Annotated in this window: 42 protein-coding genes (1 of these 42 running past the window's edge); 21 read left to right on the plus strand and 21 right to left on the minus strand. The window is 44.3% G+C overall.

What is annotated here, in order from left to right; genetic code table 11:
• Positions 1-74: 74 nt before the first annotated feature.
• The 5 genes from HQR03_RS11545 to pnuC form a co-directional block, all read right to left on the minus strand.
• Positions 75-995 carry a DMT family transporter gene (locus HQR03_RS11545; protein WP_173240267.1) on the minus strand — a complete coding sequence of 307 codons (921 nt, stop codon included), beginning with the start codon at positions 993-995 and terminating at the stop codon, positions 75-77.
• 408 nt (positions 996-1403) lie between these two features.
• Positions 1404-3089: a cell envelope integrity protein CreD gene (gene creD, locus HQR03_RS11550; protein WP_173240268.1), complete on the minus strand. Its 1686-nt coding sequence runs from the start codon at positions 3087-3089 to the stop codon at positions 1404-1406.
• A 178-nt stretch (positions 3090-3267) separates the two neighbouring features.
• Positions 3268-3792: a TIGR00645 family protein gene (locus tag HQR03_RS11555; RefSeq protein ID WP_173240269.1), complete on the minus strand. Its 525-nt coding sequence runs from the start codon at positions 3790-3792 to the stop codon at positions 3268-3270.
• A 63-nt stretch (positions 3793-3855) separates the two neighbouring features.
• Positions 3856-4440: an AAA family ATPase gene (locus HQR03_RS11560; RefSeq protein WP_025650802.1), complete on the minus strand. Its 585-nt coding sequence runs from the start codon at positions 4438-4440 to the stop codon at positions 3856-3858.
• Positions 4391-5095, minus strand: coding sequence for a nicotinamide riboside transporter PnuC (gene pnuC / locus HQR03_RS11565; RefSeq protein WP_173240270.1), 705 nt, complete (start codon positions 5093-5095; stop codon positions 4391-4393). Before pnuC ends, HQR03_RS11560 begins: the two co-directional genes overlap by 50 nt.
• A 292-nt stretch (positions 5096-5387) precedes the next feature.
• On the opposite strand from pnuC, the gene HQR03_RS11570 reads away from it, so the two are divergent.
• The 6 genes from HQR03_RS11570 (at position 5388) to HQR03_RS11595 (ending at position 14141) form a co-directional block, all read left to right on the plus strand.
• Entirely contained in the window at positions 5388-6533 is a 1146-nt protein-coding gene (locus tag HQR03_RS11570) for a beta-ketoacyl-ACP synthase III (RefSeq protein WP_173240271.1), read from the plus strand.
• A gap of 243 nt (positions 6534-6776) precedes the next feature.
• Complete coding sequence (prfA, locus tag HQR03_RS11575; RefSeq protein WP_173240272.1) at positions 6777-7865, plus strand: peptide chain release factor 1; 1089 nt, start codon at positions 6777-6779, stop codon at positions 7863-7865.
• 153 nt (positions 7866-8018) lie between these two features.
• The gene (lysS, locus tag HQR03_RS11580) at positions 8019-9557 is read left to right on the plus strand and encodes a lysine--tRNA ligase (protein WP_173240273.1); all 1539 of its coding nucleotides are present in this window, start codon (positions 8019-8021) and stop codon (positions 9555-9557) included.
• A gap of 219 nt (positions 9558-9776) precedes the next feature.
• Entirely contained in the window at positions 9777-11042 is a 1266-nt protein-coding gene (locus tag HQR03_RS11585; RefSeq protein WP_025650797.1) for a hypothetical protein, read from the plus strand.
• Between the two features lie 87 nt (positions 11043-11129).
• Positions 11130-13007: a DNA polymerase III subunit gamma/tau gene (gene dnaX, locus HQR03_RS11590; RefSeq protein WP_173240274.1), complete on the plus strand. Its 1878-nt coding sequence runs from the start codon at positions 11130-11132 to the stop codon at positions 13005-13007.
• A gap of 234 nt (positions 13008-13241) precedes the next feature.
• On the plus strand, positions 13242-14141 hold the full coding sequence (locus HQR03_RS11595; RefSeq protein WP_025650795.1) for a LysR family transcriptional regulator: 900 nt from the start codon (positions 13242-13244) through the stop codon (positions 14139-14141).
• 115 nt (positions 14142-14256) lie between these two features.
• On the opposite strand, the gene HQR03_RS11600 is transcribed toward HQR03_RS11595, so the two are convergent.
• Positions 14257-15438 carry an aspartate aminotransferase family protein gene (locus HQR03_RS11600; protein ID WP_173240275.1) on the minus strand — a complete coding sequence of 394 codons (1182 nt, stop codon included), beginning with the start codon at positions 15436-15438 and terminating at the stop codon, positions 14257-14259.
• Positions 15439-15486: 48 nt separating this feature from the next.
• The gene (locus HQR03_RS11605) at positions 15487-15678 is read right to left on the minus strand and encodes a DNA gyrase inhibitor YacG (RefSeq protein ID WP_173240276.1); all 192 of its coding nucleotides are present in this window, start codon (positions 15676-15678) and stop codon (positions 15487-15489) included.
• 270 nt (positions 15679-15948) lie between these two features.
• Here HQR03_RS11605 and HQR03_RS11610 point away from each other — a divergent pair, with 270 nt between their 5' ends.
• Positions 15949-16596 (plus strand): DUF938 domain-containing protein, encoded by a 648-nt coding sequence (locus HQR03_RS11610; RefSeq protein WP_173240277.1) that lies wholly within the window; start codon positions 15949-15951, stop codon positions 16594-16596.
• Between the two features lie 171 nt (positions 16597-16767).
• On the opposite strand, the gene HQR03_RS11615 is transcribed toward HQR03_RS11610, so the two are convergent.
• Positions 16768-18162, minus strand: coding sequence for an ABC1 kinase family protein (locus HQR03_RS11615; protein WP_173240278.1), 1395 nt, complete (start codon positions 18160-18162; stop codon positions 16768-16770).
• 343 nt (positions 18163-18505) lie between these two features.
• A complete protein-coding gene (gene purD / locus HQR03_RS11620; RefSeq protein WP_173240291.1) occupies positions 18506-19843 on the minus strand; it encodes a phosphoribosylamine--glycine ligase in 1338 nt (445 codons plus the stop codon).
• 498 nt (positions 19844-20341) lie between these two features.
• Between purD and HQR03_RS11625 the strand changes: the two genes are divergently transcribed.
• Complete coding sequence (locus HQR03_RS11625) at positions 20342-25192, plus strand: NAD-glutamate dehydrogenase (protein WP_173240279.1); 4851 nt, start codon at positions 20342-20344, stop codon at positions 25190-25192.
• Positions 25193-25341: 149 nt separating this feature from the next.
• On the opposite strand, the gene HQR03_RS11630 is transcribed toward HQR03_RS11625, so the two are convergent.
• The 6 genes from HQR03_RS11630 to HQR03_RS11655 all read right to left on the minus strand — a co-directional run bounded on the left by HQR03_RS11630 (position 25342) and on the right by HQR03_RS11655 (position 36334).
• On the minus strand, positions 25342-29298 hold the full coding sequence (locus tag HQR03_RS11630) for an SbcC/MukB-like Walker B domain-containing protein (RefSeq protein ID WP_173240280.1): 3957 nt from the start codon (positions 29296-29298) through the stop codon (positions 25342-25344).
• 91 nt (positions 29299-29389) lie between these two features.
• The gene (locus HQR03_RS11635; RefSeq protein WP_173240292.1) at positions 29390-30934 is read right to left on the minus strand and encodes an exonuclease SbcCD subunit D C-terminal domain-containing protein; all 1545 of its coding nucleotides are present in this window, start codon (positions 30932-30934) and stop codon (positions 29390-29392) included.
• 241 nt (positions 30935-31175) lie between these two features.
• Positions 31176-32849: a uroporphyrinogen-III C-methyltransferase gene (cobA, locus tag HQR03_RS11640; RefSeq protein ID WP_173240281.1), complete on the minus strand. Its 1674-nt coding sequence runs from the start codon at positions 32847-32849 to the stop codon at positions 31176-31178.
• Positions 32850-33225: 376 nt separating this feature from the next.
• A complete protein-coding gene (locus HQR03_RS11645; protein ID WP_101211570.1) occupies positions 33226-33864 on the minus strand; it encodes a phosphoadenosine phosphosulfate reductase domain-containing protein in 639 nt (212 codons plus the stop codon).
• A 195-nt stretch (positions 33865-34059) separates the two neighbouring features.
• Entirely contained in the window at positions 34060-34656 is a 597-nt protein-coding gene (locus HQR03_RS11650; RefSeq protein WP_173240282.1) for a DUF934 domain-containing protein, read from the minus strand.
• On the minus strand, positions 34649-36334 hold the full coding sequence (locus HQR03_RS11655) for a nitrite/sulfite reductase (RefSeq protein WP_173240283.1): 1686 nt from the start codon (positions 36332-36334) through the stop codon (positions 34649-34651). Before HQR03_RS11655 ends, HQR03_RS11650 begins: the two co-directional genes overlap by 8 nt.
• A gap of 232 nt (positions 36335-36566) precedes the next feature.
• On the opposite strand from HQR03_RS11655, the gene sat reads away from it, so the two are divergent.
• A complete protein-coding gene (gene sat, locus HQR03_RS11660; RefSeq protein ID WP_173240284.1) occupies positions 36567-37820 on the plus strand; it encodes a sulfate adenylyltransferase in 1254 nt (417 codons plus the stop codon).
• Between the two features lie 142 nt (positions 37821-37962).
• On the opposite strand, the gene HQR03_RS11665 is transcribed toward sat, so the two are convergent.
• On the minus strand, positions 37963-38484 hold the full coding sequence (locus tag HQR03_RS11665) for a hypothetical protein (RefSeq protein WP_101211572.1): 522 nt from the start codon (positions 38482-38484) through the stop codon (positions 37963-37965).
• Between the two features lie 465 nt (positions 38485-38949).
• On the opposite strand from HQR03_RS11665, the gene HQR03_RS11670 reads away from it, so the two are divergent.
• The 5 genes from HQR03_RS11670 to HQR03_RS11690 all read left to right on the plus strand — a co-directional run bounded on the left by HQR03_RS11670 (position 38950) and on the right by HQR03_RS11690 (position 44249).
• Positions 38950-40086, plus strand: coding sequence for a sulfate ABC transporter substrate-binding protein (locus HQR03_RS11670; protein ID WP_173240285.1), 1137 nt, complete (start codon positions 38950-38952; stop codon positions 40084-40086).
• Between the two features lie 243 nt (positions 40087-40329).
• Positions 40330-41427 (plus strand): sulfate ABC transporter substrate-binding protein, encoded by a 1098-nt coding sequence (locus tag HQR03_RS11675; protein WP_101211574.1) that lies wholly within the window; start codon positions 40330-40332, stop codon positions 41425-41427.
• A gap of 181 nt (positions 41428-41608) precedes the next feature.
• A complete protein-coding gene (cysT, locus tag HQR03_RS11680) occupies positions 41609-42493 on the plus strand; it encodes a sulfate ABC transporter permease subunit CysT (protein WP_025652038.1) in 885 nt (294 codons plus the stop codon).
• 1 nt (position 42494) lies between these two features.
• On the plus strand, positions 42495-43430 hold the full coding sequence (gene cysW / locus HQR03_RS11685) for a sulfate ABC transporter permease subunit CysW (RefSeq protein ID WP_025652037.1): 936 nt from the start codon (positions 42495-42497) through the stop codon (positions 43428-43430).
• A 96-nt stretch (positions 43431-43526) separates the two neighbouring features.
• Positions 43527-44249, plus strand: a complete 723-nt coding sequence (locus HQR03_RS11690) for a sulfate/molybdate ABC transporter ATP-binding protein (RefSeq protein WP_025652036.1) — start codon at positions 43527-43529, stop codon at positions 44247-44249.
• Positions 44250-44492: 243 nt separating this feature from the next.
• Here the strand turns inward: HQR03_RS11690 and HQR03_RS11695 are convergent, their stop codons facing one another.
• The gene (locus HQR03_RS11695) at positions 44493-44822 is read right to left on the minus strand and encodes an ArsR/SmtB family transcription factor (protein WP_025652035.1); all 330 of its coding nucleotides are present in this window, start codon (positions 44820-44822) and stop codon (positions 44493-44495) included.
• A gap of 353 nt (positions 44823-45175) precedes the next feature.
• Between HQR03_RS11695 and HQR03_RS11700 the strand changes: the two genes are divergently transcribed.
• The 3 genes from HQR03_RS11700 (at position 45176) to bfr (HQR03_RS11710) (ending at position 46815) form a co-directional block, all read left to right on the plus strand.
• Complete coding sequence (locus HQR03_RS11700) at positions 45176-45367, plus strand: (2Fe-2S)-binding protein (protein ID WP_025652034.1); 192 nt, start codon at positions 45176-45178, stop codon at positions 45365-45367.
• 415 nt (positions 45368-45782) lie between these two features.
• Positions 45783-46271, plus strand: a complete 489-nt coding sequence (bfr, locus tag HQR03_RS11705) for a bacterioferritin (RefSeq protein ID WP_025652033.1) — start codon at positions 45783-45785, stop codon at positions 46269-46271.
• Between the two features lie 61 nt (positions 46272-46332).
• Positions 46333-46815 carry a bacterioferritin gene (gene bfr, locus HQR03_RS11710; protein WP_025652032.1) on the plus strand — a complete coding sequence of 161 codons (483 nt, stop codon included), beginning with the start codon at positions 46333-46335 and terminating at the stop codon, positions 46813-46815.
• Between the two features lie 143 nt (positions 46816-46958).
• Here bfr (HQR03_RS11710) and HQR03_RS11715 read toward each other — a convergent pair whose 3' ends face one another.
• The gene (locus tag HQR03_RS11715; protein WP_173240286.1) at positions 46959-48335 is read right to left on the minus strand and encodes a DHA2 family efflux MFS transporter permease subunit; all 1377 of its coding nucleotides are present in this window, start codon (positions 48333-48335) and stop codon (positions 46959-46961) included.
• Positions 48336-48735: 400 nt separating this feature from the next.
• Between HQR03_RS11715 and yghU the strand changes: the two genes are divergently transcribed.
• The 4 genes from yghU to HQR03_RS11735 all read left to right on the plus strand — a co-directional run bounded on the left by yghU (position 48736) and on the right by HQR03_RS11735 (position 54848).
• Complete coding sequence (yghU, locus tag HQR03_RS11720; RefSeq protein ID WP_025652030.1) at positions 48736-49593, plus strand: glutathione-dependent disulfide-bond oxidoreductase; 858 nt, start codon at positions 48736-48738, stop codon at positions 49591-49593.
• A 434-nt stretch (positions 49594-50027) separates the two neighbouring features.
• Positions 50028-51107 carry a DUF1176 domain-containing protein gene (locus HQR03_RS11725; RefSeq protein WP_227687611.1) on the plus strand — a complete coding sequence of 360 codons (1080 nt, stop codon included), beginning with the start codon at positions 50028-50030 and terminating at the stop codon, positions 51105-51107.
• A 562-nt stretch (positions 51108-51669) separates the two neighbouring features.
• A complete protein-coding gene (csdA, locus tag HQR03_RS11730) occupies positions 51670-53334 on the plus strand; it encodes a DEAD/DEAH box helicase CsdA (protein WP_101211578.1) in 1665 nt (554 codons plus the stop codon).
• A 254-nt stretch (positions 53335-53588) separates the two neighbouring features.
• Positions 53589-54848, plus strand: coding sequence for a DUF819 family protein (locus tag HQR03_RS11735; protein ID WP_025652027.1), 1260 nt, complete (start codon positions 53589-53591; stop codon positions 54846-54848).
• Positions 54849-55065: 217 nt separating this feature from the next.
• Here HQR03_RS11735 and HQR03_RS11740 read toward each other — a convergent pair whose 3' ends face one another.
• The 3 genes from HQR03_RS11740 to HQR03_RS11750 all read right to left on the minus strand — a co-directional run.
• Positions 55066-55806, minus strand: coding sequence for a proteasome-type protease (locus tag HQR03_RS11740; RefSeq protein WP_173240288.1), 741 nt, complete (start codon positions 55804-55806; stop codon positions 55066-55068).
• A gap of 63 nt (positions 55807-55869) precedes the next feature.
• Complete coding sequence (locus HQR03_RS11745) at positions 55870-56655, minus strand: transglutaminase family protein (protein ID WP_101211581.1); 786 nt, start codon at positions 56653-56655, stop codon at positions 55870-55872.
• A gap of 49 nt (positions 56656-56704) precedes the next feature.
• Positions 56705-57671 carry the end of a circularly permuted type 2 ATP-grasp protein gene (locus tag HQR03_RS11750; RefSeq protein WP_227687612.1) on the minus strand. 1376 nt of this gene lie beyond the right edge of the window, so 967 of the gene's 2343 nt are visible here — the last part of the coding sequence; its start codon lies off the right edge, out of view; its stop codon occupies positions 56705-56707.

Below are 57671 nucleotides of genomic sequence, written 5' to 3' on the forward strand. Positions count from 1 at the left end.
GTTCATGGTTGCAATCTCACTTTGGTCGGTGGATAAAGACTTTGATGCTAGCGCATCTAGGTCTTTTTTTCACCTCATATTTGGTATTGCACTTCATGTGTTAATCTAAGATTTAAAATAAATATTAAAACCGCACCCAAAATGACCGTGCTTGCTATGATAAAGTTTATGGTCAGTTGCTCCGATAAAAATACCACACCAAGCATGGCAGCCAATACCGGTACGCAGAGTTGTACTACTGCCGCCTGCGTACTTTTCAGTAAGGGCATTGCCATATACCAAACGCTGTAGCCCATGCCAGAAGCAATTGCGCCCGATGCGCAAGCCAATAAGATGCCCTCGATACTGATCGTTGCTAACGATATGTTTTTTAAATAAACCATGCTCATGATGAGTAGTAGCGGAATCGCAAATAGGCTCCTGAGAAAGTTAAAGCCCGTCGCTCGTAGCGGTGACACGCACGCTTTACCGCGTATACTATATATCCCCCATGCCACGCCACTGATGGCCATCAATGTCGCTGCCAATACTGACGGCACAGCCGCTGATGGCAACATGAGATAGACAAATCCTGCCACTGCCACTATAAAAGCCAGCCATTGTAAGGCACTTAATTGCTCTTTTTTATATATCCCCCAGCCAATCATGGTGAGCTGAACCGCTGAAAATAGAATCAGTGCGCCAGTTCCGGTATCAAGCTCAACATAGGCGATTGAAAAGCAAAGTGCATAAACCACCAAACTTATACTACTGAGCCAGCTACCTCTGTCGCTTAAAATGGCCTCGCTAGTGGGATGCTTAAGAGTTGCTTCGTTGCGTCGTAAATTATAGCTATAAACGCCCATAATAATGCTCAGACAGAGCGCACCGCTGAGCAGGCGAATGATGGTGAAGTTCCATGCATCTATATAACCTTCTGCTAACGCCATTCTACAAAAAAGAGAGTTTGCGGCAAATGCTATTAAAGCAATAATCGTATATAACGTGGCTTTCAAAATAATCCCTACAGTCGTTAAATTGGCTTTTTGAATAAATGGCAGTCGTAATGACAACGATAATAATAACGACAATGACTACGGCTTATCGCTTTAGCCCTATATCGTAATGACGATAGTATAGTGCAATACCAAAAAACCTGACTGACAAATTAAATGTAAACATACCCTATAAATAGATTCGATTGAAAAATGACGATGAAAGATGAGCTTATAGTGAACCGACTCTAATCAGGTGAATATAAAAAAGATACAGCGTGACTGATATAAACTTTTTATAGCCTCTGTCTGGGTAGGTACAGCAAGCAAGAAAAATTTGTAGCAGTCACGCATCATAATGTTGTGTGTCTATTTTATTTAGTATTGACTAAGGTCTGTTGAACATTCAAATGTTCAACAGACCCTATATTAAGCAATCTTATACCAGTCGATTTTACGGGTCATGACCATCACGCAGGCTAGCAATACAAAGCAGAAGATAGCACCCAATAACAGGTTTAGGTCTTCTGTGGTCAAAATACCATAAAAGGCGGCATACAGACTTCCCAATATAGCGGTAAATATGCCCGCTCGCTTGATACCATCTAATACATAATAAGTGTACCAACCAATCAATCCGACACAGGCGCTTGCAGCAACTGCATAGGCTTGCCAAAAGACGATTTGCTCGGCCAGCGGTAGCAACAAGACGTAAAAGCACAGCAGTGCACAACCGACCAATAAGTATTGGATAGGGTGAATACGGCTGGATTTGATCACCTCAAATAAGAAAAATGTACCGAACGACACCAAAATTAATAGCAGTGCGTACTTCATCGTGCGCTCTGTTTGTAAATACACGTCATTTGGCTCCGCGAAACTCACTCCAAAGCTACTTAAGCGCACATCTCGGTCGCTATTGGACACGATATTACCCTCTGCTGTGACAATGCCTTCTATTGCTGTGATAGCCTCATCATCTTGGTCAGCGCTATCGAGCACGGCGCTACTGGCTACCATACATTGATTATTGGCAGTGCTGACACACTTTGATAAATTTTGATTGTTAGCGACCGTTAGATATTGATTTTGCCATTTGGCCTCAAAGCCTTTTGAGGTGAATTTTTTAGCATTGGGCAAGGCTCTGCCAATAAAATTTGGGGCATGCCAATTGCTGCGCATAGATAGCTCAAAGTTTTGCCCCGTTGGCACGGTATTTAAGGTGCTAATACCTGAGAGAGGCAAGTCCACCACAATATCAAGCGCTTGATGACGACTATTATCTGATTGCTGACCGTCTAAGTCTTGATGGTTTGGGTTTTGGCTAATAGGCGTTTGTATGTTAGAACTTTGCGTATTTAGTGGTTCGCTATTCAGATTTTCAGCCACAAGGTTTGTTTTTTCTTGCTGGCTTGCGCTCGTTGTGGTTAATCGATTCAAAACATCGTTGGGCAACGATACTTCAACATAGCTTAAGCCATTAAGCATGGCACTCTGCGGATAGGTTGCTTTGATGGCTTGCTTGTCGATCGTTACTGTTGGTAAGGTTGCCACACCGCGCAAATCAGAAACTGGAATAATCAACTTAGCGTCATTCCAGTGTATATCGGTCTTTTCTGTTTTTGTGTTGCCATTGCCATTGGTACTATTGTTAGCTGTGCTAAGGGTTTTTGAGTCGTTACTCACCGACTGGTTATCTGCTATTAAGCGTTGTAGGGTTTGATTTATGGTATAACTTTGATCGAATTTTAACGCGCCGTTATAGCTAGTGGCATGATAAATCCCTCGTCGATAGGTGTCCGTACTGACTTCAAGGTCTTGAGTGGCGCTAGTTTTATTAGCAAAGACCGTTAGCGTCGATGAATAAGCGGATTTGCATTTAGCGGCATCGGTATCGCCTACTATTGAGCATTCTGGCGTTATGGTGGTTGGAATAATGATGAAAGGGGTAATGACTTCTTGCGGATTGACGTGCTGCTGGGCGATTTCCTTCACCACTGATTGTGCATAATATTGTCGTTCAGCGATGACAGTGCGAAACATCATGAGCCCGACGACAAAAATAATGCAGAGCCCCACGATGATAGTCAATTTGGTGAATAGTGTTTTTTGCATAAGAGTGCCTCATATGAATCTTTATTCCAAAACTGTGCATATAACAGTCAGTAGGTTCAAAGAAGATCATAGAGGAGAGATAAAGAAAAAATATGTAAGAACGATGGAGAGTGTGTGGAAAAAATAAGCCTTAGTGTTTTCTGATATCAGTATTTTCTGATATCAGTGCTTTCTGGCATCAGTGTTTTTTAGTATCACCAACCACTTTATCCATAATAGCAAACAATAAGCCAGACACTACGAAAGTCATATGAATGATGACTTTCCACATGAGCTTGTCCGCTTCACCATTACTCAATTCATTAGGAATGTCCATAAATGATTTTAAAAGATCAATTGCAGAAATAGCGACGATGGCACCAATGACTTTTAGTTTTAGACCAGAAAAATCTACTTTACCCATCCAACTAGGTCGATCAACGTGATCACCAGTGTCAATTTTTGAGACAAATATCTCATAACCACTAAATATGATAATTAATAATAAGCTGGCTACTAAGGAGAGGTCGACTAATACTAATATATTAACAATGACGTCTGATACAGAAGCGCTAAATACAGTATTAAACATCATGATTGTTTTTTGAATGAATTTTATAAATAATAAGACAATCCCTAAGATCAGCCCTAAATAAAAAGGCGCTAATATCCAGCGGCTGTTAAAGATGATTTTTTCTAGGTATCGTTCAATATTTTTTAGCATGGACATCTCTTAATGCTCTTAAAGGTTGTAGGTCATTTACTGATAACGTGGTATAGGATGGATTTAAGAAAGCCATTCGAGCACTTGTTGTACCCGCTCATCTCTATCACCACCTATGCGATGAAATGGCTTTTGGTGACGGGTCAGCTGACTTTCAAAATAAGCACTGATTTCGTCGCGCTGATGCGGGCTATCGCGCAAATCATCAGCGACCCACGGGATATCAACTTCGGTTAATAAAATCAAGTCATAATGATGTATTAACGCCGCATTGGTGAGCGCTTTAGGGCAGTCGCCATAATACCAATTGGCGTAAACCATCAGCTCAAATAGACTGGTATCACAGAATAAGTAGCGCGCTCTATCCGGCATTTGAGCGGCTTGTTCAGCGAGTTCATTTTCTAGTTTTATTTGACCCTGCGCAATGGGGAGTAAGTCGTCCCAAGTACAGGTCAGTTGCTCCTTATCCCATTTCGCTTGTAGATAGGTGCGCATGTATTCTGCTACCCAAGGGCAGCCAAAATGCGCTGCCAAGTCGCGACATAGCGTGGTCTTACCAGTGCTCTCTGCCCCTAGAATAGCGACATTGATGACCGATTTAGGCGTATGCTGCTTTAGGTTGCAAGCGGTAACGTCGTTGCCATTCATAGTAAGCCCAAATTGCGATAAGTGTGAAGACTACGTATTGTAGTGCGGTGAAGGTCAATCCTTTGTAAAAGTACAGCGGCACAGAAATAGCATCGGCGACGATCCACAGTAGCCAATGCTCAATTTTGCGCCGTGCCATCAGCCACATCGCCATCAAAAACAGCGCGGTGGTCAGCATATCGGTATAGTCCACCCAAGTAAATAAGTGCACTCCAAGTACAGCACCATCGAAACTAAACCCATTATTAATCACTGGTCGGAAGTAATAAACCAAGGCAACGAAAGCGATCGTGCCTGTTGCTAAGGCTGATAGAGTAGGAATGTCATCGGAATGTAGATGTTCTATTTGGACATTGTCTACTTGCTGAACCTCACTATGGTGAGATTTTTTATTCTTTGACCAATTAATCCAGCCATATAGACTCATAACCGTATAATAGGCATTGATAAACATGTCACCGAATAGCTGCCATTTCCACAGTAGATAGACAAAAATGGCAGTGCTGACCAGCCCGATGGGAAAGACAAGGATATTGGTTTTGCTGGCAAGTAACACACTGGCCACGCCAAAGATGACCGCGATTAATTCGAGCGCTATAAATACGGTAGGGTAATCGGCATATTGCCCAAATAACCAGTTAAGAAGTTCAACCATTAATATTCCAAATATGAGCTTTTATAAGTATCTGTCATGGATTTTACGAGAGTATGTGCCATTGATTATAGCGTAGCTGTCTTAAGTAACTGACTCGAAATAAAGACAGTTTTTGTTAAATCTTAGCAAGAAACGGATTATTTGTAACAAAGTATTAGAAAAATTAAAATATTCAGGCATAATAAAGGCACTGATTTTAAGTTTACAGTTATTCACTGAAAATGAACGATTGTTATTTTCTCCATTTTTATGCTTATTCCAAGCCCTATAGTAGTAGACAAGGAAGCTTATCATGACGACTTGTATCACAGGCACCGGCCTATATATTCCCCCTTATAGCATCAGCAACGAAGAGCTGGTGGCGTCTTTTAACCAGTATGTTGATAATTATAATGCAAAGCATGCTGATGACATAGCAGCAGGCACGGTGACTGCACTTGAGCCCTCATCGGCCGCTTTTATCGAAAAAGTCTCTGGCATCAAATCTCGTTATGTCATGGAAAAAGACGGTATCTTAAACCCAGAAATCATGGCACCCGTGATTCCTTATCGTCATTTAGGCGAAGAGCTGTCAATTATGGCTGAGATGGGTGCTGCGGCGCTCAAAGATGCCCTTGCTGATGCTGGACTTGAGGCCAATGATTTAGACGGTATCATCCTTGCCTGTTCAAACTTCCAACGTACCTATCCAGCAGTCGCTATCGAGATTCAAAAAGAAATCGGCATGATTGGCGGCTTTGCTTATGATATGAACGTGGCTTGTAGTGCCGCGACTTTTGGTCTATCACAAGCGCATGGCTCTATCGTCTCTGGGCTTGCCAAGCGCATTGCGGTGGTCAACGTTGAGATTACTTCAGCGCACCTTAACTGGCGCAATCGTGACAGTCACTTTATCTTTGGTGATGTCGCAACCGCCTGTATCGTTGAGGAACTAGACACGCCAAAAGGTTATGAGATCATCAACTCGAAGTTGTTTACCGAATTTTCAACCAATATCAAAAACGAATATGGTTTTATGGATCGCTCAGAGTTTTTGGCGGCGCAGACTGAGATGTATCCAGATATCAAAGAGCCGGTTACTGATAAACTGTTTTTACAAAACGGCCGCAAAGTATTCCGTGAAGTTTGTCCAAAGGTATCAGAAATCATCACCGAGCATTTGCATGAGAACGAAATGCAAGCCAGTGATGTAAAAATGATGTGGTTACACCAAGCCAATGCCAACATGCTAGATTTAATCTTGCGCACCGTTGTTGGACGTGATGCCGATAAGGCGATTGTGCCAAGTGTTATCGCAGAATTTGCCAATACCAGTTCAGCCAGCCCAATGATTGTCTTTCATCGTTATAAAGACGCGCTAAAATCTGGTGATTTAGGTGTGATTTGCTCGTTTGGTGCTGGTTACTCTATTGGGTCGGTACTGGTTCGTAAGGTCTGATTTTTTAAGCCTTAAGTCTTAATTATTGTTTAAATAGCCAAGAATATTCTTGGCTATTTTTTTTACTTAAATTTTAAGCAAAGCTTATGCTGTATTCAAATCATCAGAAAAAAGTGTCGATATGACACAAGTAGCAGAAAAGTTTGTCCATATATCGACAAGAATGCCTAGAGGTTTTAATTTACCCCAAAAAATTTGCTATAATCACGGTCTTATTCCTCTTATCCAATTAAAAGTCCTTTTATGAAAGAATCCTTACGCCTGCGTTTAGACCAGATGGTAGACCGTTATGAAGAGGTCACCGCCTTATTATCAGACCCCAGTGTCATCAGCGATAATAATAAATTCCGTGAATTGTCTGTCGAGCACAGCGACTTGATGGATATCACTACTTTATGGCAGAACTATGTGCGTGCAGAGACGGATCAGGCCGATGCTGAGACTATGCTAGCCGATGCGACAGATCCTGACATGAAAGAGATGATGCAAGAAGAGATTGACAGCGCCCGTGATACCATCGTAGAGATGGAAGAAGCGCTCAACGTCATGATGTTGCCAAAAGATCCCAATGATAAAGTGCCAGCTTTCTTAGAGATTCGTGCTGGGACAGGTGGTGATGAAGCGGCGATTTTCTCCGGTGATTTGTTTCGTATGTATCAAAAGTACGCGCAGACTCAAGGCTGGACAATGGAAGTGCTATCAGCCAATGAAGGCGAGCATGGCGGCTATAAAGAAATCATTACTCGTGTGTCCGGCAACAGCGTCTATGGTCGTCTAAAGTTTGAGTCTGGTGTACACCGTGTGCAGCGTGTTCCTGAAACGGAAAGTCAAGGTCGCGTGCATACCTCAGCCTGTACCGTTGCAGTTATGCCGGAAGTTGAGATTGATGACACCGTTGATTTAAATCCAGCAGACATTCGTTTTGACACCTTTCGCTCAAGCGGTGCCGGTGGTCAGCACGTTAACACCACGGATTCAGCTGTACGCTTAACACACATTCCGACCGGTACCGTGGTAGAGTGTCAACAAGAACGTAGCCAACACAAAAACCGTGCGCAAGCGATGAAAATGCTGATCTCAAAAATCCAGCAAGTCAAGGTGCAAGCGCAGGTTGATGCGGCAGACACCATCCGTCGTGACTTGGTCGGTAGTGGCGATCGCTCAGAGCGCATTCGCACTTATAACTTCCCGCAAGGTCGTATGACCGATCATCGTATTAACCTAACGTTATACAAGCTTGATGCCATTATGGAAGGTGATTTGGATGAGATTCTTGATGCATTGTTACGCGAGTATCAGGCGGACTTGATGGCCAGTATTGGTGCGGACTAAAGCCATTGGTTTATAAAAGCGAGACACTGTCCACCTGACAGTGTTTGTTTGTCTATAGCTGTTTTTTTACAGCTGACTATGATGATAATAAGTATAGATTCAATTCACCGTTTTCGTTTGTTCCTTTAATTACCTAATAATTTTGAGAGTGTTATGTCAAATTCCAACAATAAAAATCAGAATCAAGAGCAAGCCCCAGAAGATGCTAACGAACTTATCGCCCAGCTACAAGCCAAGCTAGACGATATCACTGCTTCAGGCAAACAGCCGTATCCAAATACGTTCAAACGCACCGATTATGCGCAAGATTTGCAAACAGCTTTTGATGGCATCTCAAAGCAAGAAATTGAAGAAAAAGCGGCGAATGGCGAAAAAACACAGGTCAACGTAGCAGGTCGAGTCATGCTCAACCGTGGCTCGTTCATTGTCATCCAAGATATGAGCGGCCGTATTCAGCTATATGTCGCACGTAAAGAGCTCGATGATGAGACGCGTGCGAGCATAAAGTCGCTAGATTTGGGTGACATCGTAGGTGTATCAGGCTATATCGGTCGCTCAGGTAAAGGCGATCTATACGTGCATATCGAAGAGATCAGTCTACTAACCAAATCATTACGTCCAATGCCAAATAAATTCCATGGTTTGGCAGATGTGGAAGCCCGTTATCGCAATCGTCATCTTGATTTGATGACCAATGAGACAACTCGCGATACCTTTATGATTCGCAGTCAGGTTGTCAGCGGTATTCGTAAATTCATGCTGAATGAGCGCTTCATGGAAGTTGAAACGCCAATGATGCACCCGATTCCAGGGGGTGCTGTTGCACGTCCGTTTGTGACGCATCACAATGCTTTGGATATGCCGCTTTATTTACGTATCGCGCCTGAGCTTTATTTGAAGCGTTTGGTGGTTGGCGGTTTTGAGAAAGTATTCGAGATTAACCGTAGCTTCCGTAACGAAGGCGTCTCAACCCGTCACAATCCTGAATTTACGATGATTGAGTTTTATCAAGCGTATGCGGATTATCATGACTTGATGGATTTGACCGAGCGTTTATTTAATGAGTTGGCGATGGATATCTTGGGTACGACTGAGATTACTTATCAAGAAGAAGCCATCAGCCTAAAAGCGCCTTTTGAGCGTTTATCGATGCCTGATGCGATTGCCAAATATGCCGAAAACTTCGACATGGCGCATATCAATGACCGTGAGTATCTAGCAGAGTACGCCTCGACCACCCTTAAACAGCAAGTAAAAGAGGGCTTTGGTGTGGGTAAATTGCAAACGATTATCTTTGAAGAGACCGCTGAGCATCAATTGCGTCAGCCAACCTTTATCACTGAATATCCTGCAGAGACGTCGCCATTGGCACGCCGTAGCGATGATAACCCTGAGATTACTGACCGCTTTGAGCTATTCATCGGTGGTCGTGAATTGGCCAATGGTTTTAGTGAGCTGAATGACCCTGCCGATCAGGCAGAACGTTTCCGTGGTCAAGTCGCTGAAAAAGACGCTGGTGATGATGAAGCGATGCATTTTGATGAAGACTATATCGAAGCTTTATCTTATGGCTTACCACCGACAGCAGGCGAGGGCATTGGTATTGATCGCTTAGTGATGCTATTTACGGACTCAGCAAGCATTCGTGATGTGATTTTATTCCCACATATGCGTCGCAAGCTTGACAACTAGACTAGAGTCTACTTACTATGAAATATAGTCACTCCTATATAATTTAGATAGGGTATCAGGCTCGCTTAGTCTACTACTTGTCGTACTTTACTCGCCTTCCTTGTATCTAAATTATATTGAACTGGCTATCACACTGTTACTGAACTGAGTATAAAGCGAGTTTTGCAACGTTGGTGGCAGACACTCAGTTATTTATGAGCACTCATCTATAGGGATATTATGGACACTCAGCACGCACCGCTCTCAGTTTGGCAGCAGATGATTCAGCAAAGCTTCTTATCTTTGTATGACGTATCAGAGGACAATAGCAATCATCCCGAGCATGCCTTTCAGGGTTATGACTTTGTTTGTGAATTCTCTGGTGCGACGGTTTACCTTATCGTTAATGATGTGGTGATGCAGGCTAACCAGCAAGAGATTGATAGTACACAGGTGCGTGAGTGGAGAAAGGAAGTTGTCAACCAATTAATCAAGCGTCATGCCCAGCTTTATCTAAAAAATGACAAGGTACTGGCTGACGTAAACGCGTCGGCATCGGACAAGGCAATTTATTTTATTGGTTTGACGTCACTCGCCATCAAGCATGAAGGCGATAACCCAGAGTCGCAGCCCTATACCGTCAATTACGAATATGGCAGTCAGTTCTTTGCTGAAGACTGTGTGCTGGACTTGGACGATGAGCAGAGTGTCTTGCAAGTATTTAGCCATCAAAACTTTGTCGACATTCTTAATCAGTTGGTGACTCCGAGTGATCTCAGTGCTTATTTGGATTTTCACCGCCGCAAGCTTGCTGGCTTTGAGACGTTTCAAGACGAGTCAACGTTACTTGCCCAGTTCTTACAGTCACCTGATTTTCATCAAAGAGCCATTGAGGTGCAAGAGCAGTTGGTTGCTCACCAGTTAATAGACCAAGTGGAACCTCGCTTGCTTAAAGCTGCAGAACCTGACCAAACCGCTTTTGCTAATGCGTTGATGCTAGAGATTCAAAAGAATACTCGCATGTGGTATAAGCTCTTTAATCGCTTGATTCAGCAGTATTATGAGGAGGGGACGCCACTGCCAAAAGAGCAGGTCGATGTGTTAGTTGATGAGTCGATGTATACCTATGCGTGTTTAATAGAAAAAATATTGGCACATAGAACGATTGATCAAAACTCACGGTGGAATGGTTATGTTCGTCATGAGCATTCTTATCATGTATTTGGTCGTCACTATTTGATGGTGTTCTATGGACAGGATGAAAATAGTGCATTGAGTGCAGACAAAGTTCGCGCATCGCATCAGGATTTATTGTTTGAGCTTAATTCACAAATGCAGCAGCCGGTAATGGATGATTTGTTTTTAATTGGCGTAGAAGTTAGACCGTGCGAGGACAGCGTTAATACCGAGGTGTACATTGACACTTTTCATCAGAATGGCTCGGCTATCGATGCAAACACGCAGCGCTTATACGAGCAGTTGGCTGAGTTGCGATCGCAGTCATAGACTTTCCTTACTATAGATCGCTGATTTGATGCTTTAACTATATTTGTACTTTTTTATATATTCGTACTTTTCACATTGGCAGTTACTATGACGCAGCAATATCAAGTTTTAGCTCGCAAATACCGCCCAAAAAACTTCCATGAGTTGATTGGGCAAACGCACGTCTCGCAAGCATTGATAAATGCCATTGATTACAATCGTCTGCATCATGCCTATCTGTTTACGGGTACGCGCGGTGTCGGTAAGACGACGATTGCACGTATATTATCCAAGTGCCTGAATTGTGATACTGGGGTGACCAGTACGCCTTGCGGTGTGTGTGATAATTGCGTTGCCATCGATCAAGGTCGTTTTATTGATCTGATCGAAATTGATGCGGCCTCTCGCACCAAAGTGGAAGACACCCGCGAGCTGCTAGATAATGTGCCTTATGCACCAAGCCAAGGACGTTACAAAGTTTACCTGATTGATGAGGTGCATATGCTGTCCACGCATAGCTTCAATGCACTACTCAAAACCTTGGAAGAGCCGCCTGAACATGTGAAGTTCTTGCTCGCGACCACTGATCCGCAAAAATTGCCAATTACTATTATCTCGCGCTGTTTACAGTTTGTTCTACGCCCGTTGCCGCAAACCTTGCTGAGTGAGCATTTGGCAAATGTCCTTACCCAAGAGCAAGTAGGCTATACCCAACCTGCACTTTGGCAATTGGCCAGTGCAGCAAAAGGTTCGGTACGTGATGCTTTATCCCTAACCGATCAAGCCATTGCTTTTGGCCAAGGTGCGCTTGATGATGTCACGGTCAATGCCATGCTCGGTTTGATTGATGCCGCTGACTTGGTGCGGCTCATCACTGATATCTATAATCATGACAAGTCTGCCGTCGCTGCTCATATTGAGCAGATGCGTGCGCAAATGGTTGATGCGACGAGTATGTTTGATGGGCTGGCAGAGCTATTACATCAGTTGGCATTGACCCAGCTACTGCCCGAAGTCGCTCTCAATGTCAATGAGGCGCAAGCCCAAGATATTAATGCGCTGGCACAGCATATCAGTCCTGAGGTATTGCAGCTGTATTACGAAATCGTTGTGCAAGCGCGTGAAGGCGTGAAACTTGCCAGTACACCGATGCAAGCGCTGGAGATGTGTATCTTACGTCTGTTGGCCTTTCGTCCATTACCAATAGACGAAATACTAAACCCTACTTATGATGACTCCGTGTCATCTGAAGTACCCGCCATAGAAAATACATCTTCTACGCAGGCGACCATTACCCATTCAGCTTCGATGCCGCCGTTACAGCCTTATGATATCGACTATCAAGAGCAGGTCAGTATTGAGCAGCCAAACGCTAGTTTTGACAGTAATGAAGTCAGTGTTGATCCAACTCATGAATCAGCACACACGTTGGATGTGTTGGATAGTAGCGCAAATGCTGAACCCGTTGTTGAGCCTGAACCCGTTGTTGAGCCTGAACCCGTTGTTGAGCCTGAGGCGAATGATTCTCAATTAACATCTGAATCTGATGATCCACGCACTTTACTTCGTTGCCCACCGCAAGAGTTGGTAGGTGCGTGGACACCAGAGAAGTGGGACTATTGGCTACAAACCGCTCGTGAAGCGGAGGTTTTGGCTCAAGATGAATTGGCACTTGCCCGTCAAGGTATGATGACTGGTCTATGCAATGGTAAAGCTACCTTTGTTACCAGTGTCGACAGTAAGCACTTGCAGATGACCTTTCAGCAACTGGCAGAAAAACTACAGCAGCAATTTACACAGGCAGAGATTGGCTTGCAAATCGATGGTAGCGTCATGCAAGCAGAAGACAAAACGCCTGAGCGTCGCCAACAAAAGCGTTTGATCCAAGCGAAGACGGTTGCAGAGGCAAAATTGCTAGATACACCCGTGATGAAATATCTGACCGAGCGCGGCGAAGGAAAAATGGGCAAAGTTCAGTTATATTAAACAGTTGCAAATTTTAGTAATGGCATTGTTTACCAATTAAATAATCATTAAATGTAATGTTATGATTAAAATATCAAGGTGATGTTCGTTTATCACCTTGATATTTTTGCTTTTATTAACAGATAAATAGGATCTATTTATAAGGTAAGCTACATTTAAAAACGGTAAGATTAAATAAAATACTTTATAATGGTTAAGTTATATTAAAAACTGAAAAGTGGCTTAGGTGAGTATATGTTAGATAATTTACGCGGTATGGCCGTGTTCGCCAGTGTGGTCGGACACGGCTCTTTTAGTGGTTCAGCTCGAGAGCTTGGCATCACAACCAGTGCAGTCAGTCAACAAATTCGTTCGTTAGAAAATGAGCTTGGCGTGGTGCTATTGCATCGCTCTACTCGTAAGCTCAGCTTAACGGAAGCGGGTGAGAGCTTTTATGAAGCGGCAAAAGACGTGGTTAGCGCGGCCGAACAAGGTAGAATCAAGGTCAATCAGTTACGTGATGAGCTCGCTGGTAGCTTACGTGTGGCCACGACACCCGAGCTTGGGGTCAACCATATTTTACCGGCCTTGTCGACTTGGATGGCGGCACATGATGACCTAAGTATTACTTACTTAGCAGACAATCATTATATTGATATGATTGATGAGCGTATCGATATTGCGATTCGTATGAGTCCAACGATTAATGATTCTAATTTGAGCAGTCATCCATTGACGGATGTACGCCAAATGCTTGTCGCCTCACCACAGTATCTGCGCCAACATGTAAAATTGAAAACGCCTAAAGATTTGGCCGAGCATCAGCTGATTTGTATTGAAATCATGAAGGACGCCAATCAGGTTGATATGATTCAGACCGAAACAGGTAAAAAATCACGTATAAAAATGAATTCGCGCATTTATACCAACAATGTCTTTATGGCCACGACTTTAGCCAAAGAAGGGCACGGTTTGGTTAGAATGATGGAAATGGATATTAAAAAAGAGCTCGAAAGTGGTGAATTGGTGGAAGTCTTGACCGGTTATCAGCTGCCGAGTTTTGTGCTCTATGCCGTTACTTTGAACCGCGATCAGCAACCTGCAAAAATTACGCGTTGTTTAGAAGTATTGAAAAAATACTTTCATGCTAATTAAGTCGAGCGTTTAATGATCTTTACTTGAAAGTATTTTAAAGCGTTAAAAAGCAAAAAGCCTATAGATTAGTTATCTATAGGCTTTTTGAGTGTGAGCATTTGATTAAATCAATGAATTAAAACGATGGTTTTAATAGCTCAATCAAACGATCAGCCACCTGTGAGCTTTCATCACGGCTCATGTTAAGCGGCGGCAGTAAGCGCACCACATGACCACCAGTCACATTGATAATCAGCTTTTGCTCATCACGGGCTCGATCGACCAGCTGACTACAGTCCATGTGTTCAGGTAAGGCAATACCGATCATCATCCCAGCACCGCGACTGGTGACACCATGTTGTCCTAAGCTGTTTACTAAGCATTCGCGAATGAACTGACCTTCTGTCACTGCATTATCCATAATATCGCTGTTTGCCAATACCTCGTAAACGCTGTGCACCACACGACTGGCTAAGGGCGTGCCACCGTAAGTAGAGCCATGACTGCCAGCACCGAACAAGCCATTGGCGCGACCACGTACCATGCAAGCACCGACGGGGAAACCATTGCCTAAGCCTTTCGCTGTCGTCAAAACATCAGGACGCGCGCTGCTATGTTGATACGCAAAATATTTACCCGTGCGACCATTGCCCGTTTGTACTTCATCCAGCATAAATAGCCAGTTGTGAGCATCACATTCTGCTTGTAGCTCTTCTAGATAAGTAAAGCCGTTAGGTGCAGTATTGAGACCGCCTTCACCTTGAATGGGCTCTACAAAGATAGCACAAATATCATCATGCTCTTGCGCGGCTTGCTTGATCGCTGCGATATCGCCAAAGGGGACACGGATAAAGTCATCATCTAAGGTATAAAAGCCTTCGCGCGCTTTTGGATTAGCTGTTGCTGATAACGACAATAAGGTGCGACCGTGGAATGACTGCTCCATCACGATGACTTTTGGACGTTTAAATCCCTGCTTATGGGCGTATAAACGCGCCAGTTTTAACGCAGCTTCATTCGCTTCGGCGCCGCTATTGGCAAAAAACACGTTGTCCATCTGAGCTGCCGTACACAGTACTTCGCCAGCACGCTCTTGCCAGTCGATACCGAATAGATTGCTCGTATGTACCAAAGTAGCAGCTTGTTGTTGAATGGCGTCGGTGATTTGAGGGTGGCAATGCCCCAAGCCACAGACAGCGATACCCGTCAGGGCATCTAGATAAGGCGTATCATCTTTGGTGTACAGCCAGCTGCCTGAACCACGAGTAAAGCTGATGGGCTGACGATTATAGGTGGGCATCAGGTAAGTAGCTGACATACAAATATCCTTGCGGTGATAACGTTATAAAGTGATTAAACGGATTGGTTATAGCTCATCCGAAAAAGGGGTTGACTCGGCCGGTAGGGTGTACTCTTCGTTGGCCCAAGCGCCTAAGTCAATAAGCTTGCAGCGGTCACTACAAAAAGGCTTATATTTATTGTCTTGCCATGCGGTCTGAGTGCCGCAGCATGGACAAGGGTAAGTTTTGGGCACAGTGTTGGCAGTAGATTCAGTCATAATAAGTGAGGTCATCCTCATAGGTAGTAGGAAAAGTATGCTCAGCGAATGAGAGTCGGTATAATAGCATGAGGCTAAAGAATGACAAAAGGCAAATAGCTTTCTATGTCAAACCAGCCTAAACAAAGCGAATAAAGAATACACCTAAAGCATATGCTATAGTGCTTAACAGAGTTTTTATAAAATAGACATTACAACTAAATCAGTAATAGTTTAATAATCAAATTGATAGCCTACTAAAGACTATCGCTTACAGGACGAAATCCTACTATGACGCAACAAGCAACGCTTTCCCATCAGAAAAATCGTGCCTTTCAACCACACAAACTGTCAGCGCCGCGCGACTTTATTGTTCCAAAGATAATCAGCGAAAACCAAGACAACGCCCCTTTATTGTTAGAGATTGGTGCCGGGAAGGGCAAGCACGCGCTCAGTTTTGCCACACAAAATCCTGATAAGCAACTGATTGCCATTGAGCGTACCCGTAATAAGTTTGAAGCCTTTGCTAAGATTGCAACACAGCAGAATTTATCCAACTTAAACGCCATTCATGCGGATGCCATCGCCTGGATCGTACATGCCGTCGCGGCCAGTAGTATCGCCAAAATTTTTATATTATACCCTAACCCAGAGCAGCACAATCCCAACCAGCAATGGCTGAATATGCCGTTTTTTGAGTTTTTATTATCGCGACTACAAGTAGGAGGAGAGGTAGTATTAGCGACGAATATCGAAGCGTATATGGATACTGCAGAGCAACAAGCTTGCACGGTATGGTGCTTACCAAACAAGCGTTATCATGTGCCGATAGACAGCGAGCGTACCCACTTTGAGGTAAAGTACTTAGCGCGTGGAGAAACATGTTGGGAGTTGACTATGCATAAGCCAAAAGGCTATAAAACAAGGTTTGGTGATTAGCAAGTTAGCGAAATGGACATTAAAAAATAGCCTAAGCAAAAAATAAACCTAATAAGGATTAGCTCCCGTATAAATAAGACAGTTGTTACATATAAAATAGCCTAAGCAAATAAAATTACAAAATAAAAAACTGCCCCTAAAAGGCAGTTCAAAAATTACACTCATTTCATATTACAGATAAGGCTTCACAAGTTTATTAGAATCCGTATAAGCATCTAAAACCGTTAGAAGGGTATAGGCGCCGATAAACTTACGGCTAATGAACATAAATTCTTTTGGCGGCAGATTAAATTCAAAAGACTGCATAGCGCGCGTCGCAGCAGAGGAAAGGCGTGAGTGTAGTTTACTATTTGCCCAGATATAACGATTTTGTTCATCCAAACACTCAGTAGGAATATCAGGATTGGTCGCTGGATCGCTAAAAGGCTCAGTTGCCAAGAGGAACAAAGAGGCGATATCGGAACAAACTTTTTCACTCATCGTGTCAAAAAAATCATAACCAGTCATGGCTTGCATCATTGCCTGATGGTCGTGACGGTAGCCAGCTTTTAGTAAGCCATGAGCAATTGTCAAAAGAGTATTATCAAACTGACGAATCGCCCCAAAATCCAATAATACTAACTTATCGACCTCGTGGTCATTGTCGCTGACACGAACGAGATAATTACCAAAATTTGGGTCTGTTTGCATCTCGCCCCAAACAAAAATCTCTTGCATCATGATCTCTATTGCCGACTGACCAATGGCATTGCGACGTTCGTGCGGTAAAAGCTGCAGTGCTTCCGAGACGACGCTAATGCCGGGCTCGTAAGACATACACAATAGGCGTTTGCTTGAGTAAGCGCGATTAATTTTGGGCACAGCATAGCGCGGATCATCTATCAGCCGCTCATAAAAACGCTCAGTAGTTGCAGCTTCTGCCTCATAATCGACTTCATGATGAAGTAGGTCGCGTATCTCTTCAAACCATGCATCGAGCGAGCGCGTTTGCGGGACAATATTACTGACTTTTAGCAAACGCTTAAACAAGGCAAGATCAGAATTGATGGCATCTGCTACCCCTGGATATTGAATTTTTAACACCACTTGCTCACCAGTGGCTAATACCGTGGCGCGATGAACTTGGGCGAGAGAAGCCGTACCGATCGGAATAGTATCGACGTCGAGCTCGCTGAGTCTATCGCCTAATAATTGACGCAAGGTCTGCTCGATGGTTGGCCATGACAGGGTAGCGGTATCATCATTGAGTGTTTGTAGTGCGCGCGTTATCTCAGGTGGCAATACATGCTCACCGTAAATAGCCAGCATCTGACCGATTTTGACCACGGAGCCTTTTAGTTTGCCCAGCTCTTCTGCGACATAATTTGCCTGCGCTTCCATAAAAGCTTGGTTACGTGCCGTGCGCGCTTCTTTATTCAAAAACATACCAGACACGCTGTTACCTGCCCAACGACGACCAATGTTTAGAGAAGTTTTGGCAATCGACATTCGACGTTCAAACCCTGAGGTTTTTAGATTGTCAATTGATTGCTTATTATTAGAAGGTTTAGACGTATCATTTGCCATAAATATAATCATTCATCCGGTTGGTATTGATGTGCGGGTTTGAAACCGACAATACAAGAGAGATGCGACGCGCAGGTACAAACGGGTACAAAATTGTATCATATAAAGGGGCAGGGGTTTATAAGCCTTAGCCGACCGCTAGCAGTTAGTTTGTAAGCTAACGTATTAAGCTAAATGATGATACGCCCTAATAAGGTAGCAAAAAATATGACCTAGTATAGTACTAGGTCGAATAATAACTCACTTAGAGAACATGGCACTCAATACAATACATAACGTCAACGATGGTTTAAACGTGCCAGATAAGTGAATTATCCAATATTGCTAAATGGCTGATGATGAATTACGCCTGTTCGCGGGCAATGGCATGATGACCAATATCGCGGCGATACTGTGCCCCATCAAAACTAATCGCACCTGTCACTGCCAGTGCTGCTTGCTGAGCGTCTGCAATACTATCTGCTAACGCCGTCACACATAATACTCGCCCGCCGTTGGTGATGATTTCTGCATTAACGTTGTGCGCATTAGCATTGTTATCATCCGAAAATGCCGTGCCTGCGTGAAAGACCTTAACTGCGCTATTATTGTTAGCATCCAGCTCAGGCAAGCCAGCAATCACATCACCTTTCGAAGAAGTTTCAGGATAGCCTTTTGAGGCAACAACGATACCAAGGGCAGGGCGCGCATCCCATTGAGCATCGCTTGGTAACTGGCCTGCCAGCCCTTGAGCGACCAAATCTACCATCGACGATTGCAAGCGCATCAAAATTGGCTGTGTCTCTGGATCACCGAAGCGGCAGTTGAATTCGATGACATAAGGGTCACCTGCGTCATTAATCATGAGTCCTGCATATAAAAATCCAGTATAAGGATGACCGGCCTCCTTCATCGCATCGACCACTGGTTGAATAACTTGTGCCATGACCTTGTCGTGGACATCTTGGGTGACAACTGGCGCAGGAGAGTAAGCACCCATGCCGCCAGTGTTGGGACCTGTATCGCCTTCAAAAGCACGTTTATGATCTTGGCTAGTCGCCATCGGTAATATATTGTCACCATCAATCATACAAATAAAGCTGGCTTCTTCACCTTGCAAGAACTGCTCGATCACCACACGGCTGCCTGCATCGCCAAACTTATTGTCGGCCAGCATATCATCGATTGCTTCATATGCTTGTTCGATAGTCTCCGCGACGATGACGCCTTTACCAGCAGCCAGACCATCCGCTTTAATAACAATGGGCGCGCCTTGCTCATCAATATAGGCTTTGGCAGCGTCAGTATCTGTGAACCCTTGATAAGCTGCCGTCGGAATATTGTTCTGTGCCATAAATTCTTTGGCAAAGGTTTTTGAGCCTTCTAACTGCGCACAATATGCCGTTGGGCCCCACGCCTTAATACCAGCAGCACGGCAGGCATCGATGATACCCGTCACCAATGGGGCTTCTGGTCCAACGATGACCATATCGATGGCGTTGTTTTGGCAAAACTCAATGACAGCATTGTGTTCATCAGTTCCGCTACCTGTAGACTCGAGAACAACGTTTTGGCATTTGGGTTCAAGGGCAGTACCAGCATTACCTGGGGCGACGTAGACGTGTTGGACGTTGTTATCTTTTGCACATTGCCATGCTAGCGCGTGTTCACGACCACCTGAGCCAATCACCAAAATATTCATCATACGTCTTGCCCTTAGCATTAAAGTTAATAATGAGTTAGTCATACACTCTGAGAGATAGCCGTATTCTAACAAAAAAAGTGCCTTGATTGCCATGAGTATCCACCTGCCAGCCGTTATTCATCAATAATTAAGGTGTGTTGTCTCATTAGCAAAGGTTATCGGCATGTTGCTGATTCATGAAATGATGTTGTACGCTTTAGCTATGCGCCTAGGTGCGTTACACTTCAATATATTAATGGTATTAAATCTAGCCAGCCGTTTGCTCTTATAAACATTAGGCAATAAAAAACAACAGAGGATGCCAAAGAGAACGATGTGGTTTATTAGAAGCTCGTTAATGGATGTACTGCTATCTGATATTGGTGATTCATTACATTCAGACCTTGCTAATAATTAATACTGATTAATAAGTAGAAACCAACTAAGTGCTAACAAAGAAAAGCACTTGAAAAGAAAAACACTTGAAATACTAAACCTATAAAAAGGACAAAGGACATGCCAAACTCCCTAAGTATCGCAAAAGAGCGCATCAGCCAGATAAGCGATATTGCCACCAATTATGTACAAAATGACAAATCACTATTTGATCATTTTATTCATAGTTATTATCAGCCCCTGCATCAAGAGACGGCAGAGGCTATCAGCAATACTGACTTAGCAGGCATGGCGCTCCATCATTTTACGCTACTCAAGTCTTATGATGGTAAACAACCGCAACTCGCTATTTTGAACCCAAAAGCAGAAGAGCAGCATTTCCACAGCTCACACACGGTCATACAAATAGTGGCGTACGACAGACCATTTTTAGTAGATACTATTTTGATGAGTCTTGAGGCTCAAGGTATCGACGTGCATCGCACTTATAACATTATTATCAGTGTTGAACGCGATGATGACGGCAACATTGCTCATATTGAAGGTGCTCATGAAAGCGCGACGTCGCACTTATCTATGATTCATTGTGAAATTGCCTATCAAGACAACGAAGAGTTGGCCGCATTACAGCAACTGTTGTTGGCAAAAGTGGATACGCTCGATACCGTCGTTGGTGACTGGAAACAAATGCGCGAGAAGCTAACGGACATCCAGTCGGAGCTGTCAAAAAAACCATTGCCAGAAGTATTCTATTCGCAGCAAGAGATTCAAGCGTTCTTAGATTGGATATTGGACGATCATTTTATCTTCTTAGGCTACCGTGAATATCGCTTAGAAGGCGATAGCATGATGGATGTCAACAGCGACACTACCAATTCTAAGAACGCAGATTTGGATTTATTTGCCATTGGCAATAGCGGTCTTGGTTTGCTACGCGGTGCCGCAGAAGACACTTTGTCAGAAAGCTTTAGCCAATTGCCAAAAGTGTTAAAGCAGCTGTTGACCGAGCCGCGAGTATTGATGTTATCCAAATCGAGCCGTGTCTCACCTATACATCGTTCTGTATATATGGACTTCTTAGGTATTCATAAGTTTGATGACAATGGCAAACTGGTCGGTGAATATCGATTTATTGGTTTACTGACGTCGCAAGCCTATCAACTTACTGTCCAACAGATACCATTACTGCGTGAAAAAGCCAATAAAATCATGGCAATGGCAGACTTACCGCGTGATGGTCATGCACATCATAAGATGATGCACGTCATTAATACTTTACCGCGTGATGATTTGTTTCAAGCCAGCGTCGAAGAGCTTTATCCGATTGTCTCTGGTATCAGTCAATTACAAGACAAAAAGAGCCTGCGCTTATTCAGTCGTATCGACCATTATCAGCGTTTTGTTTCTTGCTTGGTCTATATTCCCCGCGATAAATTCAACACTGAACTGCGCATCAAAGTGCAAAATGTCTTGAAAGACGCGTATGGTGGCACCTCATCTGGCTTTACCACTGAATTTAATGAATCTGCCCACGCTCGTGTGCATGTCCACGTACGTACTGTGCCTGGTCAAGTTAATGATGTGAATACAGCCGCTTTAGAAGAAAAGCTGTCGGCACTCATGCAATCATGGGGCGACCACTATCAAAAAATGTTACTCGACAATGTCGGTGAGCAACAAGCCAATGCACTTAATCGTCGTTTCTTCAACTACATACCTGCCGCTTACCAAGAGCACTTTGATACCCGTACGGCTGTCGAAGATGTTAAACGCTTATCAGGATTGACCGATGAGCAGCCAATGATTTGGCACCTATATCAGTCAACCGGTGACGCAAGCAATCAGCTGCATCTTAAGCTGTATGGACGTGAGCAACCCGTTATTTTGTCCAAAGTCTTGCCAATATTAGAGAACTTTGGTGTTTCAGTGATTTCTGCGCAAACCTATGAGTTTGACTTACCAGAGCTGCCTATCTGGATGCAAGAGTATGAACTGACCTTGGAGCATGTCGATACGGTTGATATGCAAGTGGTGCGTAATCAATTTGAAGACAGTCTCAAGCAGATTTGGGCGGGACGCGTTGAGAGTGATTCCTTTAACGAGCTGGTATTAATCACCAAACTAGACACTTATGATGTGGTCGTACTCCGTGCCTTGTCCCGCTATATGATGCAAGCACGCGCGCCATTCTCTAGTGCTTATATTCAGCAAACGGTGGTAAAAAACAACGACATTAGCGTGGCACTAAGCAGCTTGTTCGATGCACGTATGAATCCTAAGTATAGTGAAGAGGCGCGCACAGAAAAAACCACGAAAATTCAAGAGCAAATCACCGCCGCCTTGATAGACGTTGATAGCTTGGATGAAGATCGTATCTTGCGTTGGTATTTAGACCTAATCAATGCCATGGTGCGTACCAACTTCTATCAAACGGATAGTGAAGGCGCACGTAAAGACCGTCTGTCGTTTAAGTTCTTAGCTGCAGATATTCCAAACTTGCCCAAGCCTAAGCCAATGTTTGAGATATTTGTCTACTCGCCACGCGTTGAAGCCGTGCATCTACGCGGTGGTAAAGTTGCCCGTGGTGGTCTGCGTTGGTCAGACCGTATGGAAGATTTCCGTACCGAAGTACTCGGCCTGGTCAAAGCGCAAATGGTCAAAAACGCGGTTATCGTGCCGGTCGGTTCAAAAGGCGGCTTTATCGTCAAGACCAAATCTATGGCAGATGGCCGTGAAGCGTTCCAAGCCGAAGGTATCGCCTGTTATCAGACGTTCTTACGCGGTATGCTCGATGTCACGGATAATATTGTGGATGGAAAAATTGTCCCGCCAGCCGATACGGTGCGTCATGACGAAGACGACCCGTATTTGGTCGTTGCCGCTGATAAAGGTACGGCAAGCTTCTCTGATATAGCCAATGCCTTAGCTGCCGAATACAACTTCTGGCTCGATGACGCCTTTGCCTCCGGTGGTTCGGTCGGTTATGATCACAAAGCCATGGGTATCACAGCCCGCGGTGGTTGGGAATCAGTCAAACGTCACTTCCGTATGCGCGGTATGGATATTCAAAACCGTGATGACTTTACCGTGGTCGGTATCGGTGACATGAGCGGTGATGTATTTGGTAATGGCATGCTGAGATCTACCCATACCAAGCTGGTCGCGGCCTTTAACCATCTACATATCTTTATTGATCCCAATCCAGATACTGCTGCGTCTTATGCCGAGCGGGAACGCTTGTATGAAACGCCGCGCTCGACGTGGGACGATTACGAAAAGTCGCTCATTAGTCAAGGTGGTGGGGTGTTCTCACGCACGGACAAAAGCATCGCTATTAGCGCTGAGATGAAAGAGATTTTCGATATTAGTGAAGACAACTTGGCCCCTAATGAGCTTATTAGTGCACTAATGAAGTCACCAGTGGATCTCATCTGGAACGGTGGTATCGGTACTTACGTGAAAAGCGAAAATGAGAGCCATGCTGATGTCGGTGACCGTGCCAATGATGCAGTCCGCGTCAATGGTAACGAGCTGCGTACAGCCGTCGTCGGTGAAGGCGGTAACTTGGGCTTTACCCAGCAAGGACGTATCGAATACGCCCAAACAGGTGGGCGCATTTATACCGATGCCATCGATAACTCAGGCGGCGTGAACTGCTCAGATCATGAAGTCAATATCAAAATCTTACTCGGCAAAGTCGTTGAGCAAGGTGACATGACCCTGAAGCAGCGTAACGAGCTGCTAGAAAGTATGACCGATACTGTTGCAGAGCTGGTGTTGCGCCAAAACTATCTACAACCACAAGCGATTGAGCTTAGCCATATCCGCGCCGCTGCTAACCTAAGCGATCACCAGCGTTTTATCCAAATGCTAGAAAGCGAAGGTCGTCTTGATCGTGCCATTGAATACTTGCCAGCAGACGAAGAGATCGCCAAACGTCAAAAAGCGGATACCGGTCTGACCAATCCTGAACTGGCGGTGGTCATGGCCTATGGCAAAATGTGGGTTTATGACAACTTGTTGCTATCGGACTTGCCAGATGATCCATACTTTATCAATGAGCTGCGTAAGTACTTCCCAGACGAGCTGGCTACGCGTTTCTTTGATGAGATGACTGAACATCGTCTGCATCGTGAGATTATCAGTACCTATCTGACCAATAGTGTGGTCAACCGTTTGGGTATCGAGGCACTGTTCCGTCTCTATGAAGAAACCGATCAGTCTCTAGCGACTATTATTCGTGGTTATGCGATTAGCCGTGATGTCTTCAATGTGGCAAAAGCTTGGAACACGCTTGAGTCGTTAGATAATAAAGTCGATGCGACGCTGTTATTGAACCTCGAGCTGCGTCTACGTGATGCTCTCGAGCGCGGTGTGGTGTGGTTCATCAATGCCTTTGGGCAAAACTTGCAAGTGGCAGATATGATTAGCCGCTTTAGTGAAAGTGTTGAGAAACTAACCAAATCAGGCGGTTTTATTGAGCAGCAATTTTCCGAGTACTTAGAGGCAGACACCCATAGCTTGGTGGAAAAAGAGCTATCCGATACGGATGCTACTTTGTTTGCTATGCTGCCTTATCATGTTGATGCGTTAGATGCAGCGCGCCTTGCCGAGCAATATGAGCGTCCTGTCGATGAGATTGCGACCTTATACTTCGAGGCCTACCATGTCTTGCAGCTAGATTGGATGATGGATAATATCGCCAACTTACCACAGCAAGACTATTGGGATCGCCGTGCCCGTCATGCCTTAGTGAATGAGCTGTCACGTAGTCTGCGTCTGTTAATGGACGCCATATTGTCCAAGCCAGATGCACAGCAGGCATTTAGCGAATGGAAAGCGCGTCATAAAGACCATCTTGAAGGGGTAACGACGGAGATGCATAAGCTCGATAGCAATGATGGAAGTGCTATTAGCTTGTCAACGCTCTCTGTCCTTATGAGTGAGCTGAGCGGCCTAGTGACTAAATGAGTGAAAGTGAGCAAGTGACTAAGTAAAGAGTCATGAAATAAATAACAAGATAAACGTCTTTTCAAAAAAACCACCGTTATTAATTGACGGTGGTTTTTTATTGCCTTATTGTCATAATTTTTATTAACTGCCTTAACTGCTGTCTTAATTTACGAGGCTTTTTCGTCGGTAACATTGGTAACTCGGCGACAGCCTTGACCGCTGATTTGGCTAAAGCCGCCAGAGAGTTTTTCGACCTTAATTTGGGTTAGGATACGATCTTTTAACGCCTGTACGTGGGAGATAATGCCAATAAGTTTACCTTCTTGCTGCAAGCTGGTTAAGGTATCGAGCGCAATATCAAGCGACTCTTCATCAAGCGTGCCAAAACCTTCGTCCAAAAATAGCGAGTCGACGCGGATGTTATGACTGGCCATTTGTGATAGCCCAAGCGCTAAGGCCAGACTGATAATAAATCCTTCACCGCCGGAGAGGTTTTTGGTACTGCGAATATCGCCGCCTTGATAGTTGTCGATGACATTAAGCTCAAGGGGATTGCTGTCATCATGAATGAGCAAATAGCGGTCACTCATTTTTTGCAGTTGCGTATTAGCATGGCTAATCATGACCTCAAACGTTAAGCCTTGGGCAAAGGTACGGTATTTCTTGCCATCAGCGGAACCAATGAGCGTATGTAGCTGTTGCCAAACTTGTAGTTTTTGTTTTTGCTCATTGATAGCAATGAGCTGTGCCGCTTGTTGGCCTTTTTGACTGTCGTTATCCTTAAGTTTTTGGTCAATCGCACCGATTTTTTGACTTAACTCATCAATATCTATTTGTATTTGATGGTGCTGGCCAGCAAGTATTTCTCGGTCTTCATCCGTCATAGGATTGGCAAGTTTTTGCTCTAACGCTTGCTGGGTGCTATCCAACTGTAATTTAGCTTGATGCAATGCATTATCAATCGCTAATTTACGTGTCTGTAGTGACTCACGCTCTTCTTTAGGCAGGCGGGCACTCACAAAAGCAGCTTCATCTACGAACTGTGATTCTGCGAGCAAGTTAGTAAATCCGCTTTGCTGCGTATTCAGTATAGACATCGCCGCCTGTAGCTCTGTGTCTAGCTGTTGTTCTCTAGCTGTTAATTGCTCTAGAGTCTGCTGTACAGTGTCTAGCTGCCTTTGTGCTACTACTTGCTTGGCTTTAGCCTCATCAACCGCACGGCGTAATTGATTTTCTTCATTGTCTGTATTTTTATCTGCAAAAATCTCTTTTCTATCTTGCTTTAATTGTTCGATAGCATTGGTTTTATGAGCAACTAAGTTCTCTAACTCTTTGAGCGCTGCTTCATCATTGCTAAGCTGTGCTTGCTTGGTTTCAATCTGCGCGGTCAAACTGCTTAAGCTATTTGTTAGCTGCTGCTGGCGGTTTTTCTGCTCATTAAATTGTCGTTTTAACTGGTTTAAAGCGCTGCGCTGTTGACGCAACTTTTCAATATGACGGTCATAGTCTGCGCTGCCTATTACCGTTTGCTCATCAAAACTATTATGTAGTTGCTTAAGTGCGTCAGATAAGTCTTCCGCATTGAGCGCTTTAGTTAAGCTTAAGTGTTCTTTATATTTATCCGCTGGGTATTTATGCGTTAGAGATGAAACGGTGGTCATCAGGGGTGCCAACTCCGAGAAATTAGCGGCAATCTTATCTTTTATCCCATCAATCTTTTGAGAGTTAAGCTTGATGTCAGTTGTTAAATTATTAATATCGCGACTAACTGTTTGTTGCTGTTTTTCGTCGGTTTCGATGGCAGTACTGAGCTTTGCCGCACTTTCAGTTAAGTTGTCATATTCGACCACTATAATTTTAAGAGACTGTTTATGTTCAGTCAGATCATGTTTGGCGGTGTCTAATAAGGATAAGCTATGATCTATATTCGTGATGGTCGCATTAATATCATCGCCTATCTTATAAAGAGGATTAATAATTACTGCGATTGCTTTAGAATAATTGTTTTCAGCCTCAAATAATGAGGCTATGTACGACTGAATATCACCATGTAAAATTTTGGATTGCTGCTGTAGAGCCGCTAGCTGTTGCTCTTGGTTGTTAAGAGCTTCTTTCTTTGTGGCGTATTCGATATTGTATGTTGATAAAGCCTGCTCAAGGTTATCAATAAAGGTTTCTAGCTCAGCTATTTGCTGCTGAGTTTGTTGCGTCTTAGTCTGTTTTATTGTGGACGACTGATTTTGCTCGGCATCTTTATCATTATTATTACTGGCTAATAATGGATGATGTTTGCTATAAGGATGCTCATGCGCACCGCAAAGCGGACAGGGCAAGCCATCTTCTAGTTCTGCTATGTAGTCCTCAAGTCCAGCGACTTTCTGTAGTAAATTCAGATGCTCTTGTTTTTCTTGCCTCTTGAGCTTAGTGTCTTGAATATCTGATTGATGACTAGCAATCAATCCTGCTAAGGTCGTTAGTTCCTCGGTTAGCGTGGGCAGCGAGAGATTGGTCTTTTCGATTTGGCTGGCAAGATCGGATAGCTGCTGTAGCTTAAAGATGGCTTGCGCAATCTGAGTGTTGATCTTATCGACTTGCTCTTGCTCGCTGCGCATACTAGTTAGCGACTGTTTTTCAATAAGTGCTACTTGCTGCTGTTGTACGTTGACCAATTGCTCGCGTTTTTGCTTAATTAACAATTCATCTGCTTCTTGCTGCTTAGAGAGCTTATCGAAATGAGCTTGTAGCTTGCTTGATTGGTTGTCATGCGCAAGTTTATCCGCCGCTAAGCTGACATTATCTTCCAGCAGCACCACTAATCGGCGACAGCTGCTATCAAAGGTCGCCATATCTGTATCGAGATCGTTTAGCTCTTCATAATCGCTAAAATATTTTTCTATACTGCTAAGCTGAGCTTTGGTCTCTTGTTCTGTTTGTTTGTGGCTGGCTATTTCTTGGCGTAATCGTTGCGTATTATTGACTAAGACGTCTTTACGTTGATTGTCATCTGCCAAAGAATGGGATTGCTGTTTTATTTCAGCATCCAACTCGCGCGTTTTTGCAATGATAGGTAAGGTGGTCTGCAGATTGTCCGTGGCTTGCTTTTCAATGGTATTGACATCGTTTACATGGGTCGTGGCTTGTGCCAGCGCTTCTTGCTGTGTTGGAATCTTATTAAACAAATCTTGCTGCTCGAAACCCAACCTCTTGACCGACTCTCGGCTATAGCTAAGCTCTCGAAATTGACTATCAATCTCTAAGGCTTTATTAGCAATATCTAGGCGCTGCGCTTCTGGAGTAAAGTCTGTCTGTGTCTGCTGTGCTGCTGCAAATTCGGCCTGATAGGTCGATAGATTTTGTTGTAGCTGCTGTACATTATCCAGCCACTGCAGCTGCTCGCTCAGGGTTTTGAAAGTTTGTCGCTGTGTGCTTTGCTGTTGATTAAGGGTCTCTAATTCTGCTGCCAGTAGCTTTTCATCTTCAAGATTTAATAATGATAAACTATTAACGCCCGCTTGTAGCTTACCAAGCACTTCTTCTTCAAAGCGTTTCTTTTCATGGACGTTTAACGATATTTTGGCATAGATAGCAGTGCCCGTTATTTTCTCTAAAATGGCGGCTCTATCGCCGATATCAGACTTTAAAAACGCGGCAAAACTGCCCTGTGCTAGCATGATAGAGCGGGTAAATTGATTGAAATCCATGCCGATAAGGTCTTGAATGTAGGCTGATGTCTTAGATTTTTTCTCTTCTAAAATCTTACCGGTTTTAACCTCGCTAATCTCGTGTCTAATCGGTAATAAGTTACCCTTGGCTTTTTTGTGGGCGCGATGCTGGTACCAGTAGCATTGATAGCGTTTGGAATCTATCTCGATGATGACTTCTGCCGAGCATTCCCCCGTACCTTGGGTCATGATTTCGTTCGTTGAGCCGGTAATATCACCCAATCTTGGCGTTTGACTATATAGTGCTAAGCAAATCGCATCCAAGATGGTGGTCTTGCCAGCGCCCGTCTGCCCAGTAATGGCAAAAATCCCTTCATTCAGAAAAGCCGGATCACTAAAATCAATGTGCCATTCGCCTTTTAGGGAGTTTAAGTTTTTAAGTCGTAGTTCAATCAGTCGCATGGGTAGGTCTTATTTTTATATAGAACAGTTATAAAGAGAACAGTGATGAAAAGTGAAGAAGTTGTTGGCTGGCATCCAAAATGCGCTGCTATTATTCGGCCTGAGTATCTTCATGACGCAGGTTATAAACAATTTGATCATAGGCGTCACGTAAGGATGATTTTTGCTCATCAGGAATATTGTGAGCAATTAAGCAGCGCTCAAATACTTCTTCCTCATTTAAATCTTGTAGGGTCTCAGAGATTTGCTGTTGGTTCAAAACTTTATTATAGGTGCGCGTGTTTTTAATTTTTAATACTTCACACGGCAAACCATCTACCATCGCCTGAATATGCTCACGCAACTCACTGACCACGTCATCACCCGTATAAATAATTTCAAGCCAAACAGATTCTGTTGCATCAAGAGCTTGAATGGTTTTATCGATAGTCTTATTAATAGACTCCAGATCACCTGAGATTTGCGCCAATTTTTGGAATTTTGGAATGGGTAGGGAAACCACTTGCATCTGACGTGACTCATCATCATGCAGCAGTTGATATGCTAACTTAGCACCTGTTTGAGTTAAACCTTCTTCAACCGTGCTTTCTTCCTTTACATCACTTTCTACTGAGTCATCAAAGTCAAACAAGTCATCTATAAAACCAGTTGACCGACTTGCTACTTTTTTAGCGGCTTTTTCTACCGATTGTTCAATCTTAGTCACTGTATTAGTAAGCTTAGGCATATTGCTTTCAGATGTACTATTTGACGCTGCTTTTTGATTGCTAAAATCATTTTCTACTGCGCCAAACTGTACCAGCAATACTTGCTTTTGTTGCTTGGCCTCACCAAAGCCCATCGCAATAGGCGAGCCTGAATAGCGGATATGCTCACAGCCGCCGACGCGCTGCGGTACGTGCAAATGCCCAAGTGCCACATAATCAAAGCCTTCATCGAACATATCAGCAGAGATTTTGCCGAGTGAGCCGACATAAAGCTCACGCACACCATCGTCTTCAGTAGTGGTGCCACCCGCTGCGAATAGATGCCCTGTAGCGATGATAGGAATGTGACGCTGGTTTGCTTCGGCTAATTCTGTTTGCTCTGTTTGCTTCGCTTTAGCAATGCTGGCGACTTCATCATAATGGGCACGAATGCCTTTGATGACATTGGCATCTTTACTATCCGCGGACTCGCCAGCGCTGCTGCTACGGACATCACGGTCACGCAGATAAGGGATTGCGGCGATGATGCAATGCGGTGTACCGTCTGCATCGTCTAACACCAAGACCTCATCTTTTAAGTCTTCACAAGCGGTGCCAATGACATGAACGTTTAAGAATTTTAAGACATTGCTTGGTGCGTCCAAAAAAGTAGGGGAGTCATGGTTGCCCGCGACGATAACGATATGCTGGCAACATGATTTTGAAACTTTGCCCAAAAATTCATAATATAGCGCCTGCGCTCTGTTACTCGGCGTCATGGTATCAAAGATATCACCGGCGACGATAAGGACATCGACTTTTTGCGCGCTAATGGTATCTTGTAGCCAACTTAAAAACGCTTCAAATTCATCATAACGCATACGACCATAAAGCCTGCGTCCTAAATGCCAATCTGAAGTGTGGAGGACTGTTAAAGGTTTCATAGGCATAGACTTGGTATCGGCAAGTGTGGACATAGTTGAGCTTTAGGATATTTAGTAGAAAGTAGTCATTCTAGCAAGATTTGCTTTGGTTTTCTCTGTTAGTGTCTGGTTTAAAGTAAGCATTGGCTTAGTAGCTATTTAGTATTTAGTACCTATTTGGAATAAAAAAGAACCATTAGGCCGAAGCTCAATGATTCTTTTTTTAGCAATCTAGATATAAATTTATACTACTGAGCATAGATATAAACTAATTAATCACCAACTGTTCCAAACCATTATCAGCCGCTGCCAAATTAGCCACCATTGATAATGCATGGGCCTGCTGGTTAGCATCAGTATGTCCTTCTTTTGGTGTAGCAGCTGTATCGCCACGCAACCAATTGTTTGCGGTGTCACGGGTGTTTCGATTATGCTGCTTATTTTGCAGGTTATACCAAGCCAAATCGTGATGTAGCGCGACGACATCACCCATAATGAGTAAAGCTGGCGTGGGTAGCTGATTTTGTTCTTGTAATTCAACGATATTAGCAAGCGTACCAGTCAATACTTGCTGGTTTGGCATACTGGCATTAGAGATGATAGCGATTGGCGTATCGGCACGACGACCAGCATCAATCAAGCCTTCAGTCAAACGCGCCAGCGAATGCAGACCCATATAGAACACCACGGTTTCGTCAGTATTTAAAAAGCTCTTAAAGTTGCTATTGGGCGCGCCAGCCTTTAAGAAGCCAGTGACAAAACGCACGGATTGTGAATGGTCACGGTGAGTGAGCGGAATACCTGCATAACTGGCAGCGGCGTTAGCAGCGGTGATACCGGGAACGACTTGATAAGGTACGCCGTGCGCACGTAGGCTTTCAATCTCTTCGCCGCCACGTCCAAAGATAAAGGGATCGCCACCTTTTAAACGTACTACACGGCGACCTTCTTTTGCACTATTGACCAACAGCTCATTGATACCAAGCTGAGCGACAGCATGATTGCTGCGTTTTTTACCGACAAATACTTTATCAGCATCACGGCGGCATAAGTCCAATACTTGCGGTGATACTAGCGCATCGTAGTAGACAATATCGGCTTGCTGCATTAAGCGCAGCGCTTTAAACGTGAGCAGCTCTGGATCACCGGGGCCTGCACCGACGATGTACACTTCACCGACAGGCGTTTGCTCAGGCGCTGCAGTCGGGTGTTGTGGCTGATCTATTGTAGCGGTGGTTGATACAGACGAAGACTCTGTTTGTAATGGTTGCGTGTCTGCGCGGCTCGTTTTATCAAGTTCAATTTTGGCGGCTGTCTCATCCAAGTCGGCTTGTAGTTGCGCGGCGGCTTGGCTTTCATTGCCCGCAAACATCAACTCGCTGACTTTGCCTTCAAAAGCGCGCTCCCAAAACTGCCGACGACCCGTTAAGGTTGGAATCTTGCTTTTTACCTCAGTACGGAAGTCGCCTGCTAGTTTGGCCAATTTTCCATAGCCTTGCGGAATCAAAGTTTCAAGCCGCGCCCGTAATAGACGTGCCAGCACCGGCGCTTTGCCATTGGACGAGATACCAATCACGATAGGATTGCGGTCGACGATGGCGGGGAAAATAAAATCACATAAAGGTGGGGTATCGACCACATTTACCGGAATATTAAGCTCGCTGGCATCAGCGTGGACTTGATGGTTAAGTATCTCGTCATCGGTCGCGGCAATGATAACGCGCGCGCCTGTCATATAGGTTTTATTATAATTATCATAGATAAGTTGGTGCTTGCTATCTGATAGTAAAGCTTGTATCTCAGCACTGATACTTGGTGCAAGGACAGTGATACACGCACCAGCGCGGCTGAGCAAGTCAGCCTTACGTAGCGCCACATCGCCGCCGCCGACGATCAGCACTTTGCGGTCTTCTAATTTAAAAAACAGTGGAAAGGTGTTCATAGCATCACCAGTTATTCATTAAGTTGAAATATGTTGCCATTATGAGGTATCAGGCTGCGCGTCTCACCTAGTGTATTGGCATTAGCATATTCGTTTTTGTCATGTTAGTGAGGGTTTTTGGGTGAATCTGGAATAGGTAAGGACATAGTCAAAATATACTAAAAACGCTATGGTATCGCTGAAATCAATTTTTTGTCGCCTCTTCTGCGTAGGCACAGCAAACAAGAATAATGAATATCAGCATTGCGTCATGTATTCATGTATAGATATGACTTTTCACTCACCAGCTATTCTAATTTTTTCGAAATAAACTGAATGAAAATAAAAAAACACCTCTTATATTTAAGAGGTGTTTTGGTTATAAATCTACTGAAAATTACAGCTGAGTATGCAAACCACACTCACGGCTTTCTTCTACTTTCGTTGGATCAAAGTAGTCATGCTCGTTAGGTAAGGTATGCTCATCAAGATACACATCTAGATCTGCATCTGTTTTCTCAAATAAAGGCGCTACTTTTAGCACGCCATCTTTTGATAGGCTAAGTACATCAAGACCTTGGCGGAATTCGGTTTGATCTTTACGAATGGCGTTGAACCAAACGTCAGGCTTTAGCTCATCTAGCGCACGGCGGAAGGGCTCAAGTTTCACTTGTTCTGTAAATTCATCATGCTGTGGGTTATCAATCCCTGGGATGCCATTCATCGTGGCATCACGATGCGCCGCCGTTTGCTTAGGGATATAGGTAACGACATTAAGATCTAAGTCTTTGATCACTTTATTAGCAAAACGATAAGTGGCGTCCGTGTTATAACCAGAATCTACCCATAATACGGTGATATCAGGACGTTGCTTGGCAACTAAATGCAAGATAGCCGACTCGTAAGGGCGGAAGTTGGTGGTAATGATAGGGTTTTTAGCCTGACTGAGTGCCCATTCAACGATTTGCTCTGGTGATTTTCCTTGTAGCGCTTGGTTGGCTTGATCAAGGTCTAGATCTGGGTGTAATTGACTCATAATATGTTCCTTAATGGTGGTTAATAATTTAAATGAATAAAGTTAAAGATGGTAAAAAAATTAAATATTTAATAGTAGTCGTAGGCTTGGTTTTTAACCCAGCTGTGAAAATTTATAAAAGTAAAATGCTGGGTTAAAAACCAAGCCTACAAAAATAGGTCGTTGCTGTCATAATTTAAATTGAAATAATACAAATTAGGCGTCCGCAAACATCGGTAAGTCGGCGGCGTTGCGACCGTCATAACTGCTAGCCAGCGCGTTAAATGCTTGGCTGATGTCGGAGATGGACTGTAGGTCATGCTCGCTTATCATAAAACTGTCCGCGCCCGCACGTAGTAGGTAGGCAATTTGGTCACGCCCAAACTTGCCAGCCATACGAATCTCGCCTTGGTAACCGATCTGGCGTAGGGTCTGGGCAAAGCTAAAGCCGCGTCCATCGGTGAACACTGGCACATTAATCACAATTAAATCTTGCTGCAATAAAAACTCTGGTATGCGAGTTAGCACTTCCGTATCGCTATTCGATGTCACCCAGACACCAAGATTGCTGACATGTTGAGCGAGTAATTCATACACCTCTTGCAATAGACCGCCAGCAATATTGCCCTTAGTATCCAATAAATCGCTAAGCGGTAAGAGCACATCGAGCTTTTCTTGCTTTTGTAAAATTTCGAGCAGTGATATGTGGGTCAGTGCGATACCATCTGGTAGATCGTTAGTCGTCAGTACATGCCAAGTATCGTTTTGACTGATGTCCACAGCCTCGCTATTGAAAAGATGATGATTACCCATAGACCTTCTCCTTAAAGGGTGCAAGGCCAATACGATTGATCAGCTCACCAAAGCCTTCTACCTCATTCTCATTAGCCACGCGTTGCTCTAGATAGACGTCTACTATCTTTTGTATCGTCGTCGCGACATCATCAGATGGCACCGCTTTACCCAATATCTTGCCGATTTTGGCGTCGTTACTAGAGTTTCCGCCGAGGCTGATTTGATACCAGTATTCGCCTTTTTTATCGACACCAAGGATACCGATATCGCCGGTATGATGATGCGCACAGGCATTCATACAGCCAGACATATTGAGGCGGATTTCACCCAAATCATAAAGATAGTCGAGATCATCAAATTGCTTTTCGATTTGTTCAGCGATATTGTGGGTTGTGGCATTGGCGAGCGAGCAAAAGTCCCAGCCTGGGCAGACGATCATATCGGTGAGGGTATTGATATTTGGACGGGCCAAATGTAGCGCAACCAACTGTTGCCATAGCTCGTATAAGCGGTTGGTTTGTACATCAGCGAAAACCAGATTTTGCTGATAAGTACCACGCAATTCACCAAAGCTATGTTCATCAGCGAGGTCGGCGAGGGCGTCCATTTGCGACTCACTGATATCACCTGAAGGCACGTACTTACCATTGATCAACCCTGCTTTTAACGAAATCACCACGGCGCGATAACCTGCGATTTTATGGGCGACCGTATTTTGGTTATACCAATTGGCAAAGTCTTTATCAGCGTTTAATTGCTGCTGCAAGTCCGACTGTACTTGGAGCGCATCAAAGCTTAGATAATCAGGTTCGGTAAAATAACTACTGGCTTTGTCAAAGTTGGCATCGGTTAGAGTTAATGAGCCATCTTTGGTGTGTGCTTCCCATTCAGCGTCGACCAGTTTAGCAAAGGCAGGACCGCCCATGCTCTCGACTAATATTTTGATACGCGCTTTGAATTTATTATCGCGGCGACCATGCAGATTATAGACGCGCAAAATCGCATCTAAATAGCTGAGTAAATGATGGCGTGGTAAAAATTTATTAATGGTTTTGCCAATCACTGGCGTACGTCCAAGCCCGCCACCAACAATCACCTCAAATCCAAGCTCGCCTTCTTCATTGGCTTTTAAATGCAGTCCGATATCATGCACCTGCGTCGCTGCCCGATCATTGGCGGTACCAATGACGGCAATCTTAAATTTGCGCGGTAAAAATGCAAACTCAGGATGAAAGGTTGACCACTGGCGAATAATCTCACAATAAGGACGTGGATCGGCAATCTCTTCTTTATGAATACCGGCGTAAGGGTCAGTGGTGGTATTACGGATACAGTTGCCCGAAGTCTGAATGGCATGCATCTGTACCGATGCCAGCTCCGCCAAAATATCTGGCACTTCTTTAAGTTTTGGCCAGTTCAGCTGCATATTGGTACGAGTGGTAAAGTGTCCGTAACCTCTGTCATATTTGCGGGTAATCTCGGCGAGCTTACGCAATTGATAGGTTGCCAGCAAGCCATATGGAACCGCAATACGCAACATCGGCGCATAACGCTGGATATAAAGACCGTTCTGCAAACGCAGCGGCAAAAATTGCTCTTCTGGCAGCTCGCCTGCCAAAAACCGTTCGGTTTGGTCGCGAAATTGGGCGACTCGTTCTTCTACCAAGGTTTGGTCAGCATAATTATATTGGTACATGACGTAATCTCAATAATGATAGACGTATATGATAGCTTAAAAACTGCTCAGTGACAGTTTAGCTTAGCGTCACATCATATAAGCTAAAGCGTTAAAACATAAATTCCTATAAGTCATATCCATATCCAAAGTCAGCATAAATTTTCATAACGAAAATTCGGTAGCCTATGCGTATTCTATTTATAACCCATTTACTCAGCTTTCTCACTCATCATTAAGGTTTTAAATTAATATGACATCTTCAGTCCCCAATCAAGCAGCCTCAAAACTAGTACCCCCTCATGGTAGCGACACCCTAAAGCCACTATTATTAAAAGGTAAAGCACGCGAAGAGGCTCTAGAACTTGCCAGCACTTTGCCGACTATCACGCTAAGCTCACGTGAGCGTGGTGATTTGATTATGCTTGGTATTGGTGGCTTCACCCCGCTAAATGGCTTTATGAATCAAGCCGATTGGCAAGGCGTTGTTGACAACATGCGTCTGCAAAGTGGTGAGAATGCTGGCTTGTTTTGGCCAATCCCCATTACTTTATCTGCTCCAAGAGCACTGACCGATACTTTGAGCCAAGGTGATAAAGTGGCTTTGGTCGCGGATGATGGGGAAGTGATGGGCATCATTACTGTCGAAGAAACTTATGATATCGACAAAGACCATGAGTGCCAGCAAGTCTTTACCACAATTGATCCTGAACATCCGGGCGTGCAGCAAGTCCTGAACCAAGGCGAAGTCAACATCGCAGGTCGCGTCGAAGTACTAAGCGAAGGCGAGTTCCCCGCCTTATACCCAGAGATTTATAAAACGCCAGCTGAGACGCGCGAGATATTGGATGCCAAAGGCTGGAAAACAGTCGCCGCCTTCCAAACGCGTAACCCTATGCACCGCTCACACGAATATCTGGCCAAGATTGCGATCGAGATTTGTGATGGCGTACTGATTCATTCGCTACTCGGCGCATTAAAACCAGGAGATATCCCAGCTGAGGTACGCCAAGAAGCCATTAAGACCTTGATTGATAATTATTTCAGAGCTGATACCGTGATCCAAGCAGGCTATCCGCTAGACATGCGTTATGCCGGTCCGCGTGAGGCGCTACTGCATGCAGTATTCCGTCAAAACTACGGTTGTAGCCATCTGATTGTTGGTCGTGACCACGCTGGTGTCGGCGATTATTACGGTGCCTTTGATGCGCAGACTATCTTTGAATATGTTGGTAAAGACGACCTTATCACTCAGCCGTTAAAAATTGGCTGGACCTTTTGGTGTAATGCTTGTAATGCGATGGCATCAGACAAGACTTGCCCGCATGATGCAAGTGAACACGTTAAGGTATCAGGTACTAAGCTACGTAAAGCCTTATCAGAAGATGAGGATGTGCCAGACAACTTTAGCCGTCCAGAAGTTTTGCAGATTTTGCGTGATTACTACGCTGGTATCGCTCGTGAAGAGCGTGCAGAGATCAAACTTACTGGCGCATCAGCCGTATAATTAACATTTGTCTTATTAGCAAATAAAGCTAGTACTAAAAAATGAAAAAAGGTGTCAGACGATAAATCTGACACCTTTTTTCTGCTCTAAAGCTAGATTATTTAAAGCTACGTATTACCTTATGTTATCGCCTCATCGAATTCTAATTCAGCTCTAAATTCCCCTCAAGTTTCTCATAGTTTCCGGCTAGCGTCCCGCCACCTGAGCAAAAATAGTTTAATGCATATTTATCTTGGCTATCAATGGTCAGCGTATCCTCTTTAAATTGGAAGAACGCCATGCTGTCATTGCTGTTGTTTATCTTGGTCTGAAAAATAATACCATGTGCATCGTCTTGACCTAGCAACGTCGCCTTAGCGTCAAACTGACACGTTGGTTTTTTGACATCGCTGCGGGCACGCACCTTTATGGCAATATCTGCCGCTCCATCAGCTCTCACTATGACGCCCACCCAATCACTGCCTTGCTTGCGCGTCGCATAGCCGTTTGAAGCATAGTCACCAACGATTTTCTGTACCGCAGGTGTCTGCACAACAGCCTTACTCTTCACGGTGTTGTCAATTTGGCTGACAGTGCTATAACTACAGCCAGTAACGCTAATAAGAACGGTGCTGGCACAAATTAAGACAGTAGAAAATACTGAGCGGCGTTGGTATTGAATCATAGGGCGGCACCTTGGTATTAAGTGAATGATAGGTATGGCTGATGACAGATGCTGACTATAAGTACGGAGCATAAGTACTGACCGATCGAGGCGATTGGTTGGCTACGTATAGTATGCCACAGTCGGTAGCATAACGCTCTTAACCCCCTAGAGGTTAAAGCTGTTCTCATTTATTTCTTAGATTAACTGCTGGATTAGTCATGAAACAAATACAACTGCTTGCTTATGCCAAGTTCAGCACTCGATAAGCTGATTTGTCACTAAGCGTTCATAAAACAAGCTGCTAGCATGTCTCTCATTATCCACAGAAGCCAGTTAATAAATTGGCCAATAAGCTACGTTAAAAATTCAGTTCAGAGAGCCAAGCTCATCGAGCAATGGCAGTTGAGACCGTCATAAGTATTTTAATAAAAACGGTCGCATCGAAACTAAAAAATACGCAATTTAAAAATACAGAGAGCATTTATGCAAACCAATAGTACTATCAATAAAGTCTCAGCGCGCATCAGCACTAGCGCTGGCGTTTCACTGTCTCAAAGTGCGCAACCTCGCACCCTTATCATAGGCGGCGCGTTGACAGCGTTAATGCTAATGACAGGCTGTAGCCCTACGCAAGCCACACAAGACGACACAGATAAGTCCGCAAGTACGCAAAAAGACATCAGCCTGCTTAACGTCTCTTACGATGTGTCACGCGATTTGTATAAAGACTACAATGCTTTATTCAGTGCGGATTATCAGGCAACGCATCCAGACAGTAAAATAAATATCAATCAGTCGCATGGCGGCTCAAGCAAGCAAGCCTTGTCGGTTGCCAGTGGTTTGCAAGCTGATGTGGTGACCTTAAACCAACAAAGCGATATGAATTTGCTGGTCGAAAAAGGCTTAGTCGCAGCCGACTGGCAGCAAGCACTACCTAATAATGCCGTGCCTTATACCAGCACTATGGTGCTACTGGTACGGAACGGCAATCCAAAAAACATTCAAGACTGGTCTGATTTGGCACGTAATGGTATCGATGTGGTCATCCCGAATCCAAAGACCAGTGGTACGGCGCGTTATGCCTTTTTGGGCGCTTATGGTTATGGGCTACATCAGTTTAACGAAAGCCCGCAGAACCCAACCAAAACCAATGATTTTATCCAAAAGCTACTGGCGAACGTTGTCACTTATGACAATGGTGCACGGGCAGCGACGACCAGCTTTACCCAGCGCGGCCTTGGCGATGTGCTCGTCACTACCGAAAACGAAGCACATCTGGCCGCGAAGCAGTTTGCGAAAGGGAAAGTCGACATCGTCTATCCGAGCTACTCGATTGTGATTAAAAACCCTGTTGCCGTGGTGACCGCGGTCACCGAAAAAAGCGGTAAAACTGAGGCAGCTAATACCTATCTTAAGGGTTTATGGGACACGCCAGCACAAGAGCTGATGGCACAAATGTATATGCGTCCTAGTAATGAGCAGGTGCTGGCCGCGCACAAAGACACATTGCCTGATATTGACACCTTTGAGCCAGTCGACGTTTTCGGTTCTTGGGCTCAGATTATGGAGACATTCTTTGTCGATGGTGGGCGTTTTGATCAGTTGGCACGGGTAGAGTAATGGCTAACTGTAATACCGCATTCGATTAGATCGTTACAGCTAGCCAGCACTCGACAGCAGGCAGACGTCATAAAAAGTGGTATGCCTCAAGAGATAACCACTTATAAGTTATTGATAAATTTATTTATATGACTTGGTTATTCCATTTTGGCAATAACATACACATATTCATCATTAAACATAATAAGATGGCGCTGTTAGCATACTTGCACAACATAACAAACAGACATCTCTGAGGTATTTATGACTGACGCAGCTCGTTATCAACAAAAAAACAAAGCGCTAAGTGCTCTAAGCATTGCTGGCGTGGCACTGACACTTGGACTCGCGGGCTGTAGCAACAGCGAGCAGACCGATACGACGGCCAATGCTGATGGCACGCCAGCTGCAGAAGGTCAAAATATCGAGCTGTTAAACGTCTCTTATGATGTGGCACGCGACTTTTATAAAGACTACAACCCGCTGTTCGTTGAACATTATAAAGCGGAGAACCCAAACAGTAATATCCTAATCAAGCAGTCACATGGTGGCTCAAGTAAGCAAGCCCTGTCGGTTGCTAATGGTCTGCAAGCGGATGTCGCGACCATGAATCAAGGCTCAGATATCGAGCTGCTTGAGAAAAAAGGCTTGGTTGAGTCAGATTGGGAAAGCAAATTCCCAGATAACGCTGTGCCCTTTACCAGTACCATCGTATTTTTGGTGCGTAAAGACAACCCAAAAGGTATCAATGATTGGGAAGACTTGACCAAAGATGGCCTTGAGATTGTAATGGCCAATCCGAAAGTTACCGGTAATGGTCGCTATGCATTTTTAGGGGCTTATGGTTATGGCTTACACGCCTTTAATAACGAAGAAGCACCAGCGAAAAAATACGTAAAAGACATGCTAAAAAACGTCAAAGTCTATGAGAATGGCGGGCGTGCAGCGACGACGACCTTCGTTCAGCGCGGTATTGGTGATGTCTTAGTTACCTTTGAAAACGAAGCCAACCTTGCGGCCACTGATTTTGGTGCGGGTCAAGTTGACATCGTTTATCCTAAATACTCTATCAAATCAGAAAGCCCTGTTGCGATCGTCAAAGCTGTGACTGATAAAAAAGGCACCACTGACGCGGCAAAAGCTTATCTTGATTACTTATGGAGCGAGCCTGCTCAGCAATTGGCCGCTGACCTTTACTTACGTCCTAGCGTAAAAAGCGTCCTTGATAAAAACGGTGACAAATTACCACCTGTTGAAACCTTTCGCCCGAACGATGCCTTTGGTACGTGGGATGAGATCATGAGTACTTACTTTGGCGATGGTGGTGTATTCGATCAGTTAGCGATTAATGCCCCGCAGTAACCAATACGCTTGCTTTTAAACGTACTGTCGTTACCCGCTTAGCAGCTCTAAAGTAACGTCCAATCATATAAAGGACATGGCACCCGCGCTATGTCCTTTATACCGTAAGCGGACTAATAATACATTTGATAAAACGTGGTCTTTACGATAAGTACCATCAGATAGGCAATAGGACATCACTATGAGTGCAACACCATCTTCGAGCAGCAAACCTTTGCCAAAAAAAGGCTGGCTGAACCGTTTGCGTCAGCGCAATGTGCTGCCAGGGTTTGGTCTGAGCATGGGCATTACCGTCTTTAGCTTGTCGTTATTAGTGGTACTACCGTTTGCTATGATGGCCTATACTACAACCCAAATGGGCTGGACGGGCTTTTGGGAAACCATTACCCAGCCGCAAGTAACTGCTGCTATTAAATTAAGCTTGTGGATGTCGTTTTTAGCCATGCTCACCAATATGGTGTTTGGGACGCTGGTCGCCTGGGTACTGGTGCGTTATGAATTTTGGGGTAAGTCCTTAATCAATGCCTTGGTTGATTTGCCTTTTGCACTACCAACCGCTGTCACTGGGATTTCTCTGGCCACTCTTTATGCGCCGAATGGCCTGATTGGTAAATGGTTTGATAAGTTCGACATTCAGGTGGCTTTTACGCCTATCGGTATTTGGCTCGCTTTAGTGGTGGTCAGCTTTCCATTTATTGTTCGTGCCGTGCAGCCCGTATTGGCTGAGCTATCGGTTGAGTTTGAGGAGGCGGCCGCGGTACTGGGCGCAAATCGTTTAACCACGTTTCGTAAGGTGATTTTGCCAGAGCTGTTACCAGCATTATTAATGGGCGCGGGCATGATGTTTGCCCGTGCGACTGGCGAGTATGGTTCGGTGATTTTTATCGCGGGTAATATTCCGATGCAGTCTGAAATTTTACCACTCATTATTATTAGTAAGCTTGAGCAGTTCGATATCCAAGGTGCTTCTGCCGTGGCGTTATTTATGCTGATGATTTCATTTGTGATTTTATTGACCATCAACATTGTACAGTGGAAACTGTCGCGCCGTGTAGGAGCTCGCTAAGATGCAGATATCCAATAGCTACGACTATCAAAGCAACCCAGCAACCAAAGATACCCCATGGATACGGCGCACCTTTATTGGCATCGCTGTCTTATTCATGGTTATCATGCTAGTAGTACCATTATTTGCGGTGTTTTATGAAGCCTTTAAAGGTGGCTGGCAGTTGTATATTGCCTCGCTAGTCGATCCAGAAGCGCTGCAAGCGATTAAGCTCACATTAATTACCGCCGCTATCGTGTTGCCAATTAACATGGTGATGGGTATCGCAATTGCATGGCTCGTGACGCGTTATCAATTCAAAGGTAAGCAGCTGGTCACGACCTTGCTTGATTTGCCATTTTCGGTGTCACCAGTGGTCGCCGGTTTGATGTTTGTCTTGTTATTCGGTCTTAACTCTACCGTTGGTGGCTGGCTTGAGAGCATGGGCTTTCAAGTGATTTATGCCGTTCCGGGTATTGTGTTAGCCACGTTATTTGTGACCTTTCCCTTTGTGGCACGTGAGCTGATACCGCTGATGCAGACTCAAGGTGATAGTGAGGAGCAGGCCGCGCTTACTTTGGGTGCCACCGGTTGGCAGACTTTTTGGCATGTGACCTTGCCCAATATCAAATGGGCATTGCTCTATGGTTTGATTTTGACCAACGCTCGGGCAATGGGTGAATTCGGTGCCGTGAGCGTGGTCTCAGGTCATATACGCGGTGAGACCAATACCATGCCGCTCTTGGTTGAGATTGCTTACAATGATTATAACTTTACCGCCGCTTTTGCTTTATCAAGCTTACTTGCCGCACTGGCGTTAGTGACGCTATTGATACAACAAGTCATGACCAAGGTACAAGAGCGCAAGTTTGCCAAATCTGAACGGCTAGCGAGCGCGCCTGAGCTACCAGTGAGTGCCAATGCCACCGTAGCAAAGCGCGCAGATGACAGCGTATAAGCGGCTAAAGTAGTGATTGATAAAACAGCGACTAGTAAAACAATAATCGAAATCATCTGCTACGATAAGACAAAAGATATAATAAGAGACACTATTATGAGCATCGAGATTAGGAACGTTAATAAAAAGTTTGGCAATTTTACTGCCTTAGACAATATCAATATCACCGTACCTACAGGTAAATTGACAACGTTATTAGGGCCTTCTGGCTGCGGTAAAACAACCTTGTTACGCATCATCGCTGGGCTTGAGTATTCGGACTCGGGGCAGATATTGTTTGATGAGTTGGACGTTACCCATACGCCTGTGCAAAAACGCCATATCGGCTTTATGTTTCAGCACTATGCGCTATTTCGCCACAAAAACATCGCCGATAATATCGCCTTTGGCTTAACGTTATTGCCCAAGAATGAGCGACCAAGCAAAGCGGATATCAATAAGCGAGTGGCAGAGCTTCTAGAATTAGTACAGCTGCCACAAATCGCTAATGCTTATCCGCATCAATTATCTGGCGGTCAGCGTCAGCGTATTGCGCTGGCACGTGCCTTAGCAGTAAAACCAAAGCTGTTGCTATTGGATGAGCCATTTGGTGCGCTTGATGCCAAGGTACGTAAGGAGTTGCGTACTTGGCTAAAAGACATTCATCATGAGCTGGGTATCACCAGTATCATGGTCACCCATGATCAAGAAGAAGCCCGCGCTGTGTCTGATGAGATTGTGGTGATGAATCATGGCCATGTTGAGCAAGTAGGTACTTCAGAAGAGTTGATACATCATCCAGCTAACGCCTTTGTCAGTGATTTCTTAGACTTAGTATAGAAGGATTATAATCCACCTGTTTTAAGTCTTATTTTCACAGGGCTATTTTCAAAAGACTATAGCTGTTTTTAGAATAAGCATGGTGTGCAATTACTATCGTTTGCATATAAAAAAGACCTACTGATGTAGGTCTTTTTTTATGGCTTAAATTATGTATGGGCTTCAACATAGAGGGCAGGGCAATGACTAAGTAATAGTCCAATTAATAGTAAACTCAGCAACTATTAACTGAATGAGTAGCCTCTAAGCAAGTTTTGACATATTTAGGTTCAAGTCTTTGAGTGAGGTTTGCTCATAGGTGATATCCAAGATATCTTGACACCAGTCAGGCAGATCATCGGCTACTTCATACCACATCCAGGTACCATCGCGAGCACAGCTTAAGATGCCCAGTTTTTTTAAATGGTTCAAATGGCGCGAGATGGTTGGCTGTGGTTGATCCAATATTTCTACCAATTCGCCCACACAGCGTGCTTCTTTTTTGAATAAGATTTGGAAGATTTTTAAGCGCGTCGGATCAGATAAAACCTTAAACAATTCGATAGGTTGTATCGTAAAATTATTATCAGACATAGGATAATTCCAATAGAGCTTCGTTAATAGGGGTTCAATATAACAGCAGTTGCTTATTAAATCGATTAAAAAATGAGCAAAATTACACTTCGTCGTCATTTTAGTACCGTTAAGTATAATCGGTTACACGTTTATCTATATTCAGTTACATGAATTCATACCCAAAATCTCTAGTGGTGCATTAATGATAAACAGATAGGCCAATGCTATTGCAAATGGTAATAATTATCGTTATTATAACGACTAACAAGATAAAGTATTGAATGTTAAGTAACTTATCCATTCAAAAAGCTTTTCTTTAATCATTTAAGTGCATCAGCAAGACATATAGTAACCATCGTAGGAGCCAGCACATGTACGTATGTATCTGTAACGACGTAAAAGAAAAGCAAATCAAAGCCGCCATTGCTGCCGGTATCGATACCCTTGACGGTCTAAAAGATACCCTTGATGTTGCGACGTGCTGTGGTTGCTGTGAGCCGATGGTCAATGATTACCTTGATGAACACCATGCCAAGCTGGATGTCTTAGCTTACGCCGTCTAACGGCTATTAGATAAGTGCCTTTTAGGCTTGTGCATCACAAGTACCTGCCTTTCATTGCAAATACCCAGGCTTATGTTATCAGGCTTACCTTTTCTAACTCAGCTAAAAAAGTTAGCGAACAGTTATAAAGGGTAGGGTCATTGCCATTCGTATATATCGCGCCGAACTCTCTCTGTATTACTCACATACCTCTTTAGCCGCTGCAAAAAAAAGCTGGCTAATTATGATTCTCAATTAGCATCTTATTCTTAGTTCATAACGTTACAAGCCATATAGCGCCTATATGCTACTATATATGTCTTGCTTTGGAAGAATTTTTGTTGTTTTTAACTTTACTGAGCAGTTTACTGATAATACTGTTAATATATGCATTATTATGAATGTAATCTGCCAGACGAATATAGGAGTGCATGTGATGATAGGTAGCCCAAAAGTCATTGATTATTTAAACTTTCTGTTAGGTGGTGAGCTTGCGGCTCGTGACCAGTACTTTATTCACTCTGAGATGTATGCTGAATGGCATTACGGTAAATTATACGATCGTATCAACCACGAAATGCAAGATGAGACCTTGCATGCACAGGCTATCATTCGTCGTATTCTAATGTTAAGCGGTACGCCAAAAATGCAGGTTGACGGTATCAATATTGGCAGCACCGTTCCTGAAATGCTACAGCTTGACCTTGATTTGGAGTATCAAGTACAGCAGCATTTAAAAGACGGTATTGCGCTGTGCGAAGAAGAGCATGATTACGTCACGCGCGAGATGTTGGTCGAGCAGCTCAAAGACACGGAAGAAGATCATGCGCATTGGCTTGAGCAGCAGCTGCGTCTTATCGATATGATTGGTCTGCCAAATTACCTACAAAGTCAAATGGCTGAGGTATCCCCTCATCTGGCTTAATGGCTATTGATAGCTATAGACGACATTTAACTTATTAGGTAATGATAAAGGGAGAGAGATTATGAAAGGGGATAAAGACGTTACTCGTGCACTCAATAAAGTGCTTGGCCAGTCATTGATCGCTATTAATCAGTATTTTTTGCATGCGCGTATCGCACGTCATTGGGGGCTTGAAGCGCTGAATGAGAGCTTCTACAAACAGTCTATAGCGGAAATGAAGTGGTCTGATGATCTGATTGCACGGATTTTGTTGCTAGGCGGCCTACCGAATTTGCAAGATTATGGCAAAATGTTTATCGCTGAAGATGTGCCTGAAATGATTGACTGTAATCTACGCTTAGAAAAGCAGAAGTTCGACATCCTGACCGATACCATTGCCCTGTGCGAGACTCACCGTGATTATGTATCTCGTCAGCTAGTGGTAAAACTGAAAGATGGCAATGAAGAGTATCAAGACTGGCTAGAGACTCAAGAAGACTTGATAAAAGACGTTGGTGTAGAGAATTATATCCAATCGCAAATGGATGATGACAAAGCACCTTAGTCACTCATCAACAGTCACTCATCAATCAAAAAGCCAGTAGAGGTTTGATATCGTTCAAACCTCTACTGGCTTTTTTTTGTTTAGCACTTATGAGTGTGTCTTATGACATCAAGTGTCTTCAGTTTTTGAATTTAGGGCACGACCTAATACAGACCGCGACCATCTTCAGGTTTGAGACGTAAAAAATACAATCCTGAGAGAATGGTTAAAATACCCAGTATCCAATACGTCGTCTGAAAGGCAGCCAAGGTATCAAGCTCAAACCGCTCACGTAGTAGGTTGAGTAGCGCAGCGCCAAAGGCAATACCAAAGCTAATCGCTAGCTGCTGATTAACGGCCATCAAACTGTTACCGCTACTGGTTTGCACACCTTCTAAATCACCGATGGTAATGGTGTTCATCGCGCTAAACTGCATAGAGTTGCAAGCACCCATCACGGTCAAAATAGGGATGAACCAAAGCCACTGTGAGGCATTATTAAACTGCGCCAACATAATGATGAGTGTGCCCATAAAAAATGTATTGTAGACCAGTACTGTGCGGTAGCTATAACGCTGGATAATTCGACTGACCCAAGGCTTGATGCCAATCGCCCCAACCGCGATAGGCGCCAGTAGCCAACCTGCACGCGACGGTGAGTATTCAAACACCACTTGTAGTAATAGTGGTAATAGGAACGGTACGGCACTGATACCCAAGCGCGTAAATAAGTTACCCGTAATCCCAATCTTAAAGGTGCGAATATCAAATAGGCTCAATGGAAAGAGCGGTGCTTGACGGCGTTTGGCATGCCAGACATAGGCGCCTATCAACGCCGTTGACAAGAACGCCAACACCAAGCCATAAGTCCCGCGACCTGTTTGTGAGCCGAATTCAACAGCGAGGGTATAGCCACAAGCTGCTGCCGCAAACAATAAAAAACCCGTCCAATCTAAATGCTTGGTATCTTCAAATAAAGCAGGTACCAGTTTTTTGCCCATGATAAAACCAAAAACACCCATGGGTACATTGATCAAAAATATCCACTGCCAGCTGGCATATTGCACGATATAACCACCGAGTACGGGTCCTACTAACGGCGCCACCAATGCGGGAATCACTGCAAAATTCATGACGGTCAATAGCTTATTGCGGGGATACGACTTGACCAGTATCAAACGGGCAACCGGCGTCATCATCGCGCCACCGATACCCTGAATAATGCGCGAACCAATCAAAAAATCTAGGGTAGGCGATGCAGCACACAGTATAGATCCCACGCAGAATATAACGATAGCGTATAAAAACACCCGCCGCGTACCATATTTATCGGCCAGAAATCCACTGATAGGAATAAAGATAGCCAAGGTTAAAGCGTAGCTAATAACGGCCCACTGCATCTTAAGTGGCGACTCACCCAGCGCTTGTGCCATTTGCGGTAGTGAGGTATTCAAGATAGTGGCGTCTAAAATCTGCATAAACAGCGCCACCGCTAGCACATAGGGCAGGTATTTATTCTGGGTAGGAGTTAGCGTTACCATACTGACATCACTTTATCTTAAGGTTATGGGTATTCAAGAATTACGTTTATGAGCCGCTCATCTCTAAAAACCATTAAATTGCGCGTAGTATAGAAACAACGCTAGCGCAGTTAAAGATGAGCAAAGTAACCAAAGGATTTTTTATCCTAAAAATCACTACATTAATTACACGACAGGACTTTAATAAGTCGGCATAGAGCCGTTATAGTAGAACACGTATATAGTCGGTTTTACATCAATCAGATACATGAACCAAATACGTTATCAGGCTCGTTCAGTCAAATATTGGTAGCTATTTTACCTGCCAGCTTTATATCACTAGTATCTTTCATTGACTATGTTTCGTAGAACCGTATTTTTGCATACAATTTTTTGCACACAATAATAAATAGGATGTTTTATGAGTAATGATAATAATCAAGCAACTGCCAACCATAATACAGATAAAAGCACTTATACACCGCCTAAAATCTGGACCCAAGACAAGGAGAATGGTGGCAAATTCTCTAGTATCAACCGTCCAACAGCTGGCGCGCGCCATGATAAAGCCCTACCAGTAGGCGATGCACCGTTACAGCTGTACTCACTGAATACCCCAAACGGTGTCAAGGTAAACATCCTATTAGAAGAGCTGGCTGAGCTGAATGTTAAAGGCGCTGAATATGACGCCTATAAAATTGACATCTCGGAAGGCGATCAATTTGGCTCAGGCTTCGTGGCGATAAATCCAAACTCAAAGATACCTGCATTGGTTGACCATGCTGCCAAAAACAATGATGGCGAGCCTATTGCGCTTTTTGAGTCCGGTGCCATTTTATTATACTTAGCAGAAAAGTTCGGTCAGTTTGTTCCTGTATCTTCTGGTAAGGCCAGAGCAGACTGCCTGTCTTGGTTGATGTGGCAGATGGGTAGTGCACCTTTCTTAGGTGGCGGCTTTGGTCATTTCTATGCTTATGCGCCAGAACCAATGGAATACCCCATCAATCGCTATGCCATGGAAACCAAGCGCCAACTTGACGTACTCGATAAACATCTAAAAGACAACGTCTACATGTGTGGCAATGACGAAGCAGACTATAATATTGCCGACATGATCATCTGGGCATGGTATGGACAGCTGGTACTTGGCAAGCTGTATGAAGCCGCTGAGTTCTTACAAGTTGATAATTATAAAAACGTGCAGCGTTGGGCACAGACCATTGCTAAACGTCCTGCAGTAAAACGAGCAGTCGATCTAGCGCTAAAACCAATCAATTAAGTGATTGTCCCTCATGGTTCGTTGTTAGAAAAATAAGAATGATATTAGAAAAATAAAAACAATGACGCTGTAATACAAGGCTGATAGGCAAGTTGCTTATCAGCCTTGTTATTTTTTAACATATTGATAGTGCTATCTTTATATATCGATAGTTGAATTAATACTATACTTCTCTGTTTACACAATGGTACATTAGTACAACAGATAGAAACATTGATACGTTAAGATAACAGGCCACCGTCTTGAAGGGCAGGTGTTTATAATTCTTCTATTAATGAGTAACGACTATGAAGAATAATAACGTTCTAAGCGCGCCATTAGTGTCGACTGACCATGATGCCTACCGCTATACCCATACTCATAAAAATTGTAACGTAAAAAATATGACTCACTCTAAAACTAAAGTTAAAAAAACAATAAAGATAACCACATTGATGTCTAAAAATAAAATTTTGTTACCCATACTTGCCGCACTTACTATCACGTCGTTGAGCGCTATGAGCCATGCGGCGGCCGTTGAATTTACCAGTCAAGACTGGCAGGTTGCTTGTGATAATACCCGTACTTGCCGGCTGGCAGGATACCAAGCAGAAAACAATAGTGAATTACCCGTCTCTGTCTTGTTGATACGCCGTGCAGGGGCCAATGCCAGCGTAGATGGTCAGGTCAAGTTTGGCGGGGCTAAAGAAAGTTCTGCCAAAGCTCTGATGCAACTAGGCAATCGCCATCGTATCTCCTTGTTTATCGACGGCAAGGATCTGGGTGAAACCAAACCTTTCTCCGCTGCAGCGGGCAATGCTGAGCTGACCTCAGCGCAGGTGAGCGCCCTATTGGAGGCTTTGACTAAATCGAGCAAGATTGAGCTGGTACTACGCAACTCACGCTGGCAGTTGTCTGATAAAGGCGCCAGTTCGGTTATGCTCAAGGCCGATGAAGCCCAAGGTCGCGTAGGCACATCGAGTGCTTTTGTCCGTAGTAATGATGCTAAGAAGCCAAACAGTACGGTCTTACCGCCTAAGGCTGCACCGTCACTGCGTTTTGTCGCACCAAACCCTAATGCTGCGCCCAGCAGCAATAAAAAGTTTGTCATGAGATCCTCGCAGTTGTCAGCGATGATGAAAAGCACCATGCGAGACGCGGATAGCGACTGCCCAAGCCTGTCTGACAAAAACTCATGGCGCGTCAGCCGTCTAAACAGTACGCAGTTGTTGGCGCAACACGAGTGCTGGACAGGGGCTTATAACGCTGGCATGGGCATCTGGGTACTCAATGACACGAAGCCTTATAAGCCGACCTTGGTCACCACTAGTGCGACTGACTACGACAAAGGTAAAATTACTTCCGTACAGAAAGGTCGCGCAATTGGCGACTGCTTATCTAAAACTGACTGGGTATGGACCGGTAAAGCTTTTGAAAAAAGCCATGAAAGCACCACTGGGCTATGTCGCATGGTGGAAGCGGGCGGGGCATGGCAAATGCCAACTTACGTAACAGAAGTCAAAATGTCACGCTAGCAGCTTATGTATATTAATGCTTTATTAAACACTGCATTATTAAGAAGATAGCGCTTATTTTGATAGTAAATATAAAAATAGATACAGATAATGTTTTTACTGTGCTATACTGCGTCGCCACGTTAGCATTGACTAGCGTGAATTATGAGATTGATAACATCGCCTGCGATTTTGGGTCTAGGATGACCATAAGTAATTGTTGCCGATGATTTTGTGTACTTAAATAACATTTTATAAATATCAGTTATTTTTGACTCATATCTTATCTACTAACCCATGTATGGGATAGATTGGTTGTTACTTGCCTTTATCTGCTTTGGACAAAGCATCGATAATGCGTTTTTAGCAAACAAGGATGAGACACTCGGCACTACCACCAAAATACGTCAGACAGCACGAACGCATTTATTAAAGAAGTGAAGCTTTATTGGCTTGGCTTCTGATTATCAGCTATTTTATATGGTTTGATAGTGATTTAATAAAAGCTGCGTGGTGAACGGTTATCAGTGGTATGCATCAAGCTTGCTGAATTTACAGCAACTTATACTTACCAAGGATTCTCATGACTGACATCTTATCTGCAATCGCCGCTGAAAATGGCATTATCGAAGACACCACTCAAAACACGACTACTAATGAAGCAGCTTCTACTGACGCTGACGCTTCTGACGAAAATCAAGTCACTTTTACTGATCTGGGTATTGCCAAGCCGATTTTGACCGCACTTGATCGCAGTGGTTATACCAACCCAACCCCTATTCAAGCACAAGCCATTCCTTTTGCCCTAGCAGGTCGTGACTTATTATTGTCAGCGCAAACTGGTAGTGGTAAAACAGCCGCTTTCGTTATCCCTGTACTTGACCGTTTAAGCCGTGCGACTAGCTTTGACAAATTGACCAAAGCCCTTATCCTAACGCCAACGCGTGAACTTGCTCAGCAAGTACATGATAGCGTACGTACTTATTCTAAAGATATGCGTGGTCTATTCTGCGTACCATTAGTAGGTGGCGCTCCTTACAATGGTCAGATTACTGCTTTGAAAAAAGGCGTTCAAGTTATCGTTGCAACCCCTGGTCGTTTACTCGACCATATCAATGCCGGTCGCGTTGACTTATCAAGCCTAGAAGTCTTGGTACTTGACGAAGCTGACCGTATGCTTGACATGGGTTTTGCTGATGATATCAGCGACATTCTACGCGCAGCACCGACTGATCGTCAGACGATTATGTGTTCAGCGACTTGGGATGGCCCAGTAGGTAAAATCGCTGCCAGCTTCACTAAAAACCCTGAGCGTGTATCAATCAAAGTTGAATCAGCGCATATCGAAGAAAAAGTATACTACTGTGATGATTTTGATCATAAAAACCGTTTGCTTGACAAAATTGTTTGCGATAAAGAGATGGAACAAGTCATCATCTTTGCTGCGACCAAACGTAGTACTGAAAAATTAGCCAAATCTCTACAAGAGCAAGGCCATAAAGCCAGCTTCTTACATGGTGATTTGCCACAGAGCAAGCGTAACCGTATCGTTCAAGACTTGCGTAACGGCAAAGTCAAAATCCTAGTAGCAACGGATGTTGCCGCTCGTGGTCTTGATGTGCCAGCACTATCGCACGTCATTAACTACGACTTACCACGTCAAACAGAAGACTACGTGCATCGTATCGGTCGTTGTGGCCGTGCCGGTCGTACGGGTATTGCCATCAGCCTATGTAGCATGGATGATCGTCCACAGCTAAACGCGATCAACCGTTATTTAGATCGCAAAATGGAAGTATCGATCATCGAAGGTATGGAGCCTAAGAAGACTTATGTACCTAGCGAAAACAAAGGTAATGGTCGTGGCCGTGGTCGCGGACGCTCAAGTGGCGGCGGTAACGGTCAAGGCCGTGGTCGCGCGGGCGGTGGCTATCAAGGCAATCCTGCTAATGCTCGTGGTCGTTCAAGCGACAGCGCAGCAACTGGTCAACGCGCTAGCAATGACAGCGGTTATCAAGGTAAGCCACGTGATTCATCTGGCAAGCCAAATGAGCGTTCAGGTGGCAAGCCGTATCAAGGCAAGCGCACTGGTGCTCCTAGCCGTGGCGATAGCACTGGCGTTCCACGCGGTGAGCGTGCTGCAACGGGTCGTGGTCGTCCAAGTGGCAGCCAAGGTCGCCCAGCTGGTCGTGCTGATAGCCGTGGTCAAGGTCGTTCAAGCGGTGGCAATCGTAGCAACAACTCGTAATACCGTTATATTTAATGATTAATAAAGGTTATTAATAAAATAGCCACTGACTTGATCGGATAAAATAGCGTAAAAAAGCCAGATACTTGTTATCTGGCTTTTTTGTGCGTGGTGGTTCTATCTGTAGCCAATGAGTATTGGTGAGCAGTTTAAACAAACAAAAGCTATCTCTGTAGTCAATCGTTGCTTGCAGGTCTTTTTTGCCTTGTCTATACTGACAAGCCTTTACTTATCGTGTGCTGCGGAGCCATTTGATGCTCGACATTTCTCATTTAACCATTGCTCAATTAAAGGTAGACAGTTTACCAGTAGCCTTTGGCGTCATTATGGCGGTTATCGGATTGGTGTTCTATACTCAAGGATTACCGGGTAAATTTTGGCGACGTTTTTATGCGGTATTGCCGGGTATTGTACTGTGCTGCTTTATCCCAGCAACCCTAAACAGCCTTGGCATCTTTGCTGACGGCATTGGCTCACAGATTTATGGCTTTACCGCCACTTATTTGTTGCCAGCAAGTTTGCTATTGATGACCCTATCAATGGATGTGCCAAAGATATTGGGGCTTGGCTGGAAGGCCATTGCCATGTTTTTTGCCGCCAGTATCGCCATTGTCATCAGTGGGCCGATTAGCTTAGGCATTGCTAAATGGGTGTCACCTGAGATGTTTACCGACGATACTCTATGGCGCGGCTTTTCGGCGGTGGCGGGTAGTTGGATAGGCGGTGCAGCAAACCAAGCGGCGATGAAGGAATTGTTTGGCGTCAGTGATGATTTGTTTGGCATGATGATCTTGGTCGATACTACCAATGCGTCGTTATGGTTGTTGGCTATTTTGGTCATGGCCAAGCACAGCGCTAAGATAGATAAGTTTTTACGGGCTGATACCAGTAGTATTGATAAGGTCATCGCCGCTGTAGAGAGCTACGAGCGTGATCATGCCCGTCCGGCGACTTTAAATGATTTGATGGTGATGTTTGGTTTGTGTTTTGCGATGGTTGGAGTGGCGCACTTTATCGGCGGGCAGATAGCAGGCTTCTTTGCACCCTATAGCTGGGCAGTACAATACAGCTTTGCCAGCTCATTCTTTTGGATGGTGGTGATTATCACCTTAATAGGGGTAGTATTTTCCTTTACCAAAATTCGTCGCCTTGATCATGTTGGTGCCTCCAAAATTGGTACGGTATTTATCTTTGTATTGATTGCTGCTATCGGTATGCAAATCAATCTCGCCGGTATTGTCTCGCAGTGGCGCTTGCTACTCATTGGTCTATTGTGGATGAGTATTCACGTGGTGATTATCTTTATTGTCGCTAGAATCATTCGTGCACCATTTTTCTTTTTAGCAGTGGGTTCTAACGCCAATACCGGCGGCGCGTCTTCTGCACCGATTGTCGCCACGGCATTTCACCCCTCACTGGCGCCCGTTGGCGTATTCTTGGGTATTTTAGGCTATGCGGTGGGCACCTTTGGTGGTTATATCAGTACACAGATGATGCGGCTAGTGGTAGGGTGAGCGCTAACAAGCCTTAGTGTACATAAACCATAAATGTAGCTTTGGGTACTGTATGTGAGGCATTTATTAACGGCTTAATTTCCAAAAAAAAGAGAATGCTTGTTGACCAAGCCCTCTCTTTTTTTATTGATATAGTCAGTGAAAAGTAATATTGATCTTAGTCTATCTATTCTGATTCATTACTACTATCAAGCCTTCATCTGCGCCAATCATTTTTCTATTCCCAATAATCTGCTGGGCATTCAGGTAATTCACTTAAGGTATTACGTAGTGCAACCGACCACTGACGACTGATGTCGTTGAAGTATTCGTCGTCTTGCTCGATACGGTGACCCTTGGGCATCTTCAAACTGTCATTTTGATAAATCAACAAATTTATGGGCATACCTACAGACAGATTGGAGTGAATGGTTGAGTCAAATGACAACATCAGGGCTTGGGTCGCATGCTTGACGTCTGTCTCGTATTTAACCGAGCGGTCGAGAATGGGCTTGCCGTATTTACTCTCACCCAGCTGAAAAAACGGCGTATCTTGCGTGGCTCTAATGCAGTTGCCTTCTGGGTAGATCATATATAGCTCAGGAGGCTGGCCTTTGATTTGCCCGCCCAATATAAACGAGCTGGTAAAGGTGCCACTATTACTATCGTTAGCGACGCTTTGAGCATGAGTCATGATACTACGCATGCATTCACCCACCATTTGCGCCGCGTCAAACAGTGTCGCGACGGTATGTAAGCTGCTCTCAGAACGCAGGTTGATATCGGTTTTTAACTTATTAAAGACCGCTTGTGAGGTAGCAAGGCTGCCAGCGGTCTGTAGCACCATAAAACGTTCGCCTTCAACGCCGTATTGGTAGAGTTTTCTAAACGTCGAGATATGGTCAATGCCAGCGTTGGTACGGGTGTCACTCGCAAAAACCATCGCGTCTTTTAGACGAATAGCGGCACAGTAAGTCATAAAAAATCCTTATCTCAATAAGCAGAATCGATATTGATCTTGATAGATAGACTGCATCTATTACTATGACAATCTTGAGACCAAAACTTGACTGTAAAGATTCTCATAGCCGCCGCCCATCCTTACCCCGCGTACTGGTGCGGCATCTAAGTAATCGCGACCAATAGCGACATACACATGCGAGCTTGGCTGGAACAGCAGATTTGAGATGTCAAAGGTATACCAGTAGCCCTCTAGCCAAACCTCTGCCCAAGCATGGCTAGCCATATGATTCTCTGTGTCATCGTATAGATAACCTGACACATAACGCGCTGGGATATGCTGATCCCTCAAGCAGCCTAAAAATACATGGGTATGGTCTTGGCACACACCAGCGCCGATGTTAAAGGCTTCGGCTGCCGTCGTTCCCACGTGGGTGGCATCTTTTATATAAGGCATTTTGGTCAATAGCTCAGTCGCCATGGCTTTAAGGCTGTCATGGGTCGGGTCTTTTAGATAAGGTGCAGCAAAGGCGCGCATCGCCTCTGAACACTTAGTCAATGGGCTTTGTACCGTAAATAGCAAATAGGGGACGTTGTCCATGTCCTCTAATCGCTCGGTATCGGTATTGATCTCGACAATGCCGGACGCCTGCATTTGCAAGTTATTGTGTGCCTCATTACGACTAAGCGTTAGCCAGTCATTGCCAAAGCCGTCTTTTTGATTGACGGCAACTTTAGGCAGCATCACATCCCACCTATGAATCGTTTGATGCGGTAATTGCATCGGCGTCATACGAATATACTGAACGCTGCGCTGTGCCAGCTCGCCGTAGTAATAATTGGTTTGATGACTTATTTGAAGTTTCATAATGTCTTCCTCTTTAAGGTGCTTTTTGTCTATTTTACTAAGCTAAACGCTATACACCTTGCTGTAATATGATGTTGAATTCTCGGCTAATAAGCTTAAAGTCGCTAAATTGTTTTGATTTGATCATCTGATTGGTCAAGCGAGTCAGTTCACGCCAGCGCGTGTTTTCTGGCAGCTGATTAATCCAATACTTAAATTCAAGACTAATCTCGGTGGTGTCCTCATTGAGTAGGACCGCACGCTCTAATTGCTCAAAATACCGACCTAATTGCCAAAAACACGTCACGGTAGGGTGCTCTTGTTCCATTGCTGCATTACAGGCATATAGCTGTAGCGTCGCTGCTCGATAAGTACCGGCACTTGATAAGCGTTTAATGAGGTTGTACAGCTCTGCAGTATCTTTGCCAATCACGCCTTTGGCCTCTTGCACATTGGTCTCAATGGATTGGACCACGCTAGGGATTCTTTTTTGCTCTAAGTCGTAAAGTATTTGTGCCTTCATTACTTTTAGCGGCTCATTCGCCTCTGCCGCAAAGCCTAAATGGCTGATTAAATGCTGTATTTGTGATTTTTTTAGGTCACCTTTGATCAACTGTTTCATTAGGCTGTCGTAGTAGTAGAGTCGCTCGCTATACCTACCGAGCCAGATCAAATGACTACTGGTCGACAGCAGCAATATCATTGGCGCATCATCGAGGTCCTCAAAACCCGCTTCGATAGGCTGTATGCGATTGTGGTAGCTGGCGTGACCAGCAGCACTCAGTGCTAGATTGTTAGACTTATCCGCCTGCCCATTAGCCAAGGCGGCTTTGCTCGAAGCTGGCGCGTTACGCTTGTCTGAAGATCTCTTCTCTAAACTGCTGTCATCGACGACCCAAGTATCTTTGATGCCACCACCTTGTGATGAGTTGACCACTAACGAGCCTTCGACCATCGCCACACGAGTAAGACCGCCCGGTACGATATCGACCGAACCGTCGCCATGACTGAGTACAAAGGGGCGCAGGTCAATATGG

The organism is Psychrobacter okhotskensis, assembly GCF_013248965.1.
Lineage (GTDB): Bacteria > Pseudomonadota > Gammaproteobacteria > Pseudomonadales > Moraxellaceae > Psychrobacter > Psychrobacter okhotskensis.

What these genes read in the sequence shown, in the direction of transcription:
- HQR03_RS11675 (WP_101211574.1), top strand. Translation starts at nt 40,330, where the DNA reads ATGACTGACGCAGCTCGTTATCAACAAAAAAACAAAGCGCTAAGTGCT.
- HQR03_RS11665 (WP_101211572.1), bottom strand. Translation starts at nt 38,484, where the DNA reads ATGATTCAATACCAACGCCGCTCAGTATTTTCTACTGTCTTAATTTGT.
- HQR03_RS11600 (WP_173240275.1), bottom strand. Translation starts at nt 15,438, where the DNA reads ATGTCAGCTACTTACCTGATGCCCACCTATAATCGTCAGCCCATCAGC.
- HQR03_RS11560 (WP_025650802.1), bottom strand. Translation starts at nt 4,440, where the DNA reads ATGAATGGCAACGACGTTACCGCTTGCAACCTAAAGCAGCATACGCCT.
- HQR03_RS11615 (WP_173240278.1), bottom strand. Translation starts at nt 18,162, where the DNA reads ATGGCAAATGATACGTCTAAACCTTCTAATAATAAGCAATCAATTGAC.
- purD (WP_173240291.1), bottom strand. Translation starts at nt 19,843, where the DNA reads ATGAATATTTTGGTGATTGGCTCAGGTGGTCGTGAACACGCGCTAGCA.
- HQR03_RS11605 (WP_173240276.1), bottom strand. Translation starts at nt 15,678, where the DNA reads ATGACTGAATCTACTGCCAACACTGTGCCCAAAACTTACCCTTGTCCA.
- cobA (WP_173240281.1), bottom strand. Translation starts at nt 32,849, where the DNA reads ATGAACACCTTTCCACTGTTTTTTAAATTAGAAGACCGCAAAGTGCTG.
- HQR03_RS11715 (WP_173240286.1), bottom strand. Translation starts at nt 48,335, where the DNA reads ATGGTAACGCTAACTCCTACCCAGAATAAATACCTGCCCTATGTGCTA.
- HQR03_RS11585 (WP_025650797.1), top strand. Translation starts at nt 9,777, where the DNA reads ATGGACACTCAGCACGCACCGCTCTCAGTTTGGCAGCAGATGATTCAG.
- cysT (WP_025652038.1), top strand. Translation starts at nt 41,609, where the DNA reads ATGAGTGCAACACCATCTTCGAGCAGCAAACCTTTGCCAAAAAAAGGC.
- pnuC (WP_173240270.1), bottom strand. Translation starts at nt 5,095, where the DNA reads ATGGTTGAACTTCTTAACTGGTTATTTGGGCAATATGCCGATTACCCT.
- sat (WP_173240284.1), top strand. Translation starts at nt 36,567, where the DNA reads ATGACATCTTCAGTCCCCAATCAAGCAGCCTCAAAACTAGTACCCCCT.
- HQR03_RS11745 (WP_101211581.1), bottom strand. Translation starts at nt 56,655, where the DNA reads ATGAAACTTCAAATAAGTCATCAAACCAATTATTACTACGGCGAGCTG.
- dnaX (WP_173240274.1), top strand. Translation starts at nt 11,130, where the DNA reads ATGACGCAGCAATATCAAGTTTTAGCTCGCAAATACCGCCCAAAAAAC.
- HQR03_RS11610 (WP_173240277.1), top strand. Translation starts at nt 15,949, where the DNA reads ATGACGCAACAAGCAACGCTTTCCCATCAGAAAAATCGTGCCTTTCAA.
- csdA (WP_101211578.1), top strand. Translation starts at nt 51,670, where the DNA reads ATGACTGACATCTTATCTGCAATCGCCGCTGAAAATGGCATTATCGAA.
- HQR03_RS11645 (WP_101211570.1), bottom strand. Translation starts at nt 33,864, where the DNA reads ATGAGTCAATTACACCCAGATCTAGACCTTGATCAAGCCAACCAAGCG.
- HQR03_RS11690 (WP_025652036.1), top strand. Translation starts at nt 43,527, where the DNA reads ATGAGCATCGAGATTAGGAACGTTAATAAAAAGTTTGGCAATTTTACT.
- HQR03_RS11655 (WP_173240283.1), bottom strand. Translation starts at nt 36,334, where the DNA reads ATGTACCAATATAATTATGCTGACCAAACCTTGGTAGAAGAACGAGTC.
- lysS (WP_173240273.1), top strand. Translation starts at nt 8,019, where the DNA reads ATGTCAAATTCCAACAATAAAAATCAGAATCAAGAGCAAGCCCCAGAA.
- yghU (WP_025652030.1), top strand. Translation starts at nt 48,736, where the DNA reads ATGAGTAATGATAATAATCAAGCAACTGCCAACCATAATACAGATAAA.
- creD (WP_173240268.1), bottom strand. Translation starts at nt 3,089, where the DNA reads ATGCAAAAAACACTATTCACCAAATTGACTATCATCGTGGGGCTCTGC.
- HQR03_RS11735 (WP_025652027.1), top strand. Translation starts at nt 53,589, where the DNA reads ATGCTCGACATTTCTCATTTAACCATTGCTCAATTAAAGGTAGACAGT.
- HQR03_RS11740 (WP_173240288.1), bottom strand. Translation starts at nt 55,806, where the DNA reads ATGACTTACTGTGCCGCTATTCGTCTAAAAGACGCGATGGTTTTTGCG.
- prfA (WP_173240272.1), top strand. Translation starts at nt 6,777, where the DNA reads ATGAAAGAATCCTTACGCCTGCGTTTAGACCAGATGGTAGACCGTTAT.
- HQR03_RS11555 (WP_173240269.1), bottom strand. Translation starts at nt 3,792, where the DNA reads ATGCTAAAAAATATTGAACGATACCTAGAAAAAATCATCTTTAACAGC.
- HQR03_RS11570 (WP_173240271.1), top strand. Translation starts at nt 5,388, where the DNA reads ATGACGACTTGTATCACAGGCACCGGCCTATATATTCCCCCTTATAGC.
- HQR03_RS11700 (WP_025652034.1), top strand. Translation starts at nt 45,176, where the DNA reads ATGTACGTATGTATCTGTAACGACGTAAAAGAAAAGCAAATCAAAGCC.
- HQR03_RS11670 (WP_173240285.1), top strand. Translation starts at nt 38,950, where the DNA reads ATGCAAACCAATAGTACTATCAATAAAGTCTCAGCGCGCATCAGCACT.
- HQR03_RS11595 (WP_025650795.1), top strand. Translation starts at nt 13,242, where the DNA reads ATGTTAGATAATTTACGCGGTATGGCCGTGTTCGCCAGTGTGGTCGGA.
- HQR03_RS11630 (WP_173240280.1), bottom strand. Translation starts at nt 29,298, where the DNA reads ATGCGACTGATTGAACTACGACTTAAAAACTTAAACTCCCTAAAAGGC.
- HQR03_RS11650 (WP_173240282.1), bottom strand. Translation starts at nt 34,656, where the DNA reads ATGGGTAATCATCATCTTTTCAATAGCGAGGCTGTGGACATCAGTCAA.
- cysW (WP_025652037.1), top strand. Translation starts at nt 42,495, where the DNA reads ATGCAGATATCCAATAGCTACGACTATCAAAGCAACCCAGCAACCAAA.
- bfr (WP_025652032.1), top strand. Translation starts at nt 46,333, where the DNA reads ATGAAAGGGGATAAAGACGTTACTCGTGCACTCAATAAAGTGCTTGGC.
- HQR03_RS11695 (WP_025652035.1), bottom strand. Translation starts at nt 44,822, where the DNA reads ATGTCTGATAATAATTTTACGATACAACCTATCGAATTGTTTAAGGTT.
- HQR03_RS11725 (WP_227687611.1), top strand. Translation starts at nt 50,028, where the DNA reads ATGTCTAAAAATAAAATTTTGTTACCCATACTTGCCGCACTTACTATC.
- bfr (WP_025652033.1), top strand. Translation starts at nt 45,783, where the DNA reads ATGATAGGTAGCCCAAAAGTCATTGATTATTTAAACTTTCTGTTAGGT.
- HQR03_RS11625 (WP_173240279.1), top strand. Translation starts at nt 20,342, where the DNA reads ATGCCAAACTCCCTAAGTATCGCAAAAGAGCGCATCAGCCAGATAAGC.
- HQR03_RS11635 (WP_173240292.1), bottom strand. Translation starts at nt 30,934, where the DNA reads ATGCCTATGAAACCTTTAACAGTCCTCCACACTTCAGATTGGCATTTA.